We start from the raw sequence: 57,671 nt of genomic DNA on the forward strand, positions 1-57,671 counted from the left end.
AACTCCGTGGCCCCCAACCCGAGCCCGCGTGTGGTGATGGCGCGCCAGATCCTGCGCTGATCGCGGCGCACCAGCGCGACACCCCCCGTGGCCCCCGGCTAATCCCGCGGGGGGCCACGGCTGTTCCCGGGTGTGGGTGATGTCGCGGGCGTTATCTCGATAGTCGCTGCGTAGCGGCCGATTGACGATCGAATTGTGCCTTTTGATTAAGAGGAGAACGGGCCGAGAAATTCAACCGATATCAGAGGGTTATTTATTCGTGCCCTGGGAGCGAATCGTTTCGCTGCCTCCGTGCAATATACCAGGACAGGTGGGATCCAACTGAGCCGTCGGGGTCGTTGAATGTGGCCGATGTCGAATCCTCCTGAGTAGATAAGGGCTGTGAGCTGGCTCTTTGTCCGTCTATAGCAGGAGTCGGCAACATGGTGCATAACGCTGAAACCTTAAGTGGTCCGGGCCGCCGCAGATATTCGAGTGGTCCGCTACTCACGTGCGCGGCCGTGCTTCGGGGGAATACTCGACCTCGTGATGTGGCGAGGTGAAATATGACCGAGGTAATTTTCGGATCCCGCTCGGGAATGAGCTGGTATCCGCTGTCGACCGCCACCGAGACCTCGCGTTTCACACAGGCCACACTGGACGGGATTCGCACCTGGGCCCGCGAGCATCTGACCCAGCCGCTGGGTGAGATCGGGCGTGACGGTCCGGTCTGCCCCTACGTCGGCCCGGCGATGCGGCGCGATCTCATCTGGGTCGGCCGGGTCGCCGGCGCGCAGCCCTGGCCCGCGTACGTGCGGCTGGTGCTCTCCGACGCGCTGGAACTGTTCCCGAAGCTGCCGCCGGACGGCGGTGGCGCCGCGGTGCTGCGCTGCCTGGTGACCGCGATGCCCGAGCTGCACGACTACACCGTCATCGACGACCTGCACGATCAGCTCAAATCGGAGTTCGTCGAACGCGGCCTCATGCTCGGTCAGTTCTACCCCGGCTGCACCCAGCCCGGCCTGTGGAACCGGGAATACCACCCGCTCGACTCCCCGATCCCGATGCTGGTGGTGCGCACGATGATGGCCACCGACTTCCCGTTCCTGATCTCCCGGCCGGAGTGGATGTCGGCCTACGTCAAGAAGTTCGCGCCCGGCCTGCCCGCGCACGTGCGGCGGGTCGTGGTCGGCAGGCTCATCGCGAACGCGAACGCCGAGGTCCCCGCGTACTACGACGAGGAACTGCACGGGGCGATCGCCGGGAGCAGCGGGCGATGACCCGCGAACTGTCCACCGCGCCGACGACCGACCCGGCAGCGGTCGAGGAGTTTCCGCTCTCGCCCGCCCAGCTGGGCATGTGGTACGCCCAGCAGCTCGACCCGGCGGTGCCGCTCTACGAGGCGCAGTACATCGACATGCGCGGTCCCCTCGACGTCGACCTGCTCGTCGCGGTGTCGAAGCAGGTCAGCCGGGAGTTCGAGTCCGGGCTGCTGCGGCTGGTCGACACCGGCGACGGGCCGCACCAGGTCGTCGACCGGCGGATCGAGCTGACGATGGCCGTCCTGGACTTCAGCGACGCCACCGATCCCGAGGACGAGGCGATCCGGTGGATGCGCGCCGATGTCGCGGCGCCGATCGATCTGCTCGGCGACCGGCTGGTCATGACGGCGCTGCTGCGGATCGCGCCCGATCGGGTGCTCTGGTACTCGCGCGCGCACCACATCGTCATCGACGGTTTCGCGTCGGCGACGGCGCTGTACCGGGTCGCCGAGCTCTACAACGCGGCCCTGGCCGGGCAGCCGCCGAAGCCGAGCGTGGCGGCCGGGTTGCGCACGGTGCACGAGGCGGAGACGCGCTATCGCGACAGCACCCGCTACACCGCCGACGCCGAGTACTGGACGCAGCGGATCGCCGACATGCCGCGCCGGTGCAGCCTCGTCGACGCCCCGGCGCCCGCCCATGCGCTCGGCCGCCAGCACCGCGCCGAGCTCACGCCCGCGACGAAGGCGCGCCTGGACGCGGCGGCGGCCCGCTACGGTGTCGGCACGGCCGGGCTGGTGATGACCGCGCTGGCCGTCTACTACGCGCAGGCCACCGGCACCGACGACGTCGTGCTGAGCCTGCCGGTGTCCGGCCGCACCACCGCCATGCTGCGCCGATCCGGCGGCATGCTCGCCAATGTGGTGCCGCTGCGGGTGCCGGTCCGCGCCGACAGCACCGTCGCCGAGCTGGTCGACGTCATCCGGGTCGAGGTCTCGGGCGCGCTGCGGCATCAGCAGTTCCGGCACGAGGAGATCCGGCACGGCGACGGGGCGGCCGAGGCGGGCGGGCGCGGGTTCGTCGGCCCGGTGGTCAACATCATGCTGTTCCCCACCGAGGTCGATTTCACCGATGTCGAGACCAGCCTGCACGTGCTGACCTCGGGGCCGATCGAGGACCTGTTCGTCAACTTCTATCAGCACGGCGCGCACAGTCCCGTCCACGTGGACTTCACCGCCAACCCCGACTGCTACGACGCGGAAACCCTGGCCCGCCACCACGAGCGCTTCCTGGCGCTGTTCGACGCGATCATCGACGCCGAGCCGGAGACCGCGGTGCGCGCGCTCGACTACTTCCTGCCCGACGAACGACCGCTGCGCGCCGGGCTGCGCGGTGCGCCCGCACCGGCGCCCCGGCTGCTCGTGGACGTGCTCGAGGCGGGGATGGCGACGGCGGGCCCGGCGGCCACGGCGGTCGTCTACGGCGACCGCGTCCTCGATTACGCTGCGCTGGATCAGCTTTCGGACCGGCTGGCGCGGCAGCTGGTCGCGGCCGGCGCGGGTCCGGAGACCGCCGTCCTGGTGGCGTTGCCGCGCTCGGTGGAGTCGGTGGTGGCGTTCTGGGGTGTCGTGCGTTCCGGGGCGGCCTACGTGCCGGTCGGCGTGCAGAACCCCGCACCGCGCCTGGCCACCATGGCGGCGGAATGCGGTGCGCGGCTGGGGATCACGACCGCGGACCGGCGCGCGGAGCTGCCCGACACGGTGACCTGGATCGCGCTCGACGAACCCGGCGCGGACGACCTCGGCACCGCGCCGTTGCCGCGCGCCCGGATCGACAACCCCGCCTATCTCGTGTTCACCTCGGGCTCCACCGGCACCCCCAAAGGTGTCGTGGTCACCCACGCGGGCATCGCCGGGCTGGCCTCGGCCGTGCGCGACGCCTACGGCGCCGACCGTGATTCTCGCGTAGCGCACTGTCTCAACCCGAGTTTCGACGCTTCCCTGCTCGAACTCCTGGTCGCCTTCACCGCGGGCGCCACCCTGGTGATCACCGACGCGGCCGCGGGCGCCGAACTGGCCGCCGCGATGCGCGATGCGGCGATCACCCACCTGTGCTCGACGCCCGCCGTGCTGTCGTCCCTGCCGCCGGACGCGCTCGACGGCGTGCGCGCGGTGTCCACGGGCGGGGAGGCGTGCCCGCCCGAGGTGGTGGCGCGGTTCGGCACCGGCCGCGCCCTGATCAATTCCTACGGGCCGTCCGAAACGACGGTGGCGGCGACCTTCACCGAACCGCTGGCCACCGGTCACCACACCGGCATCGGGTCGCCGGTGCCCGGTGTCACCCTGCGGGTCCTCGATCATCTGCTGCGCCCGGTGCCCGCCGGAACGCCGGGCGAGTTGTTCATCGCCGGTCCGGGACTGGCGCGGGGCTACGCCGGGCGGGCCGCCGCGACCGCGCAGCGGATGGTCGCCGATCCGTTCGGCGCGCCGGGCGCGCGCATGTACCGCTCCGGCGATCGGGTCCGGTGGCGCGCCGTCGACGGCACGTTCGTCCTGGACTACCTGGGCCGCACCGACTTCCAGGTGAAATTGCGCGGGATGCGGGTGGAACCGGGCGAGATCGATGCCGTCCTGGCGACCTGCCCCGGCGTCGACTTCGCGGTGACGGTGGTGCGGACCGGGGCGTCGGGGCGCGACGTGCTCGCGTCGTACGTGGTGCCGGTGCACGGGATCGGCGACCTCGACGGCGCGGCGCTGCGCGAATACTGCCTGCACCGGCTGCCCGCACACATGGTGCCGAGTTCGGTCACCGTGCTCGCCTCGCTGCCGCTGACCGGCAACGGCAAGGTCGACCGGCGGGCGCTGCCCGAGCCTGCGGTGGCGCCGTCGGCACCCGCCGCGGCAGGCCCGGAGCGGGCCCTGTGCGCGCTGTTCGCCGAGGTGCTCGGGGTGCCCGAGGTGGGGCCGGGGGCGTCGTTCTTCGCGCTCGGTGGTGACTCGATCCTGTCGATCCAGCTGGTGTCGCGCGGCCGGTCCGCCGACCTGGTCTTCTCCGCGCGCGATGTGTTCGAGCATCCGACCCCGGCCGAGCTGGCCGCCGTCGTCGCCGTGCCGGGGGAGCGGGCGGTGCTGCGCGAATTGCCCGGTGGCGGTGTGGGTTCGGTGCGGCGGACGCCGATCGTGGACTGGTTGCTGACCCAGCCGGGGTGGCGGCGGTTCGCGCAGACGATGGTGCTGGCGCTGCCGCCCGACATCGATCGCGCGCGGCTGACCCGCACACTGCAAGCCGTGGTCGACCAGCACGACATGCTGCGGGTCCGGATCGTCGACGGTGACCGGCTCGAGGTCGCCTCGCCGCGGACGACCGACGTGGCCACCTCGGTGGAGCACCGGCCCTGCGCGCGGATCGAGCCCGGCGACATCGCGGCGGCCACCGCGGCGGCCGTGGACCGGCTCGACCCGGCCGCGGGCAGCGTGCTCGCCGCCGTCTGGCTCGATCCGGGCTCCGGCGGGCGGCTGGTGCTCGCGGTGCATCACCTGGCCGTCGACGCGGTCTCCTGGCGCATCCTCATCGCCGATCTGGTGGCGGCCTGGACCGCCGTCGAGGCGGGCGCCCCGGTGCGGCTGCCGCCGGTCGGCACCTCCGTGCGGACCTGGGCGGAGGCGCTCGACACCGGGGCCGACGCCACGACATGGACCGAGCAGCTGGACTACTGGTGCGACGTGCTCGGCACCCCAGAGCCGCGCCTCGGCGCGCGTGCCCTCGACCCGGCGCGTGACGTCGGCGCCGGACTCGACCGCGTCGAGGTCGTCCTCCCACCCGCGATCGCGGCACCGCTGGTCCAGCACCTGCCGACCGCCCTGCGCTGTGGTGTGGAAGAGGCGCTGCTCGCGGCGCTGGTATCCGCGGTGCGTGCGCATCGTGGTGAACCGGGGCCCGCGCTGCTGATGCTGGAGCGGCACGGCCGTGACGAGACCGTCGTGCCGGGGGCCGACCTGTCGCGCACGGTCGGCTGGTTCACCAGTCAGTTCCCGATCGCGCTCGATCCGGGTACCGATCCGGGGCCGCTGGCGGCGGTGGCCGCGGTGAAGGAGCAGCTGCGCGCGGTGCCGCGCGGCGGGTTCGGGTTCGGCCTGCTGCGGCACCTCCGCCCCGCGTCCGCGGCTCGGCTCGGTGCGGCGGGGAGCCCGCAGATCGGGTTCAACTACCTCGGCCAGATCGCCGACGCGGATGCCGAAGTTCCGTGGCTGCCGGTCGATATGGCGCAGCAACTCGGTGGTGCCGGTGGGGGCGAACTGCCGGTGTCGACCGTGCTCGCCGTCGACGCCGCGACCCTGGACGGGCCGGACGGGCCGACGGTGCGCGCGGTGTGGCGGTTCCCGGCCGATGTCATCGCCCGCGAAGCGGTGGAGCGGATCGCCCGGCACTGGGTGTCGACGCTGGAATCGATCGCGCGCGCCGTCGCCGAGCCCGGCGCTGGCGGGCTGACCCCGTCGGACCTGCCGCTGGTGCGGGTCACCGGCGAGGAACTGGACCGCTGGCAGCGCCGCTACGACGGTGTCGCGGACGTCTGGCCGCTGTCGCCGTTGCAGCAGGGACTGCTGTTCCACACCCGGCTGGCCGCCGGGCACACCGACAAGTACATCGTGCAGTCGGAATTCGCGCTGGCGGGCCCGGTGGATCTGGATCGGCTGCGGACCGCCGCGACGGCACTCGTGCGCAGGCACGCCGCCCTGCGCACCGCGTTCGTCACGACGGCGAACGCCGCGGTGCAGGTGGTGCTCGACGAGGTCGAGGTGCCGTGGCGGGTGCTCGACGCCGACCCGGCCGACTGCGCGGCGCTCGCGGCCGCCGAACTCGCCCGCCCCTTCGATCCCGAACAGCCCCCGCTGCTGCGATTCCTCTGTCTGCGTTGCGGTCCCGACGACGTGCGCCTGATCGTCACCAATCACCATCTCGTCCTCGACGGCTGGTCGATGCCCCTGCTGCTGGGCGACCTGCTCGCGCTCTACGACGGCACCGCGCCCCTCGGCGAACCGGAGCCCTATCGGCACCACCTGGAGTGGCTGGTCCACCAGGACTTGGCCGCCGCCAGGGCCGCGTGGACGGACGCGCTCGCCGGACTGTCCGGCCCGACCCTCGTCACGGCCGCCCGCGTCCAGCGAACGCACGGCGCCGAACCCGTCGACCTGCGGGTGACGGTGCCGCTCGCACCGGACACCACCGCCGCGCTCGACCGGCACCGCGCCGCCGGTATCACCACGAACACCATCGTCCAGGCGGCCTGGGCGCTGCTGCTGGCGGAGCTGACCGGGCACACCGACGTGGTCTTCGGCGCCACGGTATCCGGCCGCCCCGCCGAACTGCCCGGCGCCGATCGCATCGTCGGCATGCTGGTGAACACCCTGCCCGTGCGCGTCGCCCTGATCCCGGACGAGCCGGTCGGCGCGCTACTGGCGCGCGTCCAGCGCGAACAGGGCGCGCTCGTCGACCGGCACATGGTGGGGCTCAACGAGATCCAGTCCGCCACCGGGCTCGGCCCGCTGTTCGACACCGGCATGGTCTTCGAGTCCTACCCGATGGACGCCGAGTCCCTGCGCGCCGCCTCGCACCAGGCGCGCCTGCGCGTCACCGACTTCCACGGCCGCGACGGCACCCACTACCCCCTGTGCCTGGCCGCCCACGACCGCGGCGACCTGCGCCTCACCCTCACCTGCTCTGACCGCTACTTCGACGACACCGAGGCCACCGCCCTCGCACACCGCCTGTCCCGCATCGTCGCCCGGCTCGCCGACCCCGCGACCCCGGTCGCCGCGGTGCGCGGCATCGAGGGCGCCGAGGTCGTCCGCACCCGGCCGCGACCGATCCAGCTGCTGCCGGAATTGCTGGCCGCTGGCGCGGGCGCAGGGGGAGTCGCCGTCGTAGGATCCGCTGTCGCGCAAGCGATACCGGTGAGCCGACGGGGATCCGGGCAGGACAGCAGGCAATTCGAGACCGGCACACGCGATGGGTCAGGCCAGGGCGGGGCGGTCGTCGGGCACGGACTCGGTGCTGGGCGCGGCGCCGTCGAGAGCGCTGCTGTGGCGACCCGTCCGGGGGTCGGCGTCGGGAGTGGGGTGGCCGAGCTCGGCTACGTCGAGCTCGATGATCGGTCGAATCGATTGGCGCGCACGCTGATCGACGCCGGTGCCGGGCCGGAGTCGACGGTGTTGATCGCCCTGCCGCGATCGCCGGAGTGGTTGGTGGCGGTCTGGGCGGTCGCCAAGGCGGGTGCCGCGTTCGTGCCCGTCGATGTCGAGCATCCGGCCGAGCGGATCGCCGCGGTCGCCGAGGGCAGTGCCGCCAGGCTCGGGCTCACCGTGGACACGCATCGGAATACCTTGCCGGACACCATGTCCTGGCTGGTGCTCGACGACGCGGCGACCGCGGACCGGGTGGCCGCCCACTCGGCCGATCCGGTGACCGACGCCGACCGGGTGCGCCCGCTGCACGCCGGGCACCCCGCCTATCTGATCTACACCTCCGGCTCGACCGGCACGCCCAAGGGCGTCACGGTCACCCACGCCGGACTCAGCGGACTCGTCGAAGGCGTCGCCGCGCGGCTGCGGCCGAGCCGGCGCGACCGCTTCCTGCTGTGCATGAACCCCGCCTTCGACGCCTCGATCCTGGTGTGGCTGACCTGCTGTCACGCCGGGTCGACCCTCGTCCTCGCCCCGCCGGCGGCCACCTCGGGCGACGACCTAGCCCGGGTGATCACCGACCAGCGGGTGACCCGTCTGGTCGCACCGCCCGCCGTCCTCACCACGCTGCCGACCACGGCCGTCGCCGGTGTGCGCACCATCGTGACCGGTGGCGAAGCCTGCCCACCGGAGTTGGTCGCCCGCCTCGGTACGGGCCGGACGATGCTGAATTCCTACGGCCCCGCCGAGTCGACGGTGGCGGTGACGCTGAGCGCCCCGCTGACCCCGGACGACGCGGCCGACCTCGGGGCCCCGCTGCCCGGCTGCGCGCTGGCGGTTCTCGACAGCTGGCTGCGCCCGGTGCCCGAGGGCGCGGTCGGCGAGCTGTACCTGATCGGCCCCGGCCTCGCGCGCGGCTATGCCGGTGCGGCCGCGCGCACCGCGGAACGCTTCGTGGCCAACCCGTTCGGTGCCCCCGGCGAGCGGATGTACCGCACCGGCGACCTGGTGCGCCGCACCTCGGCGATTCGGCTGAACTATGTGGGCCGCAACGACTCCCAGGTGAAGCTGCGCGGAATCCGGGTGGAGCCGGGCGAAGTGGACGCCGCGCTGCTCGCCGCGCCCGGCGTCGCGCTCGCCGTCACCGTTCCCCGGCCGGGTCCGGCCGGTGACCAGATCCTGGCGTCGTACGTCGCCCCGATCGCCGGCGCCGAGCTGACCCCGACGGCGCTGCGCGAGTTCCTGGTGCGGCGGCTGCCCCGGCACCTGGTGCCCGCGACGGTCACGGTGCTGGACGCGCTGCCCGTCACCGGCAACGGCAAGGTCGACCTGCGCGCGCTCCCCGAACCCCAGCTCACGCGCGCGCCGTACCTCGCCCCGATCGGCGCCGAGCGACTGGTCGCGCAGGCCTACGCCGCGGTCCTCGAGCACCCGGAGGTCGGCGCAGACGACGACTTCTTCGCCCTCGGCGGCGATTCGCTGTCGGCCGCGCGGGTGGCGGCGCGCCTCGGCGCGGAACTGGGTGTCCAGGTGCCGGTGCGGCTGCTCTTCGAGGCCCCGACCGTGCACGGGCTCGCGGCCCGGCTCGGTGGCGAAGCCGTGCTGCCCGCCGGGGTGCTCGGCGGGCCGAGCGCGGGGCCGCGTCCCGACCGGATCCCGCTCGCGCCCGCGCAGCGGCGGATGTGGTTCGTCAACCAGTACGACCCGGCCTCCGGCGCCTACAACATCCCGGTGGTCCTGCGGCTGACCGGACGACTCGACCTCGCCGCGCTGCGGGCCGCGCTGTCCGACGTGGTCGAACGGCACGAGGCGCTGCGCACCGTGTACCCCGGCCACGACGGCGTCGGCTACCAGGTGATCGTGGCGCCGGACCGGCTCGCCGACCGGTTCGAGGTCACCGACATCGACCCGTCCCGGCTGCCCGCCGCGGTCCTCGCCTGCGTCACCGAGGGTTTCGATGTCGCCGCCGCGGTTCCCGTGCGGCTGCGGCTGTTCCGCGTCGGGCCCGAGGAACACGTGCTGGCCGTGGTGGTGCATCACATCAGCGCCGACGGCTCCTCGATGGGGCCGCTCGCCCGCGACGTGATGACCGCCTACACCGCGCGCGCGGCCGGGTCGTCGCCCGCGTGGCCGGAGTCCGCGGTGCAGTTCGCGGATTACACCCTGTGGCAACGGGATCGGCTCGGCGGTGCCGACGATCCCGAGTCGCTGTCGGCGCGCCAGCTCGCGTACTGGACCGACACCCTGGCCGGGCTCCCGGACCGGCTGGAACTGCCCGCCGACCGTCCCCGCCCACCGGTCGCCTCCCTGCGCGCCGGCACCGTCGCCCGCACCGTCGACCCGGAGCTGCGGGCGGGTCTGGAACACCTCGCCGCGACCCGCCGGTGCTCGCTGTTCATGGTCCTGCACAGCGCGCTGGCCGTACTGTTCGCCCGCCTCGGGGACACCGCCGACATCGCGGTCGGCACGCCTGTCGCCGGTCGCGGGGTGGCCGAACTCGACGATGTCGTCGGCATGTTCGTCAATACCGTGGTGCTGCGCACCGAGGTGTCCGCCGCGCTGCCGTTCACCGACCTGCTCGACCGCGTCCGCCGCACCGACCTGGACGCCTTCGCGCACGCCGACGTGCCCTTCGAGAACCTCGTCGACCTGCTCGAACCCACCCGTTCGGCGGCCCGCCACCCGCTGATCCAGGCCATGCTGATCTTCCAGAACCTTGGCCGCGCCGAGTTCGCGCTGCCCGGCCTCGGCGTCGAGGCGGTCGAGCTGGACCAGCAGAGCCTGCGCTTCGATCTCAGCCTCACCGTGGGCGACGACAGCGCCGACGGGCTGGCGGTGCGCCTCGGCTACGCCACCGACCTGTTCGACGCGGCCACCGCCGCCCGCTTCGCCGACCGCTGGCTCCGTATCCTGCGGGCCGTCGTCGCGAATCCCGCTGTCCCGGTGGGTGATATCGATCTGCTCAATGCCCGCGAGCGCACGATCCTGCCCGGGACGCCACTGCCCGCCGTCGTCGCCCCCGCCGTCCTGCCCGACCTGCTCGCCACCGCCGTCACCACCAATCCGGACGGCATCGCGATCATCGACGGCCCGGCCCACCTCACCTACCGCGATCTCGACGAACACTCGAACCGCTTGGCCCGCACCCTGATCCGCGCCGGGGCGGGCCCGGAGACCCCCGTGGTGATCGCGGTGCCCCGCAGCGCCGCCTCGGTCACCGCTGTCTGGGCCGTCGCCAAGACCGGCGCCCCCTTCGTCCCCGTCGACCCCGCCTACCCCACCGACCGCATCGCCCAGATCATCACCGACTCCGGCGCCCACCTGGGCATCACCACCCGCGACGCCGCCTCGATCCGCCCCTGGCTAGAGGCTAAGGGCGCGCTCGGCCTCATGACTACCGATGACGCGGTAACCGGCGGCAACGGCGACGGGCACCTCGTCGGCTCCACGATCCCCGGTGTGCGATGGCTGGTCCTCGACGACCAGGCCGCACACGCCGTCTCGCCCGAGCCGATCGACCCCGCCGAACGCCTGGCGCCTCCTGGACTCGCGCACGCCGCCTACATCATCTTCACCTCCGGCTCGACCGGCAGGCCGAAGGGCGTCGTGGTCACCCACGCCGGGCTGGCGAATCTGGTTGCCGCGCAGCGGGAGCGGATGAGTATCACCCGTGACTCCCGGGTGCTGCACGTGGCCTCGCCCGGTTTCGACGCCGCCGTGCTGGAACTGCTGCTGGCCGCGGGCGCCGGCGCCGCGCTGGTGGTCGCCGGGCCGACCGCGTACGGCGGGGCGGAACTCGGTGAACTGCTCGCCGGGGAACGGGTCACCCATATCGCGCTCACACCGTCGGCGCTGAGCTCGGTGGACACCGTCGACCACGAGCACCTGCGGGCGATCGTCACCGGCGGCGAGCCGTGCCCGCCGGAGCTGGTCCAGCGGTGGGCGGCGCCGGGGCGGGTGCACTTCAACGACTACGGGCCGACCGAGGCCACCATCTGGGCGACCGGCGCGGGCCCGCTGCTGCCCGGCTGCGAGATCACCATCGGCACCCCGATTCCCGGCCTGGCCGCGCTGGTCCTCGACGACCGGCTGCACCCAGTGCCCGACGGCGTCACCGGCGAGCTGTACCTGGCCGGGCCCGCGCTGGCCCGCGGCTACCAGGGGCGCCCCGATCTCACCGCCGCCCGTTTCGTCGCCGACCCGTTCGGCAGGCCGGGCGAACGGATGTATCGCACCGGCGATCTCGTGCGCCGCCGCGCGGGCGCGCTGGACTATCGCGGTCGCGGCGACCTCCAGGTGAAGCTGCGCGGGCTGCGGATCGAGCTCGGCGAGATCGAGTCGGCGCTGGCCGCCGAGCCCGCCGTGCACCAGGCCGCCGTGACGGTCTACACCGACTCCGCCGTCGGTGAGCTACTGGTGGCCTACCTGGTACCGGAACAGGCCGGTCAGCTGACGGTGGAGTCGGTGAAAGCCGCCCTGGCGCTGCGCCTTCCGTCGTACATGGTGCCGTCGTCGTTCGTCGTCCTGGACGCGCTGCCACGCACCGGCAACGGCAAACTGGACCGGCGCGCGCTGCCGGCCCCCGACATCAGGTCCGGCCGGTTCCGGGCACCGGTCACGGCGGCCGAGCGAGCGGTGGCCGACACCTTCGCCGACCTGCTCGGCGTGCCGAAGGTCGGCCTGGACGACGACTTCTTCGCCCTCGGCGGCAACTCCCTGATCGCCACCAGGATCGCCGCCCGCCTCGGCGCCGCCCTGGACGCCCGCGTGCCGGTGCGCACGGTCTTCGACGCGCCGACCGTCGCCGAACTGGCCGCCGCTCTCCACGCCGACGCGATCCCACCCGGCCCGCGCCCTGGACCACGGCCGCGCCCCGACCGGATTCCGCTCTCGGCCGCCCAGCGGCGGATGTGGTTCCTCAACCGGTACGACCCGGACTCGCCCGCCCAGAACGTGCCGATCGCGGTCGAGGTGAACGGTGAGATCGACCCGGTGGTGCTGCGCGCGGCGATCGCCGACGTGCTGGCCCGCCACGAATCGCTGCGCACCGTGTACCCGATCGACGCCGACGGCGACCCGTACCAGGATGTGCGCGGCACGGAAGCCGAAGTGACACTGAATGTCTCGACGATCACCCCCGATCGGATCAGGACGGCGGTGACGGCCGAGATCGCGCGGGGCTTCGACCTCACGAGCGAAGTGCCCGTGCGGGTCAGCCTGTTCCGGATCGCCGACCACCGCTCGGTCCTGGCGGTGACCATGCACCACATCGCCTCCGACGGCTGGTCACTGGCCCCGCTCACCCGCGACGTCGCGATCGCCTACGCGGCCCGCCGCGCGGGCGCCGCGCCTACCTGGGCGCCGCTGCCGCTGCAATACCCCGACTACGCGCTGTGGCAGCACGAATTGCTCGGCGACGCCGACGATCCCGGCAGCGTGGCGTACCAGCAGCTGGCGTACTGGCGCGACCGGCTCACCGGCCTGCCCGAGGTCTCGGCGCTGCCCAGCGACCATCCGCGACCCCCGGTGCTCACCCACCGGGCCGGACTTGTCGAGTTCGACATCGACGCCGCGATCCAGATCCGGCTGCGCGAACTGGCGCGCTGGCACGGCGTCAGCGTGTTCATGGTGGCGCACGCGGCGCTGGCGGTACTGCTGGCGCGGCTGTCCGGGACCGAGGAGGTGGCGATCGGCTCGGTCATCGCGGGCCGTGGCGCCGGCGAACTCGACGATCTCATCGGCATGTTCGTCAACACCCTGGTCCTGCGCAGCCGGGTGCGGTCCGAGGACACCTTCGAGACCCTGCTCGCCGCGACCAAGGACGGCGACCTGGACGCCTTCGGCAACGCCGACGTCCCCTTCGAACAGCTCGTCGAGGTGCTGGCCCCCACCAGGTCCACCGCGCACCACCCGCTGTTCCAGGTGCTGCTGGTCTTCCAGAACTTCGACCGGGAGTCGTTCGACCTGCCCGATCTGCACGTGCGGCCGATCGAGATGCCGCCGGTCGGCGCGAAGTTCGACCTCGAGTGGATGCTGGCCGAGGAGTTCGGCCCCGACGGCGCGCCCGCGGGCATGTCGGGCACCCTGACCTTCGCCCGCGACCTGTTCGAGGAGTCGACCGCGACGACCCTGGCGCACCGGTTCGCCGACGTGCTCGACGCGGTCACCACCGACCCCGGCCTGCTGGTCGGCGCGCTCGATGTCACCGCGCCACCCGGCACCGTCGTGCACGCGCTCGCCCCCGCGCCGGTGCATCGCACCGACCTGCCCTATCGGCCGCCGGTGACCCCGACCGAGCAGGCCGTCGTCGCCGCGTTCGAGACCGTGCTCGACGTCGACCGGGTCGGCCTGGACGACAACTTCTTCGAGCTCGGCGGCACCTCTATGGTCGCCGTCCGGCTGGTCGCCCAGGTGCGCGAGCTGCTCGGCTTCCCGATGCCGGTGCAGTGGATGTTCGGCGATCCGACGCCGGGCGCGCTCGCCGCGCGCATCGCCGCGTCGGGGGACGACCCGGTCGATCCGGCCCTGCGGACACTGCTGCCGCTGCGCACCGGTGGCACCGGTCCGGCGCTGTTCTGCGTGCATCCGGCGATCGGCGTGGCCTGGTGCTACGCGGGCCTGTCCGCGCACCTCGATTCCGGCTTCCCGGTCTACGGCCTGCAATCACCGGGGATCGCGGCCGAACAACCCGACCGGCCGCTGCGCGACCGCGTGGCCCACTACGCCGACGAGATCCAGGCGACCCAGCCCGAGGGACCGTACCGGCTACTCGGCTACTCCGCGGGCGGGCCGATCGCGCACGCGGTCGCGGTCGAGCTCCAGCGCCGCGGCGCCCTGGTCGACGCGCTCACCATCCTGGACGGCCGCGCCGATGTCGACCCGGCCAGTGCCGAGGAGATGCCCCCGATGGCGGCGCTGCTCGCCGAGTTCGGTGGGGCCGACCAGGCCGAACAGGCCGCCCAACTGCTTCGCGCCGGCGCTCCCGCCGACGCCGTCGAGCGAACCGCGCCGCCAGTGTCGTCGGCCGATTCCGCGGGGTATCGGGGTACTGCCGCACCGCTGCCCGGCGCCGACAACGAGGTCGGCGCCGGCCCCGGCAGCCTGCTCGACACGATCACCGACGCCGATCTGCGACGGCTCTACGCCGACTACCAGCAGATCGTCCGGGAGGCCGCCGACTACGCGCCGGGCCTGTTCGACGGTGACCTGCTGTTCTTCAGCAGCACCAGCGCCCGCCCCGGCTACGAGCCCAACGCGCACACCTGGCGGCGCTACGTCAGCGGCGAGATCATCGACCACCAGACGGGCCACGAGCACAACCACCTCACGAGCCCCGAGGCGCTCGCCGTGATCGGCCCGATCCTGGCCGGGTACCTGCGCCGCTAGGCCACCAGGTCGGCGTACTCGCGGTGCTCGGCGATGTACTTCTCCACGTACCAGCAGGTGGGCACGACCTGGTAGCCGGCGGCCCGGGAATCGTCGAGGCCGAACTTCACCACGTCGGCGGCCACCCCGCGGCCCCGGTACTCGGGGAAGGTCATGGTGTGGTGGAAGTCGCGGACCTTCGGGTCGTCCCGTTCGGCGTAGTCGGCGTATCCCGCGAGAACGTCGTCGTGGTAGATCTCGTATCGGGTGTCGGCGACGTTGTGCTCGAGCCTGGTGGTCATACCGGATGCTAACCCGGGGCCGGGACGGGTTGTTCCGCTAGAGCACCGCGCCGGGGTTGAGGATGCCCGTGGGATCGAGCGCGTCCTTGATCCGCCGGGTCAGCGCCATCACCTCGGGTCCGACCTGGTCCGGCAGCCACGCCTTCTTCAGCCTGCCGACCCCGTGCTCACCGGTGATGGTGCCGCCCAGCGCGATGGCGAGGTCCATGATCTCGCCGAACGCGCGATGCGCGCGAGCGGTGTTGTCGGGGTCGGTGGGGTCGTGCACGATCAGCGGATGGGTGTTGCCGTCGCCCGCGTGCGCGATCACCGACACCAGTACGTCGTTGCGCTCCCCGATGGCGGCGACCCCGGTGATCAGCTCGCCCAGCCGGGGCAGCGGCACCCCGACGTCCTCGAGCAGCAGCGGTCCGATCCGCTCCACCGCGGGAATCGCGAATCGCCTTGCCGCGGTGAAGGCTTCGCCCTCCTCGGGGTCTCCGGTGTCGAAAACCTCTGTCGCTCCGGCCTTCTCGCACAGCGACACCATGAGCTGCGCTTCGTGCGCGGCGAACTCGCCGGGCGCGTCGGACCGGGCGACCAGCAGGGCGGCGGCCGTGCGGTCCAGCCCCATCCGCATCTCGTCCTCGACGGCGTTGATCGCGACGGTGTCCATGAACTCGAGCATCGCCGGGCGCAGGGTCGAGGTGATGGCCAGGATCGCGTCCGTGGCGGCGGTGAGCGTGCCGAAACTCGCGACCACGGTCGCCTGCGGCGGCTGGGCGGGCAGCAGGCGCAGGGTGAGCTCGGTGATCACGCCGAGCGTGCCCTCGCTGCCGACGAACAGCTTGGTCAGCGACAGCCCGGCCGAGTCCTTCAACCGCGGCCCGCCGAGGCGCACCACCGTCCCGTCGGCCAGCACCACCTCCATCCCCAGGATGTAGTCGGTGGTGACGCCGTACTTCACGCAGCACAGCCCGCCGGCGTTGGTCGCCGCGTTGCCGCCGATCGAGCACATCTCGAACGAGGACGGATCGGGCGGGTACCACAGGCCCTCCGCCGCGACGGCCCGCTTCACCTCCGCGTTGATCAGTCCCGGCCCGACGACGGCGGTCCGGGTGACCGCGTCGACACTGATCGCGCGCATCAGTTCGGTGCTCAGCACGATCCCGCCGTCCACCGCGGTCGCCCCGCCGGACAAGCCCGATCCGGCCCCGCGCGGCACGACCGGCACCCGCCCCGCGTGCGCCCAGCGCAGCGTGGCCGCCACGTCGGCGGTGTCGCGGGCCCGCACCACCGCGATCGGGGTGCCCGCGTCGGGATCGCGCGCCCAGTCCTGCCGATAGCCCGCCAGCAGATCGGGATCGATGACCACAGCCCCCTCTGACACCGCGGAAATCAACGCATCGAGGTCAACCCTGCTCTCGTCCACCCACTCAAACTAACCCGCGGCGACCACCCCGCGCCGGTACTCGGGCCGGACTCGTGAACAGCACGAAGACGCACCGGAGCGTGATGGTCGGTTGACCAATGTGATGTGCGGCCGACCAAGTGAATTCGCGCATGATTGTGATCCGGCGCGCCCGGTTGGTGTATACGGCGTCCAACCCGTCACAATGCCCATAGCGGGTGTGTTCGACGGCGATTCGCCGCCGCGCACCCGGCGTGTTTCGCATTCCGCTCTACGGTGCGCCCGCTCGCGCATCGCACACATCGACGCGCCGCGTCGCACCGTAACTCGCCGGGAGGGGCCGGAAGATGAAGGAACCGCAGGACCGCAACGAGCTGGTCGGCGCCCTGCTCGCCGCCGAGTACGCCGATGCCGGGATCGACTCCGACGCCATGCGCCGGGTGCGCGACGGCGAGCACGAGGAGTGGCTGTCCGCGCTGGAGGCGACCGGCATGTTCGGCATCCGCGCGCTGGCCGAGATCGCCGGCGAATGGACCGCCGACCCGCGCCTGCTGCGCGACGCGCTGCTCGCCGAGGCCGACGAGTTCACCCGCCGCCGCTGCCTGGCCACCTGGACCGCCCTCGGTCGACCGGCCGCCGAGCCGCCGACGCGCGCGGTGGCCGTCGCCGTGCCGCACTGAGGCCGTTTGCCGGCTGCTCATCTCGACGTCATCTCGCGCTGGCACGCTGACGGTCGTGGAGCAGCACACGGGTGTCACCGACTCGATGGCCGACCGGTTCACCCGCTGGTGCGAGGCCGTCGTCGCCCGCCTGCCGTTCGGGCTGGACCGGATCGTGCCCGCGACGCTGCTCGGCTTCGGCCTGATCAACAGCTTCACCTTCGGGGTCGACCTGCTGCTGCTCACGCTGCTGCACTCCGGGCTCGGGCTGCCGGTGCCGGTGTCGATCACGCTGGCCTACATCGCCGCGTTCGGCCTGGCCTTCCTGCTCAACCGCACCTTCAACTTCCACTCGCACGCGCCGATGGGCAAGCAGGCGGTGGTGTACGCGGTCGTGGTGCTGGTGAACTACCTGGCCTTCATTCTCGGGGTCGGTTCCGGGCTGGTGGCGCTCGGCGTGGAGTACCACGTCGCGCGGCTGGCCGCCGGGGCCTGCGAGGCCGTCTACATGTATTCCGCGATGCGCTGGATCGTGTTCCGGCGAAAGCGATCAGCCGATCCGGTCGTCGCCGATCGGTGAGCGGCCGCGCAGTACCTCGGAGCGGTCGCCGTCGACCAGGACGACGTCGTCGTCGGTGAGCGCCCAGTGCGCGGTGCCGTCGGCACGATAGCGGGCCAGCAGCCGCGCGGACTGGCCGTCGGGGTCGGTGGGGGAGTCCAGGTGGACGACGGGCGGGCGATCCACCAGACCCAGTCCGTCCCACCGTGCTTCGACGCCGGTGGCCTGCCGCACTTCGGCGGGGTCGTCCATCGTCTCCAGGCCGTGCAGGTCGGGGGCGAGCAGGCAGGCGCCCGCGCTGTAGCCCGCGTAGACCAGTGCGTCCTCGGCGAGCAACGCGGGAAGCACGGAATCGGCTCCGCTGCGGGCGAATTGGGCCCGCAGGACGAAGGTGTTCCCGCCGCGCACCCACAGCATGGCGAACGCGCGCAGGTGCCGTTCCAGCTCGCCCGGCTTGCCGACGTAGTCGCGCAGGTCGACCACCTCCGGCGCGTACCCGTGCTGCCGGAGCGGTATCAGGTCACTGGCCACCGCCGACGCCCACGCGGCGGGCCACGCGTCGCAGGCGTTGGGGATCACCGCGACCCGGCCGCCCGGCGCGCCGACCAGTCCGGCGAGCCGGTCGGCGAAGGCGCCGAACCGGTAGGACGCCAGGAACAGCCGCATCAGATGGTGAAGGCCAGATTCTGCACGAGGCGCTCGCCGAGGGCCTGATCGCCGGTGACGGTGACCTCGTCGCGGTGCGCGCCGGCGGTGGTCCGGCCGCCGCGCAGGCGCGCGAAGAGGCCGGAGTCCATGCTGATCACGGCATTCGGCTCGGCGTCGGCGGCGTCGAGGACGGCGCCGCGGCCGTCGGTCACCGCGAGGTGGATCTGCCGGGTGACCGGCCCGGTGAGGTCGAAGGTCAGGCGGGTGCCGTCGGGGGCCTTGGCGCCCTTGACCACCGCCCGGCCCAGCCCGATGGTGAGTTCGGCGAAGGCGGTCTCGGCGCGCGCGCCGCCCTCGGACACGGTGCGGCCGATGCCGTCGGCGAGGTCGAGCTCGTGCATCCAGCAGTCGAACAGGCGGACCCGCATGAACCGGCCGTAGGGCACCTGCCCGACCGGCGACACCGTCGGCGTCTGCCAGGCCTGCTCGTCCATCGCGACCAGCGCGGCCCGCCGTCGATCGGTCACCTCGTCGAACAGCGCGAGCAGGCGCTTGCCGGAGAGCGGGCGCAGCCGGTCGACCCAGATCTCGTTGAGCACCGCGACCTCGTTGCGCACGTGCGGCAGGGTCCGCACGTCGGTCTTGGGCCGCAGCGGGTCGTGCGGCGGCGGGGTCTCGCCGAGCAGCCACGACTCGGTGCCGATCACGTGCGCGACCACGTCGAACAGCGTCCAGCCCGGCAGCGGCGACGGCTTGCGCCATGCCTTCTCGTCGAGGTCGGCCACCAGGTTCCCGATGGCCTCCCACTGCTGGGCGAGCAGGTCGGTGAGCTGCTCGCGGTCGGGCGTGCCCTCGGTCATCCCTGTGCTCCTTCAGAGTCCAGCGCCGTCAGGCCGGCGCGGATCGCGGCCGCGGTCGAGTTCGGTTCGTGGGGACGGCGCAGCAGGAAGCCCTTGGCGAAGCTGAGCTTGTCACCGTGTCGGCGCGGCACCACGTGCAGGTGCACGTGGCCGACGGTCTGGAAGGCCGCGGTGCCGTCGTTGAGGATGAGATTGGCGCCGTCGCTGCTCAGGCCGCTGCGGCGCAGGGCGCGCGCGAGCCGGTGCCCGGTGCGGAAGAGCGTCGCGCCGAGATCGGGATCGAGGTCGTCGAGCTCGGTGGCGTGCTGTTTGGGAACGACCAGGGTGTGCCCCCGGGTGATCGGCCTGATGTCGAGGAACGCGCACACCGCGTCGTCCTCGTAGACCTTGGTCGCCGGTGCGGCACCCGCCACGATCCGACAGAAGACGCAGTCGTTCACAGCGACGACCCTACGGTGTGGTGTGGGTCGCGCAACAGTCCGAACCACCTGCGGGCATGACGCGCGTCACGTGCGCCCAGCAAGCCGGTCGTCTGACCAGTATTCGTACCCGGAGGTAGGTAGCTCACCGGCGGGTGCGGTCTTGTCCGGCCCTACCTGCGGCGACGAATCTGATGGCGGGCGCGGGGTCGCGCCCGAGGCGCGGAAACGTCGTCAACTTGGCGAAACGGGTCGGCTCTGTCCGATTTCCCAGTGGATGGTCCAGCCCGCCGATGTGATCGGCATCTCGGCTAGGCTCACCGCGAGCCGAGTACAGTAGCGAGGATTTCAGCCGAACCTACTCGCAAGTAACGTCGGCTGACCCGTTGTTCCCCGGCTCGAAGCCAGCACAAGAAGGAAGTCTGACTAGTGGAGACAACGCAAAACGTGGGCGAGGGTTCGCCGCGCGGCGCGCGTGTCGGAGTCGTTCGCGAGTCCGGTGCGGGTGAGCGGCGGGTCGCATTGGTGCCCAAGATCATCCCGGCCCTGTCCAAGCAGGGCGTCGAGGTGGTCGTGGAAGCCGGTGCCGGCCTCGGTGCCCTCATCCCCGACGAAGCCTTTGTCGAGGCGGGTGCGACCATCGGTGATCCGTGGTCGGCCGAGGTCGTCGTGAAGGTGGCCCCGCCCAGCGATGCCGAGGTGGGCAAGCTGTCGTCCGGGCAGACCCTGATCGGGTTCCTCGCGCCCCGCAACGCCGAGAACCAGATCGGCGCGCTGAAGTCCGCCGGGGTGCAGGCGTTCGCCGTCGAGGCGATCCCGCGTATCTCGCGCGCCCAGGTGATGGACGCGCTGTCCTCGCAGGCCAACGTCGCCGGCTACAAGGCCGTGCTGCTCGCCGCCTCCGAGTCCACCCGCTTCTTCCCGATGCTGACCACCGCCGCGGGCACCGTGAAGCCGGCCACCGTGCTGGTGCTCGGTGTCGGTGTCGCCGGCCTGCAGGCGCTGGCCACGGCCAAGCGCCTCGGCGGCCGCACCACCGGCTACGACGTGCGTCCCGAGGTCGCCGACCAGGTGCGCTCGGTCGGCGCCCAGTGGCTCGACCTCGGCATCGACGCCGCCGGTGAGGGTGGCTACGCCCGCGAACTCACCGACGACGAGAAGGCCCAGCAGCAGAAGGCACTCGAGGACGCCATCAAGGGTTTCGACGTGGTCATCACCACCGCGCTGGTGCCGGGCCGTCCCGCGCCGCGCCTGGTCACCGCCGCCGCGGTCGAGGGTATGAAGCCGGGCAGCGTGATCGTCGACCTGGCCGGTGAGACCGGCGGCAACTGCGAGCTCACCGAGCCCGGCGAGATCGTCGTCAAGCACGAGGTGACCATCGCCTCGCCGCTGAACCTGCCCGCTACCATGCCCGAGCACGCCAGCGAGCTGTACTCCAAGAACATCGCCGCGCTGCTGGAGCTGATGCTGGTCGACGGCAAGCTCGCGCCCGATTTCGACGATCAGGTGCTGGCGGATTCCTGCGTCACCCGTGAGGTGGAAGCCTGATGTACACCGAACTTCTCGCGAACATCGCGATCCTGGTCCTGTCCGGGTTCGTCGGCTTCGCCGTCATCTCCAAGGTCCCCAACACCCTGCACACCCCGCTGATGTCGGGCACCAACGCCATCCACGGCATCGTCGTGCTCGGCGCGCTGGTGACGCTGGGCAACGTGAAGGACCCGTCCCTGCTGGTCCAGATCATCCTGTTCGTCGCCGTGGTGTTCGGAACGCTGAACGTCATCGGTGGCTTCGTGGTCACCGACCGCATGCTCGGCATGTTCAAGGGTAAGAAGAAGGCGGCCGAGTGATGCACGCAGTCGACAACATGACCTACCTGGTCAACGGCCTCTACATCGTGGCCTTCTCCATGTTCATCTACGGTCTGATGGGCCTGACCGGCCCGAAGACCGCGGTGCGCGGCAACCAGATCGCCGCCGTCGGTATGGCCATCGCGGTCATCGCGACGCTGATCTCCATCCGGCACACCGAGCTGCTGAACTGGATCCTGATCGCCGGCGGCCTGGTCGTCGGTGTGGCACTGGGTGTTCCGCCCGCCGTGCGCACCAAGATGACCGAGATGCCGCAGCTGGTCGCCGCGTTCAACGGTGTCGGTGGTGGCACGGTCGCGCTCATCGCGTGGGCCGAGTTCATCGACAGCTCGGGCTTCTCCCAGCTGCACGACGAGCCGAACATCCACATCATCATCGGCTCGCTGTTCGCCGCGGTGATCGGTTCGGTGTCGTTCTGGGGCTCGATCATCGCCTTCGCCAAGCTGCAGGAGATCCTGTCCGGCAAGCCGATCGGCATCGGCAAGCTGCAGCAGCCGCTGAACCTGCTGCTGCTCGTCGGCGCGGTGGTCTGCGCCGTGGTGATCGGCCTCGGCGCCGACAACGGCGGTGTCTCGCAGCTGTGGATGATCGCGCTGCTGGTGCTCGCGGGCATCCTCGGCCTGATGGTCGTGCTGCCGATCGGCGGCGCGGACATGCCCGTCGTCATCTCGCTGCTCAACGCCCTGACCGGGCTGTCGGCCGCGGCCGCCGGTCTGGCGCTGAACAACACCGCGATGATCGTCGCGGGCATGATCGTCGGCGCGTCCGGCACCATCCTCACCAACCTCATGGCCAAGGCCATGAACCGGTCCATCCCGGCCATCGTCGCCGGTGGTTTCGGTGGTGGCGGCGGTGCGGCCGCCAGCGGTGGTGGCGAGGCCAAGTCGGCCAAGGCCACCTCGGCCGCCGACGCCGCGATCCAGATGGCCTACGCCAACCAGGTCATCGTGGTGCCCGGCTACGGTATGGCCGTCGCCCAGGCCCAGCACGCGGTCAAGGAGATGGCCTCCCTGCTCGAGGGCAAGGGTGTCGAGGTCAAGTACGCGATCCACCCGGTCGCCGGTCGTATGCCCGGTCACATGAACGTGCTGCTGGCCGAGGCCGAGGTCTCCTACGACGCCATGAAGGAAATGGACGACATCAACGGCGAGTTCAACCGGACCGATGTGGTCCTGGTGATCGGCGCCAACGACGTCACCAACCCGGCGGCGCGCGAGGACAAGTCCAGCCCGATCTACGGCATGCCGGTCCTCAACGTCGACCAGGCCAAGAGCGTCATCGTGCTGAAGCGCTCGATGAACTCCGGCTTCGCCGGCATCGACAACCCGCTGTTCTACGCCGACCACACCTCGATGCTGTTCGGCGACGCCAAGAAGTCCGTCGGTGCGGTCACCGAGGAACTGAAGGCGCTGTAACCCACGCGGCTACGCACACGGGCCCCGCTGTTCTCCGAGAACAGCGGGGCCCGCTGCTGTTGGCGACCGCGACGATCGATGGTTGTGTCGCACACCACATTCCCGCTACCCTCTTGCTTGAGACGATGGCGTCTCAAAAGAGGCCGGGGAACCGGTGTGCAGAACGGAGTCCTCGATGACGAGGTCACTCACCCGTCGACCACGCTCGCTGTTCATCGCTGTGCTGGCGGCGGTACTCGCCGCCGGCCTTCCCGGCCTCGCGCACGCGCAGGACATCGCGCCCGGCGTCACCGCGCAGAGCGTCTTCGATCAGCCGGGACCGCACCCGGTGGCCACGCCGACGGTCACCAACCCCTGTCAGGAATCCGTCGCCGGGATGATCGCGCACCTCACCGTGCACCTGTTCGGCAACCGGGACGACGCGCGATGCACCCAGGCCTTCCCCTACGGCTTGCAGTCACCGGTCGGCGTGAACACCTACTACCCGGCCGATCTCGCGGACGCGGACAAGGCCCCGCTGATCCTGTTCGAGGGCGGCATCACCTCCAATCCCGGTATGTACGACACCTTGGCCCGGCAGTGGGCAAGCCACGGCTTCGTCGTGGTGATCACCTACGACTTCGTCAATTCGCTGGCCTACCTGCCCGCGATCGGCCTGGCCTCGGCGATCGCCCAGCACCGCGATCCCGGTTCGCCGCTGTTCGGGCGGATCGATCTCGGGCGCACCGTGCTCGCCGGGCATTCCGCGGGCGGGGGCGCGTCTCTGCAGGCGGCGGCGCTGTTCCCGCCGATCGACGGGGCGATCGATCCGGACTTCGCGGTGATCGGCATGCTGGCGATCGAACCGGGTCCGGTGGGCGTCGGCGCCCTCATCGGGGTGCCGACGCTGTTCCTCACCGGCTACAACGATTTCGTCGTTCCCGATTTCGCCTGGGTGCGCTGGTGGCAGTACAATCTCACCTTCCGCGCCCCGGCCTGGATCGCCAATGCCCGTGGCGTGAGCCATTTCTCGCCGGTCGACGGCCCCGGCGCCTACCTGTCCGCCGGGACGGCGGTGGCCTGGCTGAAGTACGTCGCCTTCGACGACGACACCTCCCGCCGGTTCTTCGTCGGCCCCGACTGGCTGCTGCGGGCGGATCGCACCTACTACAGCGTCGAGCGCAACCAACAGGCCGACAGCCTGCGATGAGCTACCGCACCCCGACGATCGGAAAGAGATCCACCATGTCCCGCCGCCTGCTCCGGCCAGCTGTCCTCGCGGCCGCCGCGCTCACCGCCCTCGTGGTGGCGGCGCCGGTCGTGTCCGCCGACCCGGGCGGCGAACACCGCTGCGCCGAGCCGGTACCCGGGCACGCGGCGCCACGCGCGACCCCCGAGGACGTGGGCATGGACGCCGCCGTGCTGACCGACGCGCTCGACTTCGGCACGCGCGCAGGCGGAATCGCGGTCCAGGTCTATCGGCACGGCTGCCTCGTCGGCGACCGCACCCCGACCGCGAACGTGCCACTGCCGCTGGCCAGCGCCACCAAAGGCGTCACCTCGGCGGTGGTCGGCAGGGCCGTGACCCTGGGGCGCCTCGGCGTCGACGACCCGCTCGGGAAATTCTTCCCCCAGGCCGACCCGGCGCACGCGAATCTTACTGTGCGCCAGGTCTTGACCCAGACGACCGGCCTGCATTTCAGCTGGCCCGCCGACCTCGCCGGACTCCAGACCGACGCGGTCGGGCAAACGCTCGCCGCACCCGCCGACCACGCCCCCGACAGCACGTTCCAATACGCCCAGAACACCCCGATGCTGCTGGCGGAGATCGTCGAGATCGCCACCGGCGTCGACTTCCAGGACTTCGCCCAGCGAGAACTGTTCGCGCCCTTGGGCATCGACCGCGCCAACTGGGTGTGGCTGCGCGACCGCAGCGGCAACACCGCCGTCAACGGTGGGTTGGCCATGCGCCCCGACGACCTCGCCCGCCTCGGCAGGCTCCTGCTCCAGGAGGGTCGCTGGGGTGGCGCGCAGCTCATCGCCGCCGACTACCTGCGTGAGGCGACCACCGGTACCGCCGCCAATCCGGGCTACGGATTCCTGACCTGGCTCAACTCCGGCGATACCTATCGGGGCACGGAGGTGCCGACCGCGGTCTCCTACGATCGTCCGCAATTCCCCGGCTCCCCGCGCGACATGTACTCCTACGAGGGCGCGCTCGGCCAGTTCCTGACCGTCATCCCGAGCCGCGACCTGGTGGTGGTGCGCCTCGGCGTCCCGCTGCGGGTCGACCTGGACAACCCGGTCGCCATGCTCACCGGCAGCGGCAACCCCGACAACAAGGAGCTGTTCCAGCGCGTCACCCGGGCGGTGACCGGAATCCCCGCCGAGCCCTATGTCGACCCGCTCGGTCTCGACCATCCGCCGCTGTCGATCCGCACCCCGGACGACCTCGCCCGGCTGGCGGACCCTGGCACCGCCGCGGCCATCCTGCTCGGGGTCGGGCCGTACGCCTCGACCGGCTGCAACATCCTGTGGTGCGACGGCTCGTTCGTCGCCGTCGACGTGTTCCGCCTCGTCCTCGATGTCGGCGGGCAGGTGGCGGCCGCGGTGCTCGCACTCGGCAACGCACCGCGCTGAGGCGTCGGGTCAGTACAGCCGGTTGTGTTTGCGCGTGCCGGGGAGGTCCAGGTAGGGGCAGTCGGCGGAGCCGGTGCGCAGGGTGGCGGTGGGGTCGTCGGGGGCGATCCACAGGAGTGTGCCGTTGTCGAGCCAGGGCCGCAGATCGAAGTCGGGGTGGTTCGAGCCCCAGTTGTCGTCCCAGGCCGCGTATCTGCCCGGGGCCTGATCGACCTCGTAATGATCACTGCCCCAGACCGGTTCGAGCGCGATGCCGCGTGGCCGGTAGGTGGCGCAGTGATAGGTGATCGGCCAGCCGGTGTGCGGGCCGATCCGCACCTGGGTGATCACGGCCCGCATGTCGGGATGACCGAGGACCTCGGGGAAGACGTACGGCACATCGGGGCCGAGCATCCGAAGGAACGGCGCCGGCGCCATCGGACCGTCGAGCCGCATCGCGCCGACCATCAGCAACCAGCTGCGCGGCACCGGGTCCAAGCGGCGCACCGTATGGAACGAGCTCCAGAACCAGCCGTCGACGTCGACGATGTCGAGCGGCCAGTACACCAGTTCATCCCGGAACGGGCACCGCGAGACCACGATGTCGGGCAGCAGCTCGCGGTAGCGCTCGTGCAGCGCACTGGCCCCGTAGAAGGCGGCCCACCCCTCCTCGCATGCGCCCAGCTCCTTGTAGACCGCGCTGAGGCGGTTGCCCTCTTCGAGCAGCGCCGCCCGCTCGGCGATGAACGGCTCGACGCCGACGATCTTGCGCACCGATGTCCCCCACTCCCACACGACAGTCGCGGGTCCGACTGTGCCACAGCCGGACCCGCGTGCCAATCGTCAGGCGGTGCGCCGCTGCGCCTTCTCGGCGGCGGGCGCGGTGCCGAGCTGCTGGATCAGCTCCTCGGTCCCGGTGACCGCGCCGCAGCGCCGCGCGACGTAGTTCAGGGCCATCAGGTGCTCGTCGCGGCTGAAATCGGCGGTCGCGTCGAAGACCAGGAACGGCCGCACATCGCTCATGAACGCCTCGGCGGCACTGAGCATGCAGCCCATGTGGGTGTACACGCCGGTGATCAGCAGCTGGTCGCGGCCGTAGTAGCCGAGCAGTTCGCGCAGGTCGGTGCGCTGGAAGGCGGAGTACCGCCACTTGGTGACCTGGATGTCCTGCGGCTCGGGGGCGATGGCGTTGATCACCTCGGTGTCGGCGCCCTCGGCCATGCCCGAACCCCAGAAGTCGGCGAGGATGCCGCGCCGCGACGGGTGCTGGTTGCCCGGCTGCATCGTGTAGATCACCGGGATGTCGAGTTCGTGGCAGCGGTCGCGCAGCCGCGCGATGTTCGCGATGAGGGTCCGGGCGGGGTCGCGGTAGATGTCGTAGGCGTCGAGGAAGTACTGCTGCATGTCGTGGATCAGCAGGGCGCTGCGGCCGGGTTCGACGGTCCAGGCCACCTGGTCGGCGGTGAACTCGTCGGCGCCGGGCATCGGATACGGCGCGATCTTGGGAATCGGCATGACGGCCTTTCGGTGGGGTCGGCGTCAGCCGACGGAAACGGGCAGGTCGGCGATTCCGAGCGGGGCGAGGATGCGCTGGAATTTGCCGGTGGTCTCGGCCAGTTCGGCCGCGGGATCGGACGCGGCGACGATGCCGCCGCCGGCGTGCGCGAGCAGGGTGGTGCCGTCGGCGGACAGTTCGGCGCAGCGGATGCTCACCATCCACTCACCGTTGCCGTCGGCGTCGCACCAGCCGACCGCGCCCGCGTAGAACCCGCGTTCACCTTCGAGTTCGGCGATGAGCCGGGCGGCGGCGCCGGTGGGTGTGCCGCAGACCGCCGGGGTGGGGTGCAGGGCCACCGCGAGTTCGAGCGCGGAGGGACCGGCGAGTGGGACGGTCGCCGAGATCGGCGTGCCGAGGTGCCACATGGCCGGCGTCGCGGTGAGTTCCGGTGCGGACGTGTCGACTTCGGCGCAGCGGTCGCTGAGCACGGCGGCCACCTGATCGACGACATAGCGATGCTCGGCGTGATCCTTCGTGGAGGTGAGCAGCGCGTCGGCGGCGGCGCGATCGGCGGCCGGGTCGTCGGTGACGCGCCGGGCCGAGCCCGCCAGCGGGTGGCTCAGGATCTCGGTTCCGGTGCGGCGCACCAGGATCTCGGGGCTGGAGCCGACGAGGTAGCGGCCAGGATAGCGGCCACCGGCGGCGGAGAGGTCGACCAGGAAACCGTTCGACAGCGGGTCCGAGGCCACCATCAGATCCAGGATGTCGGCCGCCCGCACCGGCTGCGGCGACACCGCGCGAATAGCCCTGGCCAGCACGACTTTACGCAGGGGATGACCGGGATCGGCGAGCAGTTCGACGGCACCGGCCACCCGTCGCTGGTGCTCGTCGGGAGCGGGCACCGCCGCGTCGATGGCGAAGTGGGGGAGTCGGGTGCCCGGTGCGGGACGGTGGGGCGCCTCGGTGACGCGCACCGAGTCCGGCGCCCACAGTGCCGTCGGCGCACCGGGGGTGAAGGGCAGCGCGCCGACGATGTGGCTGATCCGGCCGCTGCGCAGCGCGGTCACCGCGTCGTGCGCCGATCGGAAGATCGTCCCGCCCGCGGACGCGGACACGGTCCGCTGCGGACGGGACAGGACGAAAGCGGGGTCTGAACTGTCGGTACTGATGGTGCTCACCCTTTCGGTTTCACATGTCGAGCGTCGCGCCACCGTCGACCCGCAGGTCGTGCATGGTGATGTGGCGGGCGCCGTCGGACGCCAGGAAGTGGACGGCCGCCGCGATGTCGGCGGGAGCGGCGATGCGGCGCAACGGGATACCGAGCCGGTAGACCGCGGGGTCGCCGTCGAGGAGCGCGGTCTCGGCGTCGTCGTCGAGCGGCGTGCCGCCGAACATGTCGCGCAGCATGGCGGTATCGGTGGACCCGGGGGACACGAGATTGACCCGCACCCCGAGCGGCGCGACCTGCAGGGCCAGCGACCTGGTGAAGGCGGTCGCGGCCGCCTTGGCGGCGCCGTAGGCGGCCATGCCCACGCGCGGTGCGGCCGCGGCGTTGGAGGAGACCACGACGATCGACCCCCGGCCCGCGGCGGCCATGTCGGCGGCCGCGCGCTGGGTGACCAGCATGGTCCCGGTGGCGTTCACGCTCAGGCACCTCGCCCAGTCGGCGGCGTCGAGTTCGAGGGCGCTCCCGCCGACCATGACGCCCGCGGCGTGTACCACCACATCGGCCGGTCCGTGCGCGGCGGTCAGCTGGTCGAAGGCGCGCCGTACGGAGTCGGCGTCGCTGACGTCCACCTCCAGGCTGTGCACAGAAGCCGTTGGGGGACAGTCGATGTCATCGCAACCGGCGCTGTCCTGCGGAGCGGCGAGCGCGGCGGCGGTCGCGTGCACCCGGGGATCGAGGTCCCACAGGGAGACGACCCGGTCCTCGGCGGCGAACCGGGCGGCGATCGCGGCGCCGATACCCCCGGCCGCGCCGGTCACGACAACGTTCCGTCCGGTGAGATCACCATTTGACATGAGGTTAGCCTAACCTGAATTCATCGTCGGATGGTTACCTTCCCTCACAACATCCGACGGGAACGCCCGCAGGTCCGTTGGAAAGAGGTGCTCGACTTGACCGATCCCGTGCTCCCCGGCTTCACCCCGTGGCCCACTGAGCTGGCGCAACGCTATCGAGAGCAGAACTGTTGGACCGGTGAGACTTTCGCCGATGTGCTCGCCGCGCGCGCGGCCGCCGCACCCGACCGGATCGCCGTGCTCGACCCGGCGAACAGCTGGACCTACGCCGAGCTCGACCACCGGTCGAGCGCGCTCGCCACCGGCCTGGCCCGGCTCGGCCTCGGGGCGGGCGACCGGGTGCTGGTCCAGCTGCCCAACCGCGCCGAATTCGTCGAGGTGATCTTCGCGCTGTTCAAGCTCGGCGCGCTGCCGGTGTTCTGCCTGCCCGCGCACCGCGGTGCCGAGCTGGTCCCGATCGCCACCGCCGCCGCCGCGACCGCGATGATCACCTGCGGCACGCACCAGCGCTTCGACTACGCGGCGCTGGCCGAATCGGTCCGCGCCGAGGTGCCGAGCCTGCGGCACCTGCTGCTGGTGCTCGACGAACCGGGGCGGGAGCTGTCCGCCGATGTGCACGACATCGCCGAATTCCGGGACACCCCGGGCGAACTGGTGGGACCGTCGGCGAGCGCCGTCGCGTTCCTGCAGCTCTCCGGCGGTAGTACGGGCATCCCGAAGCTCATCGCCCGCACCCACGACGACTACCTCTACAGCGTGCGGCGCAGTGCCGAGATCTGCGAACTCGACAGCGACACCGTGTATCTCGCGACACTGCCGGTGGCGCACAACTTCCCGATGAGCTCGCCGGGCATCCTGGGCGCGCTGTGGGCGGGCGGCGCCGTCGCGCTGACCCCCGACCCGACCCCCGCGACGGCGTTCCCGCTGATCGAGCGGTTCGGCGTCACCATCACCGGCCTGGTGCCGCCGCTGGCCCGGTTGTGGACCGAGCGGGCCGAAGCGGGTGACACCCCCGATCTGTCCAGCCTGCGGGTGGTCCAGGTGGGCGGGGCGCGCTGCCAGGAGGAGCTGGCCCGCCGGGTCGGCCCCGCCCTCGGCGTGACCCTGCAGCAGGTGTTCGGCATGGCCGAGGGGCTGGTCTGCTACACCCGGCTCGACGATCCGATCGACGTGGTGGTCGGCACCCAGGGCCGTCCGATGTCCGAGCACGACCGGATCGCGGTGGTCGACGACCACGGCGCCGAGGTGGCACCGGGCGCGACCGGCAACCTGATCACGCAGGGGCCGTACACGATTCGCGGCTACTACGACAATCCCGAGGCCGACGCCCGCAGCTTCACCGCCGAGGGCTGGTACCGCACCGGCGACATCGTCTCCGTGCGCCCGGACGGCAACCTGGTGGTCGCGGGCCGAGCCGGTGACTGGGTCAACCGGGGCGGGGAGAAGGTGTCGGCCGAGGAGCTCGAGGCGCATCTGCTCGAGCACCCGGACGTGCGCGACGCGGTGATCGTCGGCACCCCGGATCCGGTGCTGGGACAGCGCATCTGCGCGTTCGTCCAGCCCGCCGATCCGGCCGTGCGGCCGTCCCTGATCACGGTGCGTTCGTTCGTCCGCGCGCGCGGTGTCGCGGCGTGGAAGATGCCCGACACCGTCGTCGTCGTCGACGAGTTCCCGGCGACCGGCGTCGGCAAGACCAGCCGCAAGGAGCTGCGGCAGCTGCTCGCCGACGGCGCGCTCGGGCAGTGACCGCGCCGGGGGCGGCGCGCTCATCGCGCCGCCCCCGGGCCGGTCAGGCCAGTTGCTCGATCCATGATCCGAGCACGGGATCGCCCGCCAGCGTGGGGAAGTCGATGTGCGCGTAACCGTCCGACCGCCATTTCTCCACCAGCGACATGATGCGCACCGAATCCAGCCCGGCGTCGAGCAGATCGGTCTCCGCGGTGAGTTCGGCCGGGTCCACACCCAGCGCCGTGGCGACATCGCCGATCACCTGATCGTCGGTCATGGTCATTCCTCTCGATCGAAGTCGGCGACGCCGCGCTTCCAGTAGCCGGCGATGAGCGAGTCCTTGGGGCCGATGCCCAGGTCGGTGCGGACCACCTTGCGGATGCCGCGCAGGCAGCCCGCCTCGCCCGCCACCCAGGCGTAGACCCGCTGTCCGGCAGCCACTTCCACGGTGCGTACGGCCTGCTCGAGGATGTCGCTGGTGCCCGCCTCGGCCGCGCCGCGATGCAGCCAGCGCACCTCGACGCCGTCGGGGGCGTCGATCGCGATCTGCTCGGCCGCGTCGGCCACCTCGATGAACGCCCAGCCCGCCGCGGTGCGCGGCATCCGTTCCAGCCAGCGGGCGATGGCGGGCAGCGCGGTGATGTCACCCGCGAGCAGGTACCGGTCGTAGGAATCCGGGACGACGACGCCGCCGGGCGGACCGGCGATGTGCACCTTGGTCCCGGGGGTCACCGTGCTCGCCCAGTCGGAGGCGAGGCCGCCGGGGTGGAGGGCGAAATCGATGTCGAGTTCGCCGTCGGGAATGCTGTGGCGGCGCACCGTGTACTCGCGCGAGACCGGGCGCGGCGTGCCCCATTCCAGCGAGGTGCCGTCGCGTTCGGGCAGCCGCAGCACGCCGTCCTCGCACGGGAAGATCAGGCGCACATGCTCATCCGGGACATAGCTGTGGAACGTCGCCAGCTCGGGCCCGCCGAAGGTGATCCGCAACAGCGCGGAGCCGATCCGCGCGGTGCGGATCACCTCCACTTCCTGCAGGCCGATCGGATAGGGGACCTTCGCGCCGTGCGCACCGCCGAGCACCTCGGCGATGTTCGCGGCGTAGGCACTGCGATCCTTCACCTCTGTTCCTTTCTGTGCAGCGGCCCGGCGGCGAGCGCCATCAGGCCGGTGAGTACCAGGACGACGACGCCGTAGAGCACGAGCGCCGTTCCCGGAGCGAAGAATTGGCCAACGGCACCGGCCACCATGGAGCCGACCGCGGTACCGGTGACCGACTGCACCATCAGCAGTCCCGACATCCGGCCGCGCATGTGGTCCGGTGCGGCGCGCTGCAACATCGCGTAGCGCAGCACCATGTTCACGGCCCTGGCCAGGCCGAACCCGGCGAGCCCGAGGAACACCAGCGCCGCGTGCGACCACAGCCCCGCCGCGATCACGCCGAGCGGCATGAGCGCGAGCGAAACCAGCAGCGCCAGCCCGGTATTGGCGCGGCTCATCCAGCCACTGGTGAGCGAACCGAGTACCGCGCCCGCACCGGGCGCCGCGTAGAGCAGGCCCAGAGTGCCGGGGCCCGCGTGGAGTTCGACGTCGGCGAAGGCGGGCAGCAGGACCAGCGGTCCGCTGACCAGCATCGCGATCAGACCGGTCAGCAGGATCAGCCGGATGGATTCGTGGCGCACCGCGAAGGTGATGCCCGCGGCCAGTTCGCGCAGGGGGTTCTGTAGATCCCGCTCCGGCGGCGGTGACGGGCCGATCGCGGTGATCAGTCCGACGGTCGCCGTGGTCGCGAGCGCGCACAGGAAATAGGCCGAGGCCACACCGGTTTTCGCGACGAGCAGCCCGGCGATCGCCGGGGTGATCATGGTGCCGAGGTCGGTGGTCAGCGACACCAGCGCGCCCGCGGCCGCGACCTTCTCGCGGCCGACGAGCGCCGGAACCATCGCCATCAGCGCCGATCCGCTGACCCCGCCCGCGAGGCCGTCGATGACGGCGGCGAGGTAGATCACCGGCAGCAGCGGGTCCGGCAGCACGGCGTTCACGCCGAGCAGCAGGAAGCCGATGCCCGCCGCACTGCGCGACCACTGGATCACCGTGCGCCGGTCGTACCGGTCCGCGACCACACCGCCGGCGAGACTGCCGGCGAACAGGGCCGCCGCGGTCGTGGTGGCGACCCCGGCGACCTGCAGACTCGACCCGGTCAGCTGATAGACCTGCAACGGCAGGGCCACCATGAGCAGCCCGATGCCGAGCACCGACACCAGCCGCGCCGCGAACGCGCACCGGAACGGGCGCGACGCCCGCAGCGGGCTGAGGTCGAGGAGCAGGCCGCCGGTCGCCGTCACTTGAAACGATCCTTCAGCAGCTCGAGGGTGCTCATGACCGTGCGATAGTCCGGTCGTGAGCTGATCGCGGGCAGCTCGTACACCGTGTTCGCGGTGAACGACGGCAGCTTCGCGTAGAGCGGGTCGGTCCGCAGCTGCTCGAGTGAGCGTCCGCCGTTGATGGTGACCACGAAGGTCACCGGCGCGTCGACCACGGTGTTGAGCAGTTCCGGGCTCATCGAGAAGTAGTCGGCGGCCTCGGGCATCTCCGGGTTGCCCGCCTTGGCCTTCACCTGCGTGTCGAGGGCGAAACCGACCTCGGCCAGCAGTTTCGGCAGCGAGGCCGTCGGCACGAAGACGACCGGCTTGTCGCCCTTGGCCGACTGCACCAGCGTGGTGTTGCCCGCCGGGATCTTGATGGCGGACTTCACCTCGGCCAGCTTGGTGCGGTAGTTGGCGAGCAGGCCGTCGACCTGGTCGCCGCGGCCGACGAGGTCGGCCAGATAGCGCAGCTGGTCCTGCCAGTCGGTGGTGGTGGCCGGCATCAGCGCGGTCGGGGCGATGGCGCTGAGCTGGTCGTAGGCGTTGAGCGTCTGCTGGGCCGGGTAGCCCTGACCGCCGCCGATGATCAGATCGGGCCGCTGGGCGGCGACGAACTCGAGATTGATGTCCTCGCCGGTCGGGACGACCTGGGTGCCCTGCTCTTTCGCGTCGGCGGCCCACACCTGCGGGAACTCGCCCTTGGGGGTGGCGACGCCGAGCAGTCGCGGATCGGCCGCGACGACCGGGGCGTCGAGGTCGTAGAGGTAGCCGGCCAGCGCGCCGTTGAGTACGACGATGCGCTTGGGGTCGGACGGCACCGAGACGGTGCCGCGCGCGGTGGCCACCTCACGCGTACCCGAGGCGGTGTCCTTCGCCTCGTCGGCGGACGTGCCGCAGCCGGTGAGCGCGGCGATCGAGGCGACGGCCAGGACGGCCAGGGCCGCGCGGACGCGGCCGGAGGATCGGGTGAACACGGCCGGCCTCACTTGAAACGCTCGACGAGCAGGTCGAGGGTGCTCATGACGGTGCGGTAGTCGGGCCGCGAGCTGGTCGCGGGCAGTTCGAAGACCTTGTTCGCCTTGAACGAGGGCAGCGTCGCGTACATCGGGTCGGCGCGCAGTTCCTCGAGCGACCGGCCGCCGCTGAGCGGGATGGTGAACAGCACGGGCGCGTCGATCACGGTGTTCAGCAGTTCGGGGCTGAAGCTGATGAAGTCGGCGCTCTGCTCCTTGGCCGGGTTACCGGCCTTGGCCTCCACCTGGGTGTCCAGGGTGAAACCGACCTCCGAGAGCAGGGTCGGCAGCGCGGCGGTCGGTACGAAGAGCGTCGGCTTCTGGCTCTTGATCGACTGCATCACGACCGTCGTGCCGGCGGGGGCCTTGATCTTGCTCTTGGCCTCGGCCAGCTTGGCCTGGTAGTTCGCGATCAGGGTGTCGACCTTGGCCGGCTTGTTCACCGTCGCGGCGATGAAGCGCAGCTGGTCCTGCCAGTAGGTGGTCTCGGTCGGCAGCAGCACCGTCGGGGCGATGGCGGTGAGCTGGTCGTAGGCGTTCACCGACTGCTGGCCCGGGTAGCCCTGGCCGCCGCCGATGATCAGGTCGGGGCGCTGGGCGGCGATGAACTCGAGGTTGATGTTGTCCCCGGACGGTACGGCCTGCGTGCCCTGCTTCTTCGCGTCCTCGGCCCAGCCCGCGGGGAACTCGCCCGGCTTGTTGGGCACGCCCAGCAGGCGCGGGTCGGCCGCGACGACGGTGGCCTCGAGGTCGTAGAGGTAGCCGGCCAGATTGCCGTTGAGCACCACGATGCGCTGCGGGTCGGCGGGCACCTTGACCGGGCCCTTCGCGGAGGGCACCTCACGCGGGCCGGTGTCGGCGGACCCGGAATCCGAGCTACCGCACGCGGTGAGCACCGCGACGAGCGCGAGAACCAGGAAGGCGAGGGCGGCGCGGAGGCGGCCCGATGAGCGGTTGGTGAACATGGACGGGGATTTCCTCATTTCTTCCGAACGGCGAACAGCGCTGGGCGGGAGGCTCATGCGCTGAGCGCCGGGTCTGTGTCGAGCAGTGCCGCGACCTCGGCCCAACCGGCGGGCGACACGATCTCGAAGTGGGAGTAGGGCAGCCTGCGCACCACCAGCCGGGCGCCCGCCGCCTGCCACCCGGCGATCTGGGCGTCGGTGCGGCCCGGCGTGGTTCCGGTGTCGCCGGCGTACAGAGCCATCGGCGCGTCGTAGGCGGCCGGGGTGGACGCGGTGACCAGGCCGAGCAGGGTGGTCGCCGCGCCCCGCAGGATCGCCGCCAGTTCCGGTGCGTCCTCGGGGATTTCGGGCAGCAGCCGGTCCAGTTCGGCGGGGTCGGCGGCGGCCCTGGCGGCCTGCCCGGCGAGATCGGTGAGCGCGAAGGCGTCGATCAGCCCGGTGAAGGCGACCCGCTCGCCCGCGGCGGTCAGCGCGGCCGCGATGGCGTGCGCGATGGTGCCGCCGAGGGAGTAGCCGAGCAGGTGGTACGGGCCGTGCGGCTGGATCCGGCGGATCGTGGCCAGGTAGTGGTCGGCCAGGTCGTCGATGGTCTCGGCCTGGAAAGTGCTGTCGCTCAGGCTCGGTAGTTGCAGGCCGACGATCGGGCGGTCGGCGCGCAGCAGTGCCGCGAGCGGGCCGAACTGCCAGGCGGTGCCGCCGACCGGATGGATACAGAACAGGGGTTCGCGCGTGCCGGTGGCACGAAGTTCCAGGACATGGTCGAGGCGGGTTCCCCACGCGGTCGACTCGCCGGATCGGCGCGGGCCCGACGCGGTGCCGTTGTCCTCGTGCGTGATTCGCGCCGCCAGCGCGACAGCGGTCGGCGCTTCGAAGATGTCGTCGAGGACGACGTCGAAACCCGCGCGGCGCAATCGGCCGACGACCCTGACCGCGGTCAGCGAATGACCGCCCGCGGCGAAGAAGTCGTCGCCGTCGCCGAGATCGGGGGCGGACAACACCACCGCCATCGCCGCCCGGATGTCGGCCACCAGGTCGGCCGCATCCGCACCGTTCGCCCGTGCGGCGGCGTCCTGCTGTCGGGATGCGTGGGCATCGTCGCGGACGACGGCTCCGCCTACGCCGGACCTCGCGGCGCGATCGGCGGTCTCGCCCTGCGCCGTCGCGGGTGTGCGCACGAGACCGTCCGGCCCCGCGGTCGAGTCGTAGACAGGGACCGGCAGGGCCTTGCGGTCGATCTTCTCGCTGGCCGTCCTGGGGATACGGTCGAGCACGACGAAGGCCGCCGGGACCATGTAGGCGGGCAGGGCGGTGCGCAGTGCGGCGCGCACGGCCGCGATGTCGATCGCGATGCCGGCCTTGGCGACGAGGTAGGCGGCCAGGCGCTGGTCGCCGGGGGTGTCCTCGCGCAGGAGCACCGCCGAGTGCGCGACACCGGGGGTGGTGAGCAGGGCGGCTTCGATCTCGCCCAGTTCGATGCGCTGGCCGCGCAGCTTCACCTGGCTGTCCGCCCGGCCGACGTAGTCGAGTTCCCCGTGCGGACCCCAGCTGACCAGATCGCCGGTGCGGTACATGCGGTCGCCGGTGCCGCCGGGATCGGCGACGAACGACCCGGCCGTGCGCCCGGGACGGGAGAGGTAGCCGCGCGCCAATTGCGCTCCGGTGAGGTACAACTCGCCGATCTCGCCCGGCGGCACCGGGCGCAGATCGGTACCGAGCACGCGCACGTCCGAGCCCGCCGCGGGCACCCCGATGGGCACGGTGCCGCCGTCGGCGTCGGAGGTCTCGTGGTGGGTGATGCAGACCGCGGCCTCGGTGGGGCCGTACAGGTTGTGCACGCTCGCGCCGGTGGCCGTCCGGATCCGCCGCGCGGTGTCCGGCGGCAACGGTTCGCCGCCGGTGACCGCGAAACGCAGTGCGGTGCAACCGCTCAGGTCGGCTTCCTCGGCGAGCACCGTCAGCATCGACGAGGTCATCTGCAGCATGCTCACCCGCTCGCGGGCCATGAGCTCGGCGATCTGGTGTGGATCGCGGTCCAGCCGTCCCTCGACGGGCGCGGCCAGCACCCGAGCGCCCACCAGCAGCGGCCAGAACAGCTCCAGCATCGAGGCGTCGAAGGTGGCCGCGGTGCGGTACAGGACGGTGTCGCCCGGCGCGAGCCGGTGCCGCCGCTGCATCCAGGCGAAGGTGCTGATGATCGCCGCGTGCGACACGCTCACGCCCTTGGGCTCACCGGTGGAACCCGAGGTGAACAGCAGATACGCCGCACCGGCCGGTCGCAGCGGCGCGAGCCGGTCGCGGTCGGTGACCAGGGTGGCCGGGAAGGCGGTGAGATCGAGGTCGTCGACCGTGACGACCGGCGCGCGCTCGGTGCCGAAACCGTCGGCGGTGGTGGTGAGGACCAGCGCCGCCTCGGCCGTGCGCAGGATGCGGTCGGCGCGCTGGGCCGGGCTCTGCGGGTCGATCGGCAGGTAGACGCCGCCCGCCCGGCAGATCGCGTGCGCGGCGACGATCGCGTCGATCCCGCGCGTCATCGTCACCGCCACCACGGTTTCCGGCCCGACGCCTTCGTCGATCAGCCAGTGCCCCAGCCGGGCGACCCGCGCGTCGAACTCGCGGTAGGTCAGGGTCACGCCGTTCGCGGTCAGCGCGGGCGCGTCGGGGTCGATCGGGGTGGTCGAGGTCCAGTCGGCCAGGGTGGTGCCGACCGTCTCCGGCGGCATCGCCACCGCGGTCACCTCGGCGACCGTGCGCCCGAGGTCGGTCGCCAGGGCGGCCAGGACCGCGCCGAGCCGATCGGCCAGGCGCGCGGCGACCGGCGCAGGCACGGCGACCGGATCGTGGTGCAGCATCAGGGTGAACTCGTCACCGGGCAGCGCGGTGACGGTGACCGGGAAGTCCGTCAGCCCGTCCACCTCGACGTCGACCACCTGCACGCCCCGGGGGTCCGGTTGCAGCAGACCGGCTTTCGGGAAGTTCTGGAACACCACGAGGGAGTCGAACAGCCGCCCGAGACCCACCGCCCGCTCGACGGTCGCCAATCCCAGATAGCCCCGTGCCTGCGCCTCGAACGAGGCGTCCTGCACGGCCGCGAACTGCTCGGCCACCGGCCGCCCGTCGGTGAGCGTGACGCGCATCGGCACGGTATTGCTGAACAGCCCGACCATCGCGCCGACACCGGGCAGATCGGCGGGCCGCCCCGACACCACGGTCCCGAACACCACATCGGTGCGCCCGAAGTGCTCGGCCAGCACCATCGCCCACGCGCCGTGGAGCACGGTGCTCATAGTCAGGCCGTTGGCCCTCGCGGTGGCGGTCAGCGTTTCCGCGACGGCGGAGATGTGGGGGACCCGCAGCCCGATCGGGCGCAGACGGGCGACGGCACCGTGCTCGGACGACGTGCCCGCCGGTGTCCCGGACTCGTCCGTCGACTCGACGACGCGGTGCTGGAGCGGGGTGGCGAGCACGCTGGGGCAGGAGAGGCCGGTGAGCCGGTCGGTCCACCAGCGCAGGGTCGAGGTGGTGTCGCGGGCGGCCAGCCAGTCGAGGTAGTCACCGAAAGACGGTGCGGGCGGCAGTGCTTCGTCGCGATAGACGGCGAGGGTTTCGCGCACCATCGTCGGCACCGACCAGCCGTCGGCGAGCAGGTGATGGGCCACCAGGACCAGCCACTGGGTGGTGTCGGTGAGCCGGATCAGGCGGGCGCGGATCAGCGGCGGGCGGGCGATGTCGAGCGGTTCGGCGCTCGCGCGCCGAATCGAAAGGTCCGCTTGCGCTCGGGGATCGGCGCTGTCGCGCAGGTCCTCGACCGCCCAGTCGACCGCCGGAGTGCGCGGCACCACCTGGACCGGCTGGTCGAAGCGCTCGTAGCTGAAGGCGGCGCCGAGATTCGGATGCCGCCGCAACACGGCCTCGAACGCCGCGCCGAGCCGCGCAGGCTCGAGCACGCCGTCGAGGGTGAACCGAGCCCTCATCGTGTAGATGTCGTCGGCGCCGTCCCGCAGGGCGTGGAAGACCAGGCCCTCTTGCAGTGGTGACAGCGGCAGCACGTCGGCGATCGGGCCGTAGGTTTCCGCCAGCGCGTCGAGATCGGCCGCGGTCAGCGACGGGATCAGGGCACCTGGAGTCCGCCGCGCCACTGGCGCCGTCTCGGCGGTTCGCGTGGCACGGGAGTCGAGCGTCGCCGCCGGGGCCGGATCACCCGGCAGATGTGCCGAGCCGCCGCGCGGATCGCCGCCGGGTGCCGGGTCACCCGGCAGGGGTGCCGAGCCGCCGCGCGGATCGCCGCCGGGTGCCGCCGCCGTGTCCGGCGTGGCCTGGGCGGCGGCCTCGGCCGCCAGGGTGGCGAGGCTGCGGCGGGTCAGGAGTTGCTGGGGCAGCAGGGGCAGGCCGTCGGCGCGCAGGGCGCTGCTGACGGTGATGGCGGTGATGCTGTCGCCACCGACGGCGAAGAAGTCGTCGTCCATGCTGAGCGCGTCTAGGCCGAGCGTTGTCGAGATCGCCTCGTGGACAGCATGTTCGGCACGGGTCTCGGGAAGCCTGCCGACGGTGTCGGCGGCCGGGTCCGGCAGGGCGGCGCGGTCGAGCTTGCCGTTGACCGTGCTCGGCAGTTCGTCCAGGACGACGAGGCGGGCGGGCACCATGTGCTCGGGCACCAGGTCGGCCAAGCGGGTACGGATCGCCGCGGTATCGAGACCGGGTGCCGCGACCACGTAGCCGATCAGGGCGGGCCGACCGCCGATCTCGCGGATATCGGCGGCAGCGGAACGGATCTCGGGCAGACCGGCCAGGGCCGCCGCCACGTCACCGAGTTCGACCCGGTGTCCACGGATCTTCACCTGATTGTCGACGCGACCGAGGTACTCGTAGCCGCGGCCGGGCACCCAGCGTGCCCGGTCGCCGGTCCGGTACATCCGCGCACCGGGCGGACCGTAGGGATCGGCGACGAAAGCCCCCGCGGTGGTAGCGAATCTGCCCAGGTAGCCCCGGGCCAGCTGAGGTCCGGCCAGATACAACTCGCCGACCTGACCGTCCGCCACGATCTGTAAACCGTTGTCCAGCAGGTGTACCCGCGAGCCCGTCAACGGTAGCCCGATGCGGGGCCCGTCGCCGTCGATCGGCGCACCGAGCACATCGACGGTGGCCTCCGTCGGCCCGTACATGTTGACCGCCGCGACCCCGGCTCGGTCCAGCGCGCTCCACAGTTCCGCCGAACAGGCGTCCCCGCCGACGACGATCAGTGTGGGCCGCTGCGCCGAAACGGCCGGGTCGAGCACCGGCGCCACGGCGTGCGTCACTGTCGCGTCGGGTCTCCGCGCTGCGGCGCGGAAAGCCGGCGTCGATCCTTCGGCGGGCTCGCTGACGCCGATCGCCGCCGGTCGCTCCGTCGTGGTGAGGTCGTCGGACATCATCGGAGTGTCGGGCGTTCGCGAGCCGTCGGGGGCGGGCGGAGTCGTGGCGAGCCCGTGCTCGAGCAGGGCCGCTACCAGCGTCGGGGTGCCGTCGACGACATCGATGCCGTCGCGCGCGAACGCTGCGACCAGCGCGCCGGGATCGCGCCGGGTTTCGCTGTCGTAGAGGTGGATTCGATGACCGTCGACCAGCCACAGCAGCGGGTCGAGGGACGCGTCGAACGCGAACGAGGTGGTGTGGGCGACGGTGAGCCGCCGACCGCCCGCCCGCCGCGCGGCCGCGCCGTAGATGCCGGCGCGATGTGCCGCGACGAGCCCGGCGAGCGCGCCGTGCGACACGACAACGCCTTTCGGCCGGCCGGTCGACCCGGAGGTGTAGATCACGTAGGCCGCGTGGTCGGGGCGCAACGCGACTTCGGCCGCGAGGCCCGGGTGCCGATCGAGCTGGTCGTCGAGATCGTCGAGCGCGACGACATCGTCGCCGAGCTCGGCCGCCAGTCCCGCCGAACCGAGGACCAGGACGGGTGCGGCATCGTCGATCGTCGCGCGCAGGCGCGCCACCGGATGCTCGGGATCCAACGGCAGATACGCGCCGCCCGCCCGCCACACCGCCAGCAGGGCGACCACGAACTCCACGTCGCGGGGGAGCGCGAGCCCGACGATCGTGTCCGGGCCGACGCCCGCGTCGTGCAGGTACCCGGCGAGCCGGTCGATCCGGTCCGCCAGTTCGGCCCCGGTGTAGCGGCGGGTCGCCGAGCTGAGCACGACGGCGGAGGAATGGTCGGCGAGTGCCCGATCGAGCAGGCCCGTGACGAGTTCGGCTTGGACCGTGGCACACGCGCCGTCGGCAACGTCCGGGCGCGATGGCTGGGTGTCGTCGGCGATGTTCGGGTGCGATGGCTGGGCGTCGTTGGCAACGCCCGGACACGGAGGCTGGGTGTCGTCGGCGCGGGCAGCGGCTACTGCGCCGCCGATGACCGGGTCGACCGTCTGTGTCGCGAGGACAGGTCCGCCGCGCGGCGAATCATCTTGCGACGGAACCGGATCGAGCCGCAGGGAGACCGCCCGATCCAGCAGCAACCGCTCCCGTTCCTCGGCATCGAGCAACTCCAGCGCCCCCACCGCGGTCTTGTCCGACCCGATGAAGCCCGTGATCGCCCGGGTCAAGCCGGCGATCCGCCGCCGCACCATCGCCGCGTCGTTGGACCGCGCGTCGGACTCGAAGCCGAGCAGCACCGTGCCGTCGGGCAGCGGGGTGACGGTCAGGCTCAGATCCTCGGGCGGGCCACCGGCCACATTGCGCAGCACGCCGCGCGCGCCGTCGAAGTCGAGGGTGAAGTCGAAGACCTTGAGGTTGATGCCGATGCCGTGCAGCAGCTCGCCCGCGCCGTGACCGTGGAAATCCCGGGCCAGGTCGTCGCCGCTGTAGCGTTGGTGGGAGCGGATCTCGCGCAGGGTGTCGGCGATGCGCGGGCCGAGCTCGCCGAGCCGGTCACCGGCGGTGACCCGGACCCGCAGCGGCAGCACGTTGACCGCCATCGACGGCGTGCGCAGGGCGGCCCGGCCGACCCGGCCCATCAGCAGCATGGAGATCACCACGTCGCCGGTGCCGAGCAGGCGATGCAGGAAGGCGGCGTAGCAGGCGACGAGCGCGTCGGCCCAGGTGATGCCGTGCCGGTCGGCGGCCTCCCGCAGCTGGGCCAGCGTCTCGGCGGAGAGCGCCGTCTCGGCGCGGATGGTCCGCTCCACCGCGCCGCCGAGGTGGCGGCCGCGCCCGTCGAGATCGGGCCACGGGGTGAGCTGATCGCGCCAGTAGTCGCGGTCGGCGGTGAATTCGGGGCCGTCCCGATAGGTCCGCTCCTCCGCGACCAGCTCGGCGATCGTGCCGAAAGTGCGCTTCGGGGCGGGCTTTCCGCGCCGCAGCGCGGTGTAGTGCGCGGCGACCCGGCGCGACAGCAGCGCGGCGCTGTAGCCGTCGACGATGAGGTGGTGGTACAGCTGCACGCACCAGACGACCGAATCGGTGACCCGGATCAGCGTGTAGTTGTAGAGCTGCCGGTCGACCATGCCGCGGCACCGCTCGGCGGCCTCGTGCCGTTCCAGCGCGACGGCCTCGTAGGCCAGCGCCATCGGCTCGGCGGCCGCCCGCAGATCGACGGTCGGCCGCAGCTCGGCCTCGGCCTCGGTGACGAATTGCCTTGGGCCCTCGGGGGTTTCCCGGAACCGCAGCCGCATGTTCTCCGCCTCGGCGACGGTGCGCCGGATCGCCTCGGCCAGCAGCTCGACATCGATCGGGGTGTCGCCGGTGATCTCGAGTACCTCGCCGACCAGGTACCGGCCGGAGTCGGGGTCGAAGCGCTGGGCGTTCCAGATGCCGAGCTGTGGTCCGGTCAGTGGCAACCCGAGACCGTCGGTCATCGTGTCTCCCCGCTTCGCCGTTGGCACGGCAACTCCCTTCGCCCGCACTGACATTCGCCCGTGAACCACCGGATGATCCGGCGAATCCAGGCACAAAGAGATAGGTTAGCCTAAACTAACTTATTGTGGAATAGCTACGTCTGCGAACGATCTCGCCGTGCGGCGCTCAGCGCACCTGGGCGGCGTCCTCGGCCAGTGGAACCACCAGCGGTGTCCCGGTTTCCGGGTCGTCGACGATCCGGCAGCGCAGCGAGAACACCTCGTGCACGAGCTCGGCCGTGACGATCTCCGTGGGCACGCCATGCGCCACGATCCGGCCGTCGCGCATGGCGATCAGGTGATCGGCGTAGCGGAAGGCGTGGTTGAGGTCGTGCAGCACGGCCACGACCGTGCGCCCCGACTCGCGGTTCAGCGTGCGGCACAGGTCGAGCAGCTGGATCTGATAGGCGATGTCGAGGTAGGTCGTCGGCTCGTCGAGCAGCACGATCGGGGTGTCCTGGGCGAGCACCATGGCGATCCACACCCGCTGGCGCTGACCGCCGGACAGCTCCTCGACCGGTCGCGCCGACAGTTCGGCGACACCGGTGGCCGCCATCGCCGCCGCCACCGCCTCCTCGTCGGCCGTGGACCACTGCCGCAGCAGCGTCTGGTGCGGATAGCGGCCACGGGCGACGAGATCGGCGACCCGGATGCCGTCCGGCGCGGTCGAGGTCTGCGGCAACAGGCCGACCTGCCTGGCGAATTCCTTGGCCGGATAGCCGGTGACCGGCTTGCCGTCGAGCAGCACGGTGCCGGACTCGGGGGTGAGCAGCCGGGCCAGCGCGCGCAGCAGGGTCGACTTGCCGCAGGCGTTCGGGCCGATGATCACGGTGAACGCGCCGTCGGGGATGTCGACCGAGAGTTGATCGCTGATCGTGGTGCCCTTGTAGCCGAGGCGGACCCGGTCGGCGCGCAGTCGCGAGGCGTGAGAGTCGTTCATGTCGCTTTCCCTAGTTCCGTCGCGCTTCGGCGACCAGCAGATACGCCAGGTAGAGGCCGCCGACCGAGGCGGTGACGATGCCGACCGGCACGGTGGTCGGCGCGAACGCGTGCTGGGCGATCCAGTCGCAGGTGATCAGCAGGGTCGCGCCCATCACCGCCGCGGGCACCAGCGCGATCGACGGGGTGCGGGTGAGCTTGCGCGCCAGGTGCGGCGCGGCGAGGGCGACGAAGGCGATCGGCCCGGCCACCGCCGTCGCCACCGAGGTGAACGCGACGCTGAGCGCGATCAGCCAGCCGGTCGCCTTGCTCACGTTCAGGCCGAACGCGCGCGCGGTGTCGTCGCCGAGTTCGAGGATCTGCAACCGGGGCGCGGCGGGAATCAGCGCGAACGCCAGCACGGCCAGGATCAGCATCGTCGGCGCGACCTGCGGCCAGGACAGTCCGTTGAGCGAGCCCGCGCCCCAGGCCGCCGCGGCGATGGCCGCGTCCAGGTCGGCGCGCATGATCAGCCAGGTGTTGACCGAGGCGAGCATGGCGCTCACGCCGATGCCGACGATGATCATCCGGAAGCCGGTCACGTTGTGCCGGAAGGCGAGCAGGTGGATCACCAGCGCGGCGCCGAGTCCGCCGATGGTCGCGCCCGCCGCGGTCTGGAAGTTCCCGCCGCCGAGGGTCAGGATGACGATCAGCGCGCCGGTGTAGGCGCCGGTGTTGAACCCGATGATGTCGGGACTGCCCAGCGGGTTCCTGGTCACCGATTGCAGGATCGCGCCGCTCACGCCGAGCGCGGCGCCCAGCGCCAGGGCCAGCAGGATGCGCGGCAGCCGCCAGTCCCACACGACCAGCCGGTCGAACCGCTCGTCGCCGATGAACAGCGCGCGCAGCACCCGCAGCGGCGGGATCGGGTAGTCGCCGCTGCCGAGGGCCAGCACCGCGGTCGCGAACGAGATCACCAGCAGCACGGCGCACACCACGATCGTGCGCACCCCGATCCGGGCGGTGATGCCCAGCTTGGGCGGGCGCACGACCAGCATGGTGCGGCCGAAATCGATTCCGGCGCTCATGCGGCGGCACCTACCTTCGCGCGGCGGGCCAGCCAGATCAGCACCGGCGCGCCGAGGAACGCGGTGATCAGGCCGGCGGGGACTTCGTCGGGACGGATGATGAGGCGGCCCAGCACATCCGCGGTGAGCACCAGGATCGGCGCCAGCACCAGCGAATACGCGAAGATCCAGCGCTGATCCGGGCCGACCAGCCAGCGGGCGATGTGCGGAACGGCCAGGCCGACGAAGGCGACCGGGCCCACCGCGGCGGTCGCGGTGCCGCACAGCAGCACCAGGGCGAGCGCGGTCCACAGCCGGGTCCGGGAGACGTGCACGCCCAGCGACTGCGCCAGATCGTCGCCGAGCGCGACCGCGTTGAGCGACCGCGCGCACAGCGCGGCGATCACCAGCCCCACCAGGATGAACGGTGTCGCGCCCGCGACGATCTCGTAGCCGCGCCCGGCCAGCGAACCGGAGTCCCAGCGGCGCATCTCGTCGAAGGCCTTGGGGTCCACCAGGATCAGGCCCCGGGTGAGTCCGCTGAGCACGGCGGTGGCGGCGACGCCGGCCAGGGTGAGGCGGACCGGGTCGGTGCCGGTGCGTCCCGCGGTGCCGAGCCGGTAGACGACGACGGAAACCAGTGCCGCACCGGCGAATCCGAACCAGACATACGACGTGAGATCGCTCACGCCGAGCAGGCCGACCGCGATGGTGATGGCGAAAGCCGCGCCCGCGTTGACGCCGAGCAGGCCGGGATCGGCCAGTGGATTCCGGGTCAGACCCTGCATCAAGCAGCCCGCGACGCCCAGTGCCAGACCCGCGAGGAGGCCGAGCAGGGTGCGGGGGACGCGGTACTCGATCACCGTCACGTGGTCGGGTGTGGTGGAGGTCCCGGTCAACGCCAGCCAGACCTCGCCGACCGGAATCGATTTCGTGCCGATGAGCAGGCTGAGCAAACATGCCGCGACCAGCACGAATACCGCCAGCAACCACCCGCACAACCGCGGACTCTTCATCAGGGGTTTCTCTCTCGCGTCCGAATCTGTCTCACAGGAGGTTAGCCTAAGCAAGGTCTTGATAGGTGAGGCTTACCTAGCTATGGTCTCGGTTCGTTCGGTCCGCAGCTTCTGCGCCGCGCAGCTCACCACGAGGAACACGAAAGGCTCACCCCCGTGAAAATCACCAAGTTCGCCCTGTTGGCTTCCACCGTCAGCGTTGCCCTCGGCATCGCGGCCGGCACCAGCCACGCGGCACCGGCCGCGGACCCGAACGCGCCGATCAACTACACCGCGACCACGACCGAGACCGCCACGATCATCGGTACCGACGCGGGCTCGATGGTGGTCGAGGACGGCGTGTTCAAGATCAAGGCGGCGAACGGCGACACGGTCGCCGGCAGCGAACTGTCCTTCCGCGTCGACGATTTCGTCTTCCCGATCGCCGCCGACATCTCCGGCCGCACCGCCACCCTGACCCCGCAGTTCGACCTGGCGCACGCCACCTACAAGCCGGTCGCGCTGCCCTTCGAGGACAAGGCGCCGTGGAAGAGCGAGTACGACCGTGAGCAGGCCGCCTGGAGCCGCATGACCGGCACCATCTCCCTGGGCGCCAGCATCGCGACCCTGGTCGGCGGCCTCGGCGGCGGCGCCGTCGGCTGCGTGCTCGGCGGCATCGCGGGCGCCACCATCGCCTCGGCCACCATCGTCGGCATGTTCGGCCCGTTCATCCCGGCCGCGGCCGTCGGCTGCATCGCGGGCATCATGGCCATCGGCGCCCTGGGCACCCTCGCCGGCCAGATCTTCATCACCGCCCCCGTCGCGATCATGGCCGCGGTCCAGTACTTCACCACCATCAACTCCCCGATGCCGAACCAGGCGCCCGCCAAGTAGGCGCACCGAGAACGCTCGTGGAGGGGACAACTCGACGAGACGACGAATCCCGCCCGATCTGCATCGGGCGGGATCCCGTCGTCTCCGGGTTCGGCCGAAATCCGCTGGCCGCGAGCCGAACCGGTTGGGCATCATGGCGGCATGCGTGACAGGTCCACCTCCGATCCCGGCGAGATCCCCGCCCCGGGACTGGTCGCCGCGTGGGTAGCGCTCGGCACCGTCCCGTCCGAGCGGATCCCGCTCTGGGCCGCGTACTGGCTCGTGGACGGCCACGACGGTGAATCCCTCCGTGACCTGGCCGGTCTGGGCGGCACCGAGCACCACGAGATCCTCGACATCCTGCCCGCGGCGCTGGCCGACTGCGCCACGACCGTCCCCTGCTCGGCCGCGGCCGCGGCCCAGGTGGCCTTCACCGACCTGGCCCGCATGCTCGCCGCCGACCGGGCCACCGAATTCTGGGTGCTCGACAAGGTCTACGAGATCGTGCACCGATCCGACTTCGACGCGAGCATCCTGAACCTGCCGCTCGGCTGGATATACGAGCTCGCGGACGAGTGGACAGCGGGTTGGGGGCGACCGCGCGACCAGCTCGAACGTGAGATCCAGCAGGCTTGCCGAGCACAACTCGCCTCGGCGAGCGCGCGCCGGACTTCCGGCGGGTCGTGCTGAAACCGACGGCGGCCCGGCACAATCGGGAGATGACAGACGTCAGGAGCGAGCGCCACTGGAGACTCGCGGCATTTCTGTCTTCCCGCAACGACTTCGAGCTCGCTGAGCTCGTGGACGCCGGCAAGGTCGTCGGTGTGGGAGTGGGTGGCGGTGCGGCGGTTGCCGAAATCGACGGCGTGCCGGTATTCACCAAGCGCATTCCGTTGACCGATCGGGAGCTGGCGAACCGGGGTTCCACCGCGAATCTGTTCGAGCTGCCGATGTTCTGTCACTACGGCGTGGGTGGCCCGAGTTTCAATGCCTGGCGCGAGCTCGCCGCGAATATCGTTGCCACCGAAGGGGTTCTGGCGGGGGAGACCCAGGCGTTCCCGATGCTTCATCACTGGCGGGTGCTGCCCGGACGGGCGCCGGTCGCGGCCGAACACGCCGATATCGACACGGTGGTCGCCGCGCAGGGCGGGTCGCCCGAGGTGCGGAAACGTCTGGAAGCACTGGCAGCGGCCACGTCGAGCCTGGTCCTGTTCAGTGAATACATCCCGTATGCGATGCCGGAGTGGCTTGGCGCGGATCCGATCGGCAAGGCCGTGGTCTTCGAGCGGCAGCTGGCGGAGATCGTGGCGTTTCTGCGCGACCGCGAATTGCTGCATATGGACGGACATCTCGGCAATCTGCGCGCCGACGGGGAGCGCGTCTATCTCACCGACTTCGGACTGGTCACCTCACCGCGGTTCGACCTGTCGCCCGCCGAGCGTGATTTCGCCCGCCGCCACGTCACGCACGACGGCGACTACGCCGCCATGCGACTGGTCAATTGGCTGGTGACCGATATCTGCGGCGTGACGACACCGGCAGGCTGCGCCCCCGTCGCCCGCAACGCATACGTCCGCCGGTGCGCCGCCGGGGATATCCCGGCCGAGGTGTCACCTGTCGTCGCCGCCATCCTGGCCCGCCACGCACCCGCCGCGGCGAAGATGAACGCCTTCTACTGGAAGCTGTTCGGCGGTGACGTCCACGCGGAATACCCGGCCTAGGCGGGCTCGGTGTCCGGGGTGGACTTCGCTTCGTTCGGGGCGGGTAGGTGGCGGAGCAGGACCAGGACCAGGGTGGCGGCGATGGCGGTGAGGCCGATGCCGACGAGTGAATTCACCTGGAGGGCATGGGTGTAGGCCTGGCGGGCCACGGTGGTGAGTTCGGCGCCGAGGGCTGCGGGGAGGGTGGCGGCGACCTGGAGGGCGCCGGCCAGGGTGTCCTCGGCGGTGTGGGCGACCTCCGTCGGCAGGCCGGTGGGCAGGTTGCCTGCCATCTGGCCGCGGTAGACGGCCGTGCCGATGCTGCCGATCACGGCGACGCCGAGGGCGGCCGAGAGTTCCTGGCCGGTCTCGGAGATCGCGGACGCGGCACCGGCGCGGGCCGGGTCCACCGCACCGACGATCAGGTCGAGGCCGAGGACGAACATCGGGCTCAGGCCGAGCGAGAACACCACCATGCCGGTGACGATCAGCGCGAGATCGTCGGCACCGGAGAGCTGGGTGAACAGCGCGTATCCGGCCATCGCGAGCACCAGACCACCCGCCATCAGATAGGCGGGCCGCACCCGCGGCGCGAGGGCACTCACCACCCCGGCGGCCACGACCATCGCAGCGGCCTGCGGCACGGTCCACAGCCCGGCTTCGAAGGCGGACAGCCCGAGCACCAGCTGGAGATACTGCGACAGCAGCAGGAATAGCCCGCCCATCGCGAGCATCGCCACCATCAACGCGACCAGCGATCCACTGAACCGCACATTGCCGAACAGCCCCAGGTCGATCAGCGGATCGGTGAGCCGGCGCTGGCGCAGCACGAACACCGTGCCCAGCACCAGACCGGCCGCCAGCACGGCGAGCGCGTCGACCGCCCAGCCGTCCTTGGCCAGCTCCTTGATGCCGTAGATGACGGCCATCACCGACAGCAGCGACAGCAGCGCGCTGAGCACATCGAGCTTGCCGGGGTTCGGGTCCTTGTACTCGGGCAGCAGGATCGGCCCGGTCGCCAGCAGCAGCACCATCGCCGGCACCGCGACCAGGAACACCGAGCCCCACCAGAAGTTCTCCAGCATCGCCCCGCCGACCAGCGGACCGATCACCATGCCGATCATGAAGCTGGTCATCCACACGCTGATCGCGGTGGTGCGCTGGCGGTCGTCGTGGAACATGTTGCGGATCAGCGCCAAGGTCGACGGCATCAGCGTCGCGCCCGCGATGCCGAGCAGCGCCCGGGTGCCGATCAGCATGTTCGCGCTGGTGGAGTAGGCGGCGACGATCGAGGCGACGCCGAACGCGAGCGCGCCGATCATCAGCAGCTTGCGCCTGCCGATCCGGTCGCCGACGGTGCCCATGGTGATGAGGAAGCCGGCGACCAGGAAGCCGTAGATGTCGAGGATCCACAGCAGCTGGGAGCTGCTCGGTTGCAGCGCCTCGCTGATCTGCGGGATGGCGAGATAGAGGACGCTCAGGTCCATCGAGATCAGCAGCGTCGGCAGGGCGAGCACCGCCAGCCCGATCCACTCCTTGAGCCCGGCCGTCGCGGTGGGTTCGGTTGCGGCCTGCTCGCGCTGCGTGGACGTCACGACCCCGACGTTACCGACGGATCGACCGCATGTGCCAGGCGTTTTTCGGCGTCGCGGCCGATCCGCGGGCCCAGAAGTCATTGGACATTGCCGGGCCGGTGCCGCGAGGATGGGCGCGGTGTCCACACGTAACGAACAGCTCAGGCTCGTCGATCCGCCGCGTCAGCCGGACGATCCGGGCGAGCGGTTTCCGTGGTCGGCGGCCATCGACTCCACCTACTCCACCCGCGACGCGATCGACGCGCTGGCGCTCGCGCCGTTCCTGCGCGGCGACCAGTCCTTCGCCCGCCAGGCGCACCTGGACCGGGTGCGGCCCGACGCGCCACTGCGCCCGGCGGACTCGCGGATCGTGCGCTCGGTCGCCGACGACGACAGCAGCGCCCTGCTGGTCGAAGGCGAGGGCTGGTCGCTGCGGGCGGTGCGCTGGGCGGGCGGGTCGGCCACGGTCGAGGTGACCGCGGTCAGCGACGAACTCGCCGTCGAGGTGCTGGCCGCCGCCACGGCCGACGCCGTGCAGCCCCCTGGCGCCGGCGCCACCGTGGAGATGGGCTTCTGGCACATGGATGTCCGCAGGCCGTTGCGCAGGCGCCGCCAGATCAGCGCGCCCGCCTGGGCGGAGATCCGCGGCAACTACGCCGCGCCGGTCGCGGCGAGCATGGATCGGCTGATGGCCCTCGAGGTCGCCGAGATCCGGGGCAGGCTGGTGCTGCTGCACGGCGAGCCGGGCACCGGCAAGACCACCGCGTTGCGCGCGCTCGCGCGGGCGTGGTCGTCGTGGTGTCAGGTGGACTGCGTCGTCGATCCCGAAGAATTGTTCAGCAATCCCGGCTATCTCATGGAGGTGGCCGCGGGCGCCGATGGCGACGACGGCAGCCGCTGGCGCCTGCTCGTGCTGGAGGACTGCGACGAACTCATCCGCGGCGAGGCGAAAGAGGCCGCGGGACAGAAGCTGTCGCGCCTGCTCAACCTCACCGACGGCATGCTCGGGCAGGGCCGCAACGTACTGATCGCGGTCACCACCAACGAGGACCTGTCCCGGCTGCACCCGGCGGTCGTGCGCCCCGGCCGCTGCCTGGCCCAGATCGAGGTCGGCCGCCTCTCACCCGCCGAGGCCAGGGACTGGCTCGCCGCCCAGGACTGCCCGCCGGGCGACCCGATCGGTCGTGCGGGCGCGACGCTGGCGGAGCTGGTCGCCCGTCGCGACGGCGAGATCCAGATCCAGTCGGTCACTCAGGACGCGGCCGAGGTCGGCATGTACCTGTGACGGTCACGCCGGGGTATGCGCCCTGATCAGTTCGGTGAGATGGGCGCCGACGCGGTCGAGCGGCTCGGTGCTGTGCTTGGCCAGTGACATCACCACCGCGCCCTCGATCGTGGCGATGACGGTCGTCGCCAGCGATCGGGCGGTGTCGGGGGCGATGTTCTCCGCGCGCAGCCGGGTCGCCAGGGCCTGCTCCCAGTCCGTGAAGGCCTCGCCCGCGGCGTCGGCCGCCGACGGGGATTCCGAGCGGCCCAGCGCCGCGGCGACGACCGGGCAGCCGGCCAGAAAGTCGCTGGACTCCACGACGTGTTTCCACGCGTCGGCGAAGGAGGCGATGGTGGTCTCCGGTTTGGCGTTCGCGCTGAACGTCTCGATGAGCGTCGTCATCGCCCGCCCGGCGACCCGGGTGGCCTCGGTGATCAGCTCGGATTTGCCGCCGGGGAAGTTCAGATAGATCGTCCGGCGGGAGAGCCCGCTGTGGTCGAGCAGCTGCGCGACGCCGGTCCCGGTCACGCCGTTGCGGCGGACCAGATCGATCGCGCTCTGCACGAGTCCGTCGCGTGCGGCCATTCGACGTCCTTTCGGTCGGTTCGATTGAAGTATACCGATCGGTGTACTACCGTTCGAGCAAGTACACCGATCGGTGTAGTGGGCGCGATCCGTGGAGGAACCGACGATGACAGCCCTGAGCGACCCGCTCGCCCTGCCCTGCGGCCAGGTGCTCGGCAACCGGCTGATGAAGGCTGCGCTGAGCGAGGGCCTCGGCAATCCGGAGGCCGGGCCGGACGAACGCCTCGACCGGCTCTACCGCCGGTGGGGCACCGGCGGCTTCGGCCTCGTGGTCACCGGCAATGTCATGGTCGACCGCAGGCATCTCGGCGAACCGGGCAATGTCGTCGTCGAGGACGAGCGCCACCTCGACGACCTGCGCCGCTGGTCGGCCCACACGACCGGGGCGGGCGCCCGGGTCTGGATGCAGATCAATCACCCCGGCCGCCAGGCGAATCCGCTGATGACCGCGGCGCAGCCGGTGGCGCCGTCGGCGATCGGCCTCGGCCTCCCCGGCATTCCCGCGCCGCGCGCGCTCACCGACGCCGAGATCGTCGACATCGTGCACCGCTTCGCCACCACCGCGCGAATCGCCGAGCGGGCCGGCTTCGACGGCGTGCAGATCCACGGCGCGCACGGCTATCTCGTCTCCCAGTTCCTCTCGCCGCTGGCCAATCAGCGCGACGATCGCTGGGGCGGCGATCCCGAGCGGCGCTCGCGGTTCGTGCTGGAGGTGGTCCGCGCGATCAGGGCCGAGGTGTCGCCGTCCTTCGCGGTCGCGATCAAGCTCAACTCCGCCGACTTCCAGCGCGGTGGCTTCACCGAGGACGAGTCGCGCGCGGTGGTGCGGCGCCTCGCGGCCGAACGGCTCGACCTGATCGAGATCAGCGGCGGCAGTTACGAATCGCCCGCCATGATGGGCAGGCCGGTGTCTCGCTCGGCGAGCACCGTGGCGCGCGAGGCGTACTTCCTCGAGTACGCGCGGTCGGTGCGGGCGGCCGCGGGCGCGGTGCCGCTGGCCGTCACCGGCGGGTTCCGGTCCCGCCTCGCCATGCTCGACGCGGTCGAGTCGGGGGAGTGCGATGTGGTCGGCCTCGGGCGGCCCAGCGCGGTCCATCCCGGCGCGGCCGCCGAGATCCTGCACCAGCGCACCGAGCGCCTGCACTCGCCGAGCATCTCGCTCGGCCTGCCCGCGCGGGTGGCGACGCTGCCCAATGTCAAGAGTCTCGAAGGCGCCCTCGACCTGCAGTGGCACACCGACCAGCTGCATCGCCTCGGCGCGGGCGCCGACCCCGACCCCGACCGCACGCCGTGGCTCACGGCGGCGGCCATGCTGAAACACCACGGTGTCGACGCGTTCCGGAGCAGAAGGAGTTCGACCGTGACCCAGCCATCGAAGGACCCGGCCCTGCGCAAGTTCCGGTTCGAACGCGCGGTCGGGCGCTATCTCGCCAATCCGACGGTCCGCGCGCTGGGCCGGATCGGCATCCGCACCTCGTTCGCGACCGACCTGGAGACGACCGGCCGCAAGTCCGGCCAGGCCAGGGTGGTCCCGGTGTCGGTGTCGTTCGACGACACCGGCGCGTGGGTGATCAGTCAGCACGGCACCAGGTCGGGCTGGGCGGCCAATATCGGTGCCGAACCGAAAGTCCGTGTCCGGCAGGGAACTCGGTGGCGCACCGGAGTCGCGGAGTTGCGTCCGGCCGACGATGTCGTCGCGCGGGCGCGCAGCTTCGCGCCGAATCCGGTCTTCGCCGGGCTGACCGCGGCGACCTTCCGCGCGTTGCAGAGCACGCCGATGTCGGTCCGGATCACCTTCACCGACTGACGACCTCGGCTCGCGCGGCGCAGGCGAGGGTGAGCACGAGCGGCACCGCCAGCGCCGCGGTGAGCGGGACGAGCGCGGTCAGCCAGCCGATCACGGCGGGTCCGGCGAGCAGTCCGAGGTAGCCGATGGTGAAGACCCGCGACATGTCGGTGGCGGCGGTGGTGCCGCCGAGATTGCCTGCGGCGGTGAAGATCTGGGGCACGCCGCCGGCGAGTCCGAGACCGCACATCGCCCAGCCCACCAGGGTCAGCGGCAACCACGGCGAGGCGATGACCACCGCGAAACCGGCCGCGGCCAGCAGGCTGCCGTAGCGCAGGATGGCGACCGGGCCGATCGCCCCGCTCACCCGGTCGGCCAGAAACCGGCCCAGGGTCATGGTCGCGGAGAAGGCGCCGAACGCCAGCGCGGCGTCGGATTCGGACACGTCCAGGTGCTCGCGGGCCTGGAGGGCGCTCCAGTCGGCCGCGACGCCCTCGGCGAGCAGCAGCACGAAGGCGATCACACCGAGGGAGAGCACTGTTCGGGCGCGCGCGGTGGCGTGCGTCCGCGTCGGCTCGGGTGCCGGGTCCGCGTCGTGCGCGCGGTCGGAGTCGTAGTGCTCCGGCCGCGAGCCCGGATCGGACCGGTGGTGCGGAATCAGGTGTGGCACAAGCACTACGGTGACGGCGAGGCCCGCGATCCCCGCGATGGTCAGCGTCAGCTGCGGTGACCAGCCGAGGCGCTGGGTGGCGGCCCCGACCAGCGCGCCCGCGAACCCGCCGCCGGAGAACATGGCGTGGAACGCCGACATGATCGGCCGGTGATAGGCCCGTTCGACGTGCACCGCCTGGGTGTTCATCGAGACGTCGAGCGCGCCGTTGCCGAGTCCGAAACAGGCCAGCGCGATCGCCAGGCTCACCGGGCCGGTCGCCAGCGCGGGACCGAGCACCGTCACCGAGATGGCGGTCGCGGCGACCGCGACCAGGGTGCGGCTGCCGAACCGGTCGGCCGCCGGGCCCGCGAGCCGCATCCCCACGATCGCGGCCCCCGCCAGCAGCAGCACGAACATCCCGAGCAGCGAGGACGACACTCCGGTCCGGTCGGTGATCGCCGGAATGTGGACCACCCACATGGCCAGCAGGAAACCGTTCAGCGTGAAAACGCCGAACACCGCGGCCCTGGCCAGCCGGAGTTCGCGGTCGATCGTCGCTGGAGTCACCGATTCGACGGTACCCGCGCCCGATGCCGGACGCGGGCGGACCGAGATCACCACGCGCCGCGAGCGGTCGGCGCGTGGTGATCGGGCGCCCGGCTCACTCCTGGGGCGTCCAGATCCCGGTGGCGGCGGTTTCCTTGGCGTACTCGCTGAAATCGCGGGGTGCCCGGCCCAGTGCGCGCTGCACGCCGTCGGCGGTCGGGGTGTTGCGGCCGTCGAGAATGGTGCCGAAGAGGTAGTCGAGCAGGCTGATCACGTCGTCGGGGACCTGGTACTCGCTCAGGGCCGCAACGAATTCCGCGCGGGTGGCCGGGATGAACGCGATCTCGCGGCCACTGGCGGCGGCGATCTCGCCCACGGCCTCGGCGAAGGTCAGCGCCCGCGCGCCGGTGATCTCGTAGATCTCGCCCGCGTGCCGGGGATCGGTGAGCGCGGCCACGGCGACCTCGGCGATGTCGTCGGCGTGCGCGAACGGTTCGGGCACATCGCCGTTGGGCAGCGCGACCGCGCCGGCGAGGACGTCGGGGAGGAACGCGCCCTCGCTGAAGTTCTCCGCGAAGAAGGCGCAGCGCACCACGGTCCAGGCCAGGCCCGAATTCTCCACGATCTCTTCGCATTCGCGCGCCTCGGGCTCGCCGCGGCCCGACAGCAGGACCACCGTTTTCACGCCCGCCGCCGCGGCAGCCGCGGTGAACGCGCGGATGACATCCGGCGCGCCGGGGACGGCGAGATCCGGCTGGTAGGACAGGTAGACGGAATCGACACCGGCGAGGGCGGGGCCCCAGGTGGCCCGATCGGTCCAGTCGAACGGGATCGCGGCGGTCCGCGAGCCGAGCCGGACCGGGTGGCCCGCGGCCTCGAGGAGCGCCGCGACGCGGCTGCCGGTCTTGCCGGTGCCGCCGGTGACGAGGAAAAGCTGCTGGTGGGAAGCGGTGTTTGTCATGAGATAAGTACATCGTCCAGCGGCCTCGGGCAACATCGTCGTGCCGCTCGCGAACATGCGCGGTCGTCTACTGTGGACGATGTGGATGCGTTGGCCGGACTGCTCGAAGGGCCGCGGGCGCGCGGCGCGTTCCTGATGTGCTCGCTGCTGAACCCGCCGTGGTCACTGCGGATCCAGGACGAGGCGCCGTTGACGGTGCTCGCGATGATCCGTGGAAAGGCTTGGGTCAGTACCGATTCCCAGCCGCCACGGCAGCTCGGCGCGGGTGATGTCGCGATATTCCGTGGGCCGCAGCCGTATACGGTGGCCGACGATCCGGCGACCGACCCGCAGATCATCATCCAGCCGGGCCAGGTCACCACCACTCCCGATGGTGAGATCCTGTGCGAGACACTGAGTCTCGGTGTCCGGCAGTGGGGCACCGACTCCGACGGCGAGACGCTGATGGTCACCGGCACCTACGAATCCGCCGGCGCGGTGAGCAGGCGGCTGCTGCGGGCACTGCCGCAGGTCGCCGTGCTGCCGCGCGGTGATCTCGACACCCGCCTGCTCGATCTGCTCGTCGACGAGGCCACCAAGGACCTGCCCGCGCAGACCGCGGTGCTGGACCGCCTGCTCGACCTGGTCCTGATCGCCGCCCTGCGCGCCTGGTTCGCCCGCGACGACGCCCCCGCCTGGTATCACGCCTACAGCGATCCGCTGGTCGGCAAGGCCCTGCGCCTGCTCCAGCACAATCCGGCCCACCCGTGGACGGTGGTCGCGCTGGCCGAGGCGGTCGGCATGTCCAGGGCCGCGCTGGCCCGCCGGTTCACCGAACTGGTCGGCGAGCCACCCATGACGTTCCTGACCGAATGGCGGCTGTCGCTGGCCGCCGACCTGCTGGCCGAGTCCGACGCGACGGTCGAGGCCATCGCCCACCAGGTCGGCTACGGCAGCGCCTTCGCGCTCAGCACCGCGTTCAAGCGGCACTTCGGGGTGAGCCCGCGTGACCATCGGCAGGGGAACGTGGCCGCGCTGTCGTCTTCGGCCTGAGCCGGGCCATGCTGCATGATGACAGCGTGAGCTATCCCGTTCTGTGGCCGATGCCGACCCGGTGGGCCGACAACGACCAGTACGGCCACGTGAACAACGTGACCTACTACTCCTACTTCGACACCGCGGTGAACGCCTGGCTGATGCGTGCCACCGGCATGGACATCACCGAACTGCCCGCGCTCGGCGTCGTCGCCCAGACCGGGTGCCGGTTCCACGGCTCGGTGAGCTTTCCCGACCAGCTCAAGGTCGGGCTGCGCATCGCCCGCCTCGGCACCTCGAGCATCACCTACGACCTGGCGATCTTCAAGGAGACCGAGGCCGGGCTCGAGCTCGCCGCGACGGGCGATTTCGTGCACGTCTACGTCGACGCCGACACCCGCAAACCGGTGGCGATCCCCGAGGTCGTGCGGACCGCCGCGGCCGAGCTCGTCACCGAGTAGCGGCGCTCAGGAGGCGATGACGCCGACTTCGGGCCATTCGCTGGCCCGGCGGGCACGCAGGATGATCTGGCCCGCCGGACTGTAACCGGGCGGGCCGGGTAGCGCCGAGAAGGTGGTCTTATCGATCACGAGCGAGGAATCGAGCTGGTCGCGGCTGGGGCCGAAATGGTACTCGACCTGCGTGGTTTCGTCGCGAACCTTCTTGAAGTACACCAGTGTTGCCATCGCCGGATCTCCGCGTAGATCTGCGCCGGTCAACGGATCGTGACCGGCGGCTACCGACCATCGTGGCAGGGATCGAGCGATCGCGCG

40 protein-coding genes are annotated in these 57,671 nt (G+C 71.4%); 17 read left to right on the forward strand and 23 right to left on the reverse strand.

Annotated elements, in window-relative coordinates; genetic code table 11:
- The first annotated feature begins 545 nt into the window (after positions 1–545).
- Together ACFYWJ_RS33750 and ACFYWJ_RS33755 are read left to right on the forward strand one after the other, a co-directional pair.
- A complete protein-coding gene (locus ACFYWJ_RS33750; protein WP_355283350.1) occupies positions 546–1,259 on the forward strand; it encodes a DUF6875 domain-containing protein in 714 nt (237 codons plus the stop codon).
- Positions 1,256–14,806: an amino acid adenylation domain-containing protein gene (locus ACFYWJ_RS33755; protein WP_355283353.1), complete on the forward strand. Its 13,551-nt coding sequence runs from the start codon at positions 1,256–1,258 to the stop codon at positions 14,804–14,806. Before ACFYWJ_RS33750 ends, ACFYWJ_RS33755 begins: the two co-directional genes overlap by 4 nt.
- Here the strand turns inward: ACFYWJ_RS33755 and ACFYWJ_RS33760 are convergent.
- Together ACFYWJ_RS33760 and ACFYWJ_RS33765 are read right to left on the reverse strand one after the other, a co-directional pair.
- Positions 14,803–15,087, reverse strand: coding sequence for a GNAT family N-acetyltransferase (locus tag ACFYWJ_RS33760; RefSeq protein ID WP_355283356.1), 285 nt, complete (start codon positions 15,085–15,087; stop codon positions 14,803–14,805). The two genes, ACFYWJ_RS33755 and ACFYWJ_RS33760, sit on opposite strands and share 4 nt — an antisense overlap.
- A gap of 37 nt (positions 15,088–15,124) precedes the next feature.
- Positions 15,125–16,456 (reverse strand): FAD-binding oxidoreductase, encoded by a 1,332-nt coding sequence (locus ACFYWJ_RS33765; protein ID WP_387160389.1) that lies wholly within the window; start codon positions 16,454–16,456, stop codon positions 15,125–15,127.
- Between the two features lie 368 nt (positions 16,457–16,824).
- Between ACFYWJ_RS33765 and ACFYWJ_RS33770 the strand changes: the two genes are divergently transcribed.
- Both ACFYWJ_RS33770 and ACFYWJ_RS33775 read left to right on the forward strand, forming a co-directional pair.
- Entirely contained in the window at positions 16,825–17,157 is a 333-nt protein-coding gene (locus tag ACFYWJ_RS33770) for a hypothetical protein (protein WP_355283362.1), read from the forward strand.
- A 55-nt stretch (positions 17,158–17,212) separates the two neighbouring features.
- Complete coding sequence (locus tag ACFYWJ_RS33775) at positions 17,213–17,716, forward strand: GtrA family protein (protein WP_387160386.1); 504 nt, start codon at positions 17,213–17,215, stop codon at positions 17,714–17,716.
- Here the strand turns inward: ACFYWJ_RS33775 and ACFYWJ_RS33780 are convergent.
- Genes ACFYWJ_RS33780 through ACFYWJ_RS33790 form a run of 3 tightly spaced genes read right to left on the reverse strand, consistent with a single transcriptional unit; the run spans position 17,687 to position 19,643 of the window.
- Complete coding sequence (locus ACFYWJ_RS33780) at positions 17,687–18,361, reverse strand: Type 1 glutamine amidotransferase-like domain-containing protein (protein ID WP_355283365.1); 675 nt, start codon at positions 18,359–18,361, stop codon at positions 17,687–17,689. The two genes, ACFYWJ_RS33775 and ACFYWJ_RS33780, sit on opposite strands and share 30 nt — an antisense overlap.
- Positions 18,361–19,203, reverse strand: a complete 843-nt coding sequence (locus ACFYWJ_RS33785; RefSeq protein WP_355283368.1) for a maleylpyruvate isomerase family mycothiol-dependent enzyme — start codon at positions 19,201–19,203, stop codon at positions 18,361–18,363. Before ACFYWJ_RS33785 ends, ACFYWJ_RS33780 begins: the two co-directional genes overlap by 1 nt.
- A complete protein-coding gene (locus ACFYWJ_RS33790; protein WP_355283371.1) occupies positions 19,200–19,643 on the reverse strand; it encodes an HIT family protein in 444 nt (147 codons plus the stop codon). The genes ACFYWJ_RS33785 and ACFYWJ_RS33790 overlap by 4 nt, the downstream gene beginning before the upstream one ends.
- Positions 19,644–20,051: 408 nt before the next feature.
- Between ACFYWJ_RS33790 and ACFYWJ_RS33795 the strand changes: the two genes are divergently transcribed.
- From ACFYWJ_RS33795 to ACFYWJ_RS33815, 5 genes are all read left to right on the forward strand, one after another.
- Positions 20,052–21,170, forward strand: coding sequence for a Re/Si-specific NAD(P)(+) transhydrogenase subunit alpha (locus ACFYWJ_RS33795; protein WP_355283374.1), 1,119 nt, complete (start codon positions 20,052–20,054; stop codon positions 21,168–21,170).
- Complete coding sequence (locus tag ACFYWJ_RS33800; protein WP_019045334.1) at positions 21,170–21,472, forward strand: NAD(P) transhydrogenase subunit alpha; 303 nt, start codon at positions 21,170–21,172, stop codon at positions 21,470–21,472. The genes ACFYWJ_RS33795 and ACFYWJ_RS33800 overlap by 1 nt, the downstream gene beginning before the upstream one ends.
- Before the next feature lie 17 nt (positions 21,473–21,489).
- On the forward strand, positions 21,490–22,908 hold the full coding sequence (locus ACFYWJ_RS33805; RefSeq protein WP_355283516.1) for an NAD(P)(+) transhydrogenase (Re/Si-specific) subunit beta: 1,419 nt from the start codon (positions 21,490–21,492) through the stop codon (positions 22,906–22,908).
- A 175-nt stretch (positions 22,909–23,083) separates the two neighbouring features.
- Positions 23,084–24,097: an alpha/beta hydrolase gene (locus ACFYWJ_RS33810; RefSeq protein WP_355283377.1), complete on the forward strand. Its 1,014-nt coding sequence runs from the start codon at positions 23,084–23,086 to the stop codon at positions 24,095–24,097.
- Between the two features lie 35 nt (positions 24,098–24,132).
- Positions 24,133–25,527 (forward strand): serine hydrolase, encoded by a 1,395-nt coding sequence (locus ACFYWJ_RS33815; protein WP_355283380.1) that lies wholly within the window; start codon positions 24,133–24,135, stop codon positions 25,525–25,527.
- Positions 25,528–25,536: 9 nt separating this feature from the next.
- On the opposite strand, the gene ACFYWJ_RS33820 is transcribed toward ACFYWJ_RS33815, so the two are convergent.
- From ACFYWJ_RS33820 to ACFYWJ_RS33835, 4 genes are all read right to left on the reverse strand, one after another.
- The gene (locus tag ACFYWJ_RS33820; RefSeq protein ID WP_355283383.1) at positions 25,537–26,280 is read right to left on the reverse strand and encodes a hypothetical protein; all 744 of its coding nucleotides are present in this window, start codon (positions 26,278–26,280) and stop codon (positions 25,537–25,539) included.
- 69 nt (positions 26,281–26,349) lie between these two features.
- Entirely contained in the window at positions 26,350–27,021 is a 672-nt protein-coding gene (locus tag ACFYWJ_RS33825) for an isochorismatase family protein (protein ID WP_355283386.1), read from the reverse strand.
- A gap of 24 nt (positions 27,022–27,045) precedes the next feature.
- The gene (locus ACFYWJ_RS33830; RefSeq protein WP_355283389.1) at positions 27,046–28,182 is read right to left on the reverse strand and encodes a chorismate-binding protein; all 1,137 of its coding nucleotides are present in this window, start codon (positions 28,180–28,182) and stop codon (positions 27,046–27,048) included.
- A 10-nt stretch (positions 28,183–28,192) separates the two neighbouring features.
- Complete coding sequence (locus tag ACFYWJ_RS33835; RefSeq protein ID WP_355283392.1) at positions 28,193–29,026, reverse strand: SDR family oxidoreductase; 834 nt, start codon at positions 29,024–29,026, stop codon at positions 28,193–28,195.
- 87 nt (positions 29,027–29,113) lie between these two features.
- Here ACFYWJ_RS33835 and ACFYWJ_RS33840 point away from each other — a divergent pair, with 87 nt between their 5' ends.
- Positions 29,114–30,772 (forward strand): AMP-binding protein, encoded by a 1,659-nt coding sequence (locus tag ACFYWJ_RS33840; RefSeq protein ID WP_355283395.1) that lies wholly within the window; start codon positions 29,114–29,116, stop codon positions 30,770–30,772.
- Positions 30,773–30,815: 43 nt separating this feature from the next.
- On the opposite strand, the gene ACFYWJ_RS33845 is transcribed toward ACFYWJ_RS33840, so the two are convergent.
- The 9 genes from ACFYWJ_RS33845 to ACFYWJ_RS33885 all read right to left on the reverse strand — a co-directional run bounded on the left by ACFYWJ_RS33845 (position 30,816) and on the right by ACFYWJ_RS33885 (position 45,961).
- On the reverse strand, positions 30,816–31,031 hold the full coding sequence (locus tag ACFYWJ_RS33845) for a phosphopantetheine-binding protein (protein ID WP_355283398.1): 216 nt from the start codon (positions 31,029–31,031) through the stop codon (positions 30,816–30,818).
- Positions 31,032–31,033: 2 nt separating this feature from the next.
- Positions 31,034–31,873: a siderophore-interacting protein gene (locus ACFYWJ_RS33850; RefSeq protein WP_355283401.1), complete on the reverse strand. Its 840-nt coding sequence runs from the start codon at positions 31,871–31,873 to the stop codon at positions 31,034–31,036.
- A complete protein-coding gene (gene entS / locus ACFYWJ_RS33855; protein WP_355283404.1) occupies positions 31,870–33,096 on the reverse strand; it encodes an enterobactin transporter EntS in 1,227 nt (408 codons plus the stop codon). The genes ACFYWJ_RS33850 and entS overlap by 4 nt, the downstream gene beginning before the upstream one ends.
- Complete coding sequence (locus ACFYWJ_RS33860; RefSeq protein WP_355283407.1) at positions 33,093–34,091, reverse strand: ABC transporter substrate-binding protein; 999 nt, start codon at positions 34,089–34,091, stop codon at positions 33,093–33,095. Before ACFYWJ_RS33860 ends, entS begins: the two co-directional genes overlap by 4 nt.
- A gap of 8 nt (positions 34,092–34,099) precedes the next feature.
- Entirely contained in the window at positions 34,100–35,095 is a 996-nt protein-coding gene (locus ACFYWJ_RS33865; protein ID WP_355283409.1) for an ABC transporter substrate-binding protein, read from the reverse strand.
- Between the two features lie 53 nt (positions 35,096–35,148).
- On the reverse strand, positions 35,149–42,921 hold the full coding sequence (locus tag ACFYWJ_RS33870) for an amino acid adenylation domain-containing protein (RefSeq protein WP_355283412.1): 7,773 nt from the start codon (positions 42,919–42,921) through the stop codon (positions 35,149–35,151).
- A 166-nt stretch (positions 42,922–43,087) separates the two neighbouring features.
- Positions 43,088–43,900, reverse strand: a complete 813-nt coding sequence (locus ACFYWJ_RS33875) for an ABC transporter ATP-binding protein (protein WP_355283415.1) — start codon at positions 43,898–43,900, stop codon at positions 43,088–43,090.
- A 10-nt stretch (positions 43,901–43,910) separates the two neighbouring features.
- The gene (locus tag ACFYWJ_RS33880; RefSeq protein ID WP_355283418.1) at positions 43,911–44,966 is read right to left on the reverse strand and encodes an iron chelate uptake ABC transporter family permease subunit; all 1,056 of its coding nucleotides are present in this window, start codon (positions 44,964–44,966) and stop codon (positions 43,911–43,913) included.
- Positions 44,963–45,961, reverse strand: coding sequence for an iron chelate uptake ABC transporter family permease subunit (locus ACFYWJ_RS33885; protein ID WP_355283421.1), 999 nt, complete (start codon positions 45,959–45,961; stop codon positions 44,963–44,965). Before ACFYWJ_RS33885 ends, ACFYWJ_RS33880 begins: the two co-directional genes overlap by 4 nt.
- A 156-nt stretch (positions 45,962–46,117) precedes the next feature.
- Here ACFYWJ_RS33885 and ACFYWJ_RS33890 point away from each other — a divergent pair, with 156 nt between their 5' ends.
- From ACFYWJ_RS33890 to ACFYWJ_RS33900, 3 genes are all read left to right on the forward strand, one after another.
- A complete protein-coding gene (locus ACFYWJ_RS33890; protein WP_355283424.1) occupies positions 46,118–46,834 on the forward strand; it encodes a hypothetical protein in 717 nt (238 codons plus the stop codon).
- A gap of 141 nt (positions 46,835–46,975) precedes the next feature.
- A complete protein-coding gene (locus tag ACFYWJ_RS33895) occupies positions 46,976–47,503 on the forward strand; it encodes a hypothetical protein (protein ID WP_355283426.1) in 528 nt (175 codons plus the stop codon).
- 29 nt (positions 47,504–47,532) lie between these two features.
- Positions 47,533–48,534 (forward strand): serine/threonine protein phosphatase, encoded by a 1,002-nt coding sequence (locus ACFYWJ_RS33900; RefSeq protein ID WP_355283428.1) that lies wholly within the window; start codon positions 47,533–47,535, stop codon positions 48,532–48,534.
- Here the strand turns inward: ACFYWJ_RS33900 and ACFYWJ_RS33905 are convergent.
- The gene (locus ACFYWJ_RS33905; RefSeq protein ID WP_355283430.1) at positions 48,531–50,108 is read right to left on the reverse strand and encodes an MFS transporter; all 1,578 of its coding nucleotides are present in this window, start codon (positions 50,106–50,108) and stop codon (positions 48,531–48,533) included. The genes ACFYWJ_RS33900 and ACFYWJ_RS33905 overlap by 4 nt on opposite strands.
- A 109-nt stretch (positions 50,109–50,217) precedes the next feature.
- Here ACFYWJ_RS33905 and ACFYWJ_RS33910 point away from each other — a divergent pair, with 109 nt between their 5' ends.
- Entirely contained in the window at positions 50,218–51,372 is a 1,155-nt protein-coding gene (locus ACFYWJ_RS33910; protein ID WP_355283433.1) for a DUF5925 domain-containing protein, read from the forward strand.
- Positions 51,373–51,375: 3 nt separating this feature from the next.
- Here the strand turns inward: ACFYWJ_RS33910 and ACFYWJ_RS33915 are convergent, their stop codons facing one another.
- Entirely contained in the window at positions 51,376–51,939 is a 564-nt protein-coding gene (locus tag ACFYWJ_RS33915; protein WP_355283435.1) for a TetR family transcriptional regulator C-terminal domain-containing protein, read from the reverse strand.
- Between the two features lie 106 nt (positions 51,940–52,045).
- On the opposite strand from ACFYWJ_RS33915, the gene ACFYWJ_RS33920 reads away from it, so the two are divergent.
- Positions 52,046–53,746: a nitroreductase family deazaflavin-dependent oxidoreductase gene (locus ACFYWJ_RS33920; RefSeq protein ID WP_355283438.1), complete on the forward strand. Its 1,701-nt coding sequence runs from the start codon at positions 52,046–52,048 to the stop codon at positions 53,744–53,746.
- Here ACFYWJ_RS33920 and ACFYWJ_RS33925 read toward each other — a convergent pair.
- Both ACFYWJ_RS33925 and ACFYWJ_RS33930 read right to left on the reverse strand, forming a co-directional pair.
- Complete coding sequence (locus tag ACFYWJ_RS33925) at positions 53,736–54,944, reverse strand: MFS transporter (RefSeq protein ID WP_355283441.1); 1,209 nt, start codon at positions 54,942–54,944, stop codon at positions 53,736–53,738. The two genes, ACFYWJ_RS33920 and ACFYWJ_RS33925, sit on opposite strands and share 11 nt — an antisense overlap.
- 94 nt (positions 54,945–55,038) lie before the next feature.
- The gene (locus ACFYWJ_RS33930) at positions 55,039–55,884 is read right to left on the reverse strand and encodes an NAD(P)H-binding protein (protein WP_355283444.1); all 846 of its coding nucleotides are present in this window, start codon (positions 55,882–55,884) and stop codon (positions 55,039–55,041) included.
- 81 nt (positions 55,885–55,965) lie between these two features.
- Between ACFYWJ_RS33930 and ACFYWJ_RS33935 the strand changes: the two genes are divergently transcribed.
- Positions 55,966–56,916, forward strand: a complete 951-nt coding sequence (locus ACFYWJ_RS33935) for an AraC family transcriptional regulator (RefSeq protein WP_355283446.1) — start codon at positions 55,966–55,968, stop codon at positions 56,914–56,916.
- An 8-nt stretch (positions 56,917–56,924) separates the two neighbouring features.
- Positions 56,925–57,359 (forward strand): acyl-CoA thioesterase, encoded by a 435-nt coding sequence (locus tag ACFYWJ_RS33940; RefSeq protein ID WP_378830036.1) that lies wholly within the window; start codon positions 56,925–56,927, stop codon positions 57,357–57,359.
- A gap of 6 nt (positions 57,360–57,365) precedes the next feature.
- On the opposite strand, the gene ACFYWJ_RS33945 is transcribed toward ACFYWJ_RS33940, so the two are convergent.
- Positions 57,366–57,584, reverse strand: coding sequence for a hypothetical protein (locus tag ACFYWJ_RS33945; protein ID WP_355283449.1), 219 nt, complete (start codon positions 57,582–57,584; stop codon positions 57,366–57,368).
- Positions 57,585–57,671 lie beyond the last annotated feature (87 nt).

The organism is Nocardia sp. NPDC003269 (genome assembly GCF_042888005.1).
Lineage (GTDB): Bacteria > Actinomycetota > Actinomycetes > Mycobacteriales > Mycobacteriaceae > Nocardia.

Bases quoted from the DNA above. Each gene is read 5' to 3' on its own strand.
- ACFYWJ_RS33770 (WP_355283362.1), top strand. From the start codon at position 16,825: ATGAAGGAACCGCAGGACCGCAACGAGCTGGTCGGCGCCCTGCTCGCC.
- ACFYWJ_RS33940 (WP_378830036.1), top strand. From the start codon at position 56,925: ATGCTGCATGATGACAGCGTGAGCTATCCCGTTCTGTGGCCGATGCCG.
- ACFYWJ_RS33755 (WP_355283353.1), top strand. From the start codon at position 1,256: ATGACCCGCGAACTGTCCACCGCGCCGACGACCGACCCGGCAGCGGTC.
- ACFYWJ_RS33880 (WP_355283418.1), bottom strand. From the start codon at position 44,966: ATGAGCGCCGGAATCGATTTCGGCCGCACCATGCTGGTCGTGCGCCCG.
- ACFYWJ_RS33750 (WP_355283350.1), top strand. From the start codon at position 546: ATGACCGAGGTAATTTTCGGATCCCGCTCGGGAATGAGCTGGTATCCG.
- ACFYWJ_RS33910 (WP_355283433.1), top strand. From the start codon at position 50,218: ATGGGCGCGGTGTCCACACGTAACGAACAGCTCAGGCTCGTCGATCCG.
- ACFYWJ_RS33805 (WP_355283516.1), top strand. From the start codon at position 21,490: ATGACCTACCTGGTCAACGGCCTCTACATCGTGGCCTTCTCCATGTTC.
- ACFYWJ_RS33920 (WP_355283438.1), top strand. From the start codon at position 52,046: ATGACAGCCCTGAGCGACCCGCTCGCCCTGCCCTGCGGCCAGGTGCTC.
- ACFYWJ_RS33800 (WP_019045334.1), top strand. From the start codon at position 21,170: ATGTACACCGAACTTCTCGCGAACATCGCGATCCTGGTCCTGTCCGGG.
- ACFYWJ_RS33760 (WP_355283356.1), bottom strand. From the start codon at position 15,087: ATGACCACCAGGCTCGAGCACAACGTCGCCGACACCCGATACGAGATC.
- ACFYWJ_RS33845 (WP_355283398.1), bottom strand. From the start codon at position 31,031: ATGACCGACGATCAGGTGATCGGCGATGTCGCCACGGCGCTGGGTGTG.
- ACFYWJ_RS33895 (WP_355283426.1), top strand. From the start codon at position 46,976: ATGCGTGACAGGTCCACCTCCGATCCCGGCGAGATCCCCGCCCCGGGA.
- ACFYWJ_RS33835 (WP_355283392.1), bottom strand. From the start codon at position 29,026: ATGTCAAATGGTGATCTCACCGGACGGAACGTTGTCGTGACCGGCGCG.
- ACFYWJ_RS33785 (WP_355283368.1), bottom strand. From the start codon at position 19,203: ATGACCGAGGGCACGCCCGACCGCGAGCAGCTCACCGACCTGCTCGCC.
- ACFYWJ_RS33865 (WP_355283409.1), bottom strand. From the start codon at position 35,095: ATGTTCACCAACCGCTCATCGGGCCGCCTCCGCGCCGCCCTCGCCTTC.
- ACFYWJ_RS33930 (WP_355283444.1), bottom strand. From the start codon at position 55,884: ATGACAAACACCGCTTCCCACCAGCAGCTTTTCCTCGTCACCGGCGGC.
- ACFYWJ_RS33885 (WP_355283421.1), bottom strand. From the start codon at position 45,961: ATGAAGAGTCCGCGGTTGTGCGGGTGGTTGCTGGCGGTATTCGTGCTG.
- ACFYWJ_RS33945 (WP_355283449.1), bottom strand. From the start codon at position 57,584: ATGGCAACACTGGTGTACTTCAAGAAGGTTCGCGACGAAACCACGCAG.
- ACFYWJ_RS33810 (WP_355283377.1), top strand. From the start codon at position 23,084: ATGACGAGGTCACTCACCCGTCGACCACGCTCGCTGTTCATCGCTGTG.
- ACFYWJ_RS33815 (WP_355283380.1), top strand. From the start codon at position 24,133: ATGTCCCGCCGCCTGCTCCGGCCAGCTGTCCTCGCGGCCGCCGCGCTC.
- ACFYWJ_RS33915 (WP_355283435.1), bottom strand. From the start codon at position 51,939: ATGGCCGCACGCGACGGACTCGTGCAGAGCGCGATCGATCTGGTCCGC.
- ACFYWJ_RS33870 (WP_355283412.1), bottom strand. From the start codon at position 42,921: ATGACCGACGGTCTCGGGTTGCCACTGACCGGACCACAGCTCGGCATC.
- ACFYWJ_RS33900 (WP_355283428.1), top strand. From the start codon at position 47,533: ATGACAGACGTCAGGAGCGAGCGCCACTGGAGACTCGCGGCATTTCTG.
- ACFYWJ_RS33875 (WP_355283415.1), bottom strand. From the start codon at position 43,900: ATGAACGACTCTCACGCCTCGCGACTGCGCGCCGACCGGGTCCGCCTC.
- ACFYWJ_RS33825 (WP_355283386.1), bottom strand. From the start codon at position 27,021: ATGCCGATTCCCAAGATCGCGCCGTATCCGATGCCCGGCGCCGACGAG.
- ACFYWJ_RS33780 (WP_355283365.1), bottom strand. From the start codon at position 18,361: ATGCGGCTGTTCCTGGCGTCCTACCGGTTCGGCGCCTTCGCCGACCGG.